Origin of the sequence: Acinetobacter rongchengensis (assembly GCF_003611475.1) — a bacterium.
In the GTDB taxonomy this organism is placed as follows: Bacteria; Pseudomonadota; Gammaproteobacteria; order Pseudomonadales; family Moraxellaceae; genus Acinetobacter; species Acinetobacter rongchengensis.
On the sequence record NZ_RAXT01000019.1, the window covers coordinates 1 to 57,671 of the forward strand.

Sequence of the window (57,671 nt, forward strand, 5' to 3'; positions counted from 1 at the left end):
TTGTTAATGTCTTCAATAGACTCAAATTCCGCATGTGGTGACTCTTGCGGGACAAATACATTTGGGTGACGTCCATCAAAGCAATCAATATAATTAATATATCGAAAGCGATTTACCCAACGATCCATACCTAACAAGTTAAAGTTTGTTGCACTAATAAAGTAAATTGGTCGTTCGTTACGATGAAACATCAATAACATATCTGAAATACTGGTCACTTTATTGCTATTATTCATACTTGTTTCCTTAATCAATTTTTGTCCATTCTGAGGATAAATACTGCTCAAAAACTGTCGCAACATCTTCATTATTAGCAATGAATATTGATTTCTCATGCGATCGTTCTTCCTTACATCACATATCTTGCAACGTTATCCAGCTTGTAAATTCTGTATGAGTAGACGTTGTTTAGTATTTAATCCCAAGGCCAGTTCAGCTTCTTCAAGTGCAGATTGTTTGAAAATTCGGAACCCAAGTTCAGGACGGAAACCATGAATTTCTCGGACATCTAGTGCGCTCATAAATTTTAATATTTCCATACTGATCACCTGACCTGGTACTAAAATTGGAAAGCCTTGTGGATAAGGAATTACAAATAATGCAGAAACCAACTCTCGCCCTGCTGCAATGGCTAATGCAGCTTCACTCATATCGATATATTCGCAACTTTCATCTTCATAAGATAAGAAGAATGCGCGTCGGACATTTCCATCACGGGTAAAGGTTTCAAATGAAGGGTTTTGGCTTTGTCCTCTAAAAGCGCGATGAAATGCAGAAAAATCAGGTAATGGCGGTTGCTCTTGAGTCAAAGAACGCACCTTTTTCTCATGGATTTTACGTTCAACAGAACTCATATCTGCTATACGCATTTCAACATTTCGAGCAATTTTAATCAGTACTTCAATGAGATATGCAATCGCTGAACGTGTTGTTCCAATATTGGTAATAAATAAAACGGTGTTTCGAGATGTCTTATTGATTTGAATACCGTATTTATCCATTAACTCTTTGTTCTTGAATGTATCTCCATCCATTCCTATGTGACCAATCATTAATGTGGCACGTGTAGGATCCATTACAAATTCATCAGTATTCCATGCTCGTTCTAAATTCGTCCAACCATTGCCTTCATCAAAATAGCTATTAATGCCAGATTCACGATATTCTGCTGGAATCAGATCGCCCACTCTTAAAAATTGGAAATGATTTTTGAGTAAAGGGTGGTTCATCACTTGTTCACGCAAACTCATTGCCAACTCAAGCTGACGTTGAACTAACTCATAACCTTCCAATTCAACCTGTCTACGCCCCACATCTAAAGTTGCCAAGATTTGATAATTCGCTGAAGTTGAAGTGTGAGTCATGTAAGCTTCAAGGAAAGCCTCTTCACTTTTTTCTTTAAAATCCTGATCCCAAATATGGATCATTGAACCTTGACGGAGTGCCGTGAGCGTTTTATGCGTTGAATGAGTCGCATAAACACGTACTCGAGCCAATGCTGGATTCGGCATTAATCGAGTTTTTAGTAATTGCTCTGTATCATCCCAATCAATTGTTGCACTCCATTCCGCATAGCTTTGCGCATAAGCTGGGTCTTTAAAACGCTCTGCAAGTCTTGCCGCATTGGCCATGGCAGTTCGTTGGCGATAAATTGGATGACATCCTGCAAAAGCAAACCATGCTTCATCCCATAAAAAGACTAGATCTGGCTTGATGGCTAAACATTCCATCATTACCCGTTCTACATCATAAACAACCCCATCAAATGTACAGTTTGTGAGCAATACCAATTTAACTCGGTTTAATGTTCCTGCACGTTTAAAGTTCAATAAGGTTTCTTTAATGTGGGCAATTGGTACTGCACCATACATTGAATATTCATTGAGTGGATAAGAATCAAGATAAGCAACCTGTGCTCCAGTCAATACCAAGCCATAATGATGTGATTTATGACAATTGCGATCGACCAGTACAATATCGCCTTCATGCACCAAAGACTGAACGACAATCTTATTACAAGTCGATGTCCCATTCGTTGCAAAATATGTTCTGCGAGCACCAAATGCACGAGCAGCATATTCCAAAGCCAATTTCAGTGGCCCAACAGGATCTAGCAATGAATCTAAACCGCCAGATGTGGCTGAAGTTTCTGCCATGAATAAATTCATGCCATAGAACTGTGCCAAATCACCAATCCAATTGCTATTTAGAATGGCTTTACCTCTTGCTAGTGGCAAAGCATGAAACGTCCCTGTAGGCTGTTTCGCATAGTCTCTCAAAGCATAGAAGAAAGGCGTTCGATGACGTTCGCCAACGCCGCGCATAATGGCACTATAAAGTTCAATATGATCTTCCTCTCCAAAGAAGATCCGTTTAAAGACCTCACCATCTACACATGCTGCAATATCTTCAACGCCAACATCTGTCACAAGATACAAATCAAGTTCAGGACGAATTTTCGAGATTTGTCGCCCAAGCAACGGCCCACGCTCTAACTCAGGCATTGCTTCAATATCTGTATCTATTCCATTTAAGAAACGTTCCAATAATTCAATATGGTTAACCGAACGAAATGGAAAGCCATGACGAATGACAACAGCTTGTAAATTAAAATTGACCAAGGTTGCAATTAACGCATCTTCAAAGCTTGGTACCACGACGATATCGAATATAAAACTATCATCGACACTGCGTTTGCTTTGTACGCGACGGCGTAAAGCTTCTTCTTCACCTGCTGACATTTCATCAACAATGAGTACTTCAAAATATGGACGAGCCAAGCGTGCTTGTTGCTCGCTGTCTGTTTCAATTTGAGAAGGAAGTTCACGATCACTATCTAAAACATTATGATCGTGTCGATAAGTACTGGCTGTTAATGCTCGGTGAATACGACGTGCGATTTGATAAGCTGAAGCAAATTCTTCTCGTTCAATATACTGACACAAATCAGCAAATACACGTTTCCCAGGAAAAGCCCAATAACTTTCTATTGGTGTTAAAAGGCCAATCGTTTGTTGAACACGTTTTACAATTGATGCCCGATCATGAGCGTTAAGCACTAAACTACTTAAATAGCGAATATCATCGACCAAGTTAATCCAACCATCTGAACGTATTTCCCATACACTGCGGTGATTGCCTAAAGAAGTATTATGTTTTTGTTCTTGATGATTCATATATTGGCATCCTATGTCCTTATTTCCATTGACCTGCTTGCTATCTGAAATTTAATTTTCAGGTTTAGCCAATGTTCCTAATGTATCTAGATAGGTAAAAGCAGGATTACCCTTTTCATATACTGTGAAATCGCAATCTCGATCTCTAAAACTCTTTAATGGCTGACCTAATGTCCGTAATCCACGTCGACGTTCTCTCCTTACGCGTTCAAAATCTACCTCGATTGGAATAATCTCTGGACCAGCTCCAGACTGATGCAAAACATAACCTGATGGATCAACAACGATGGACTGACCAACACCACCATCTCCCACACCATTGATATCGATGAAATAAACTTGATTTTGCACTGCCGATGCTCGAGCAATTGCCAATTCAACATCACGATCAATACTGTCTGTCATCGTTGGGTGTAAAATCACCTCAGCACCCATTGCCGCTAAAGTACGTGTTGTTTCTGGAAACCACATGTCATAGCAAATAGACACACCAAAACGTCCAACTTCAGGTACATCAAAAATACAGAATTCAGTTCCACCTTCTACGTTCTTTTCATACGGGCGAAATGGGAACAACTTGCGATAACGCGTTACAATTTCTCCATTCGGATCTATAACCGACAGTGTGTTATAAACAATCGAGCCCTTTTCCTCATCTTCAACACGTTCAAACAAAGAACCTGTGATTAGCCAAAGACCCGTTTCATTCGCAAGATCAGCGAGTTGAGCTTCAGTTTGACTTGGTAAAGCTTCAGCTGTACTGTGTTTTGGTCCTAAAGGTGCCAATTCAGAAAACATCACCATTTTGACCCATGGATAACGCATGCGGATGTAACGCATATAATTACCCATTTGCTCAACATTGCTTGAAAATGCAGAAATCTGCATCTGAACACCAGCTATACCAAAATTGCTTAACATGAAATCCTCTTGATATGTTTAGGAAACCAATCTATACAATTCAATTATTTAGATTAATTAAATATTTTTTATAAAAATAAGGCTCTCTGTTTTGCAATAAAATAAATAAATTATTTTAACCACTTAAACAAATTTTCTGGATTGTTAAAAACATCTTTTCAATAGCTGCTAGTCTAAAAAACTATCCTATTGTTTTTTAATATTATTTAACACATCCTTGGTCTTAATTTTATAAAGTTCTTAGTCTTAATGTGTGCTTTCATATCAAAGCAAACAAGAACCAATTAATGAGAATACGAAAGAGCCAATTCATGTGATTTAGGTTAATAAACTTTGCATTTAAAAAAGGCCAATATTTTATAAAGAAAAATTCTGAAAAGCGCTATAAATCACACTATATTCACAACTTATGATCCTGTTGTTATTTTTATTTAGTTTTAAATTTTGTGCAAGAAATTGATTTAAATATCGATTAAATTGAATAAAAAACTGACCATGAAAAACATGATCAGTTCAGTACAACATAGAGTTGAATTATTCAGATAAATCTAGGCAAAGGTATTTTATTTCAAGATATTCCTCGATCCCAAATTTTGATCCTTCACGACCTAAACCTGATTGCTTAATACCGCCAAATGGAGCAACCTCATTGGAAATAGCACCTGTATTGATACCCACCATGCCATACTCTAGCTGCTCTCCCACACGCCATTGACGAGCAGTACTGCTCGTAAATAAGTAAGCAGCTAAGCCAAATTCGGTATCATTTGCCATCGCAACCGCTTCTTGTTCCGTTTTAAAACAGAATAAAGCAGCAAGTGGCCCAAATGTTTCTTCTTTCGCAACCTTCATTTCCTGAGTCACACCACTCAATACAGTAGGTTCAAAGAAAGTTCCTCCCAAAGCTGAACGCTTACCACCTATACGAACTGCTGCACCTTTCAACACTGCATCATCAATATGTGATTGAACTTTTTCTACAGCATTTTGGTCAATTAAAGGCCCTTGCGTTGTGTCACCTTGGCGGCCATCACCGACTTTTAATTTCGCAACAGCAGTCACCAAACGCTCTGTCAACTCGTTATAAATGCCTTCCTGAACATAGATACGATTTGCACATACACAAGTTTGTCCGCTGTTACGGTATTTACTTGCCATAATACCTTGTACAGCTTGATCAAGGTTTGCATCATCAAAGATCAAAACAGGAGCATTGCCTCCCAATTCTAATGAGAGTTTTTTAATATTTGAGGCAGATTGTCGCATTAAAATACGACCAATTTCCGTTGAACCTGTAAAGCTCAATTTGCGAACAATATCATTACTACAGAAAATTTCACCAATTTCAGCCGCTTGACCACTGATCGTGATCAAAACATCTTCTGGCAAACCAGCCTGTAAAGCTAAAACCTCAAGTGCATAAGCAGTCAAAGGCGTTTGTGCAGCAGGTTTCACTAACATTGAGCAACCCACCGCAAGTGCAGGTGCAGCTTTACGTGTAATCATTGCTGCAGGAAAATTCCATGGTGTAATTGCAGCTGTAACACCTATAGGTTGCTTCAGAACTAAAAGTCTTTGCTGAGCCTGTGTTTGAGTCAAAATATCGCCATCAACACGACGTGCCTGTTCTGCAAACCAACGAATAAATGAAGCAGCATAAGCAATTTCACCACGTGCCTCTGCCAGTGGTTTGCCCTGTTCTGCTGTGAGAATTTTCGCTAAATTATCTTGATGTTCAAGAATTAGCTTATACCATCCCCACAATACATCAGCACGAACTAAAGCAGTCTGCTTTTTCCAAAGCTGTTGCGCTTTTTCAGAACGACCTATTGCTGCATTGATTGCAAGCGCATCGTGTTTTTTTACCCATGCCAATGTTTCGTCAGTAGCCGCATCATTAACCTGAACATACTCTTTCGAAACAGGTGCTTCAAAAGTAATATCAGGATGTTTCAACAAATACTGTAGATCACCTTGCATCATGCAGATTTCTCCATTGCAGTTGAACGACTAGCATTAAGCGCGGCAAAAGCATCCATTAAAATACTCAAGCCCTGATCGAATTGCTCAGTCGGAATGGTTAATGGATATAAGAAACGTATCACATTCGCATTTTTACCACAGGTCAACAGCAATAAACCTTTTTCCATTGCGTAGTTTTGTACAGCTTTAGCTTGTTCGGATGTTTGTACTTCAACAGCAATCATTGATCCAAGCGCTCTGATTGCAGTAACGATGTTACTACTCTCTTTTTGAATCGAATTGAGTGTTGAAACTAATTTTTGACCAAGCTGATTAGCACGTTCGCATAGACCTTCTTCTTCAATCACATCCATCACTGCATGTGCTGCAGCAATAGAAACAGGACTACCCGCATAAGTTCCACCCAAGCCTCCTGGGTTTGGAGCATCCATCACTTCTGCACGACCAACCACACCTGAAATAGGAAAACCGCCCCCCATACTTTTTGCCATTGTCATTAAATCAACTTTGGTTTCAAAATGATTCATGGCAAAAAATTTACCTGTTCGAGCAAAACCAGACTGAACTTCATCTGCGATCAATAAAATACCGTGTTCATCACATAAAGCTCTTAAGCGCTTTAAGAACTCAGCAGGTACGATATGGAAACCACCTTCCCCTTGAACAGGTTCAAGTACAATCGCGGCAACATCATGTGGTGCAATATCTTCATGTAAAATATTTTCAACACTTTCAATTGCATCATCCACGCTAATCCCTTGCGCAATCACAGGGTAACGAGCATGAAAAACACCACCTGGCATCAATCCAAAATCACGTTTATACGGTGCAACTTTACCTGTCATTGCCATCGTCATAAATGAACGACCATGAAAACCATTACCAAAAGTAATGATGCCCTGACGGCCTGTATACGAGCGTGCAATTTTCACTGCATTTTCTACAGCTTCAGCTCCCGTTGAAAAAAAAGCAGATTTTGTGGGTTGGGTAATTGGGGCTTTTTCATTAATTCGTTCAGCTAAAGCCACATAACTTTCGTATGGGGTAATTTGATATGCCGTATGTGTAAATTTACTTAATTGTTCAGTAACAGCGGCTATGACTTTAGGATGGCGATGTCCTGTATTTAATACGGCAATCCCTCCAGAAAAGTCGATATACTGTTTACCTTGCATATCCCAAATCGTGGCATTCTCCGCTTTCTCCGCATACCACTGACACATCACGCCTACACCACGTGGAGTTGCTTGCTGTTTACGCGCATTCAGTGCAGAATGTTTATCATTCATTAGATTCTCTCAATATTTATAAGCATCAATTACAATTAGGGACTCGATATCCATAATTTAATTTTTGGATCAGTAATCACAGGATTCTCATAATTTGGCCTGTCTGATAACAACTGACGAGAGCCATTTACAACCTGCAGGAGAGAGCCAATTGCGTAGTTTACTTGGAGATTATGTCCTACAGCGCCTACAGCAGGAAACTGAGGGAAAATTGCATCAACGACTTTTTCATTGTTTACGCAGTGCAATTATTGAAGGGGTGATTCAACCCAAAGTACGCTTACCTGCGTCTCGGGATTTAGCTCAAGAAATACATGTTTCACGCAATACAGTGTTAACCACCTATGAGCAATTGCAAGCTGAAGGTTATTTAGAAGCACGCACTGGACATGGCACATGGGTATCTGAACAACTACCAGAAGCATTTTTAAATACACATATTCATTTAGATAATGCTTCAGGAGATAAAATACAAAATTCCTATACATTATCTAAACGTGGTTCTAATTTAATCGAATATGCGGCTGCATCACCACATCAGTGGGGAGCTTTTGTTCCTGGTGCACCTGATGTAACAGAGTTTCCACATCATATTTTCAGTAGAATTCAGTCTAGATTAAGCCGTGAACCAGATATCGACTGCCTGATTTATAGCAATGCAGGTGGCTGTATCGAACTACGCCAAGCGTTGGCGGATTATTTGCGTATTGCACGTTCAGTTCAATGTGATGCAGACCAAATTATTATTACCGAAGGTGTTCACCAAGCCATCGATTTAGTATCTCGAGCACTCAGCGATATTGGAGACCCAGTATGGATTGAAGATCCTGCTTATTGGGGGATGCGGAATACTTTAAGAATGAATGGATTAGACCTTCACCCAATGCCTGTGGATGCTAATGGTATTATTCCTAATACACGCTTTGATCAGGCGCCAAAACTAATTTTTGTGACTCCTTCCCACCAATATCCACTAGGATCACATTTAAGCCTAGAACGAAGAAAACAATTAATACACATTGCTCAAAAGAATAATAGTTGGATTGTAGAAGATGATTACGACAGTGAATTTCGTTTTTCAGGATCACCTTACCCATCACTACAAGGCTTGGAACAAAACGCACCTGTTTTGTATATGGGAACTTTTAGCAAAACCATCTACCCATCTTTACGAATAGGCTATTTAGTTGTTCCTAAACCATTATTTCCACTGTTACGCATCGCCGCAGCAGAATTATATAGAGGTGGACATTTACTGGAACAAAAAGCACTCGCTGAGTTTATCAGCGAAGGTCATTATGAAGCACATATCAGACGTATGCGTTTACTTTACGGTAAACGAAGAGATTTTTTAATTGACCTCATTACACGATATCTTGGCAGTGCATTTATTCATGAATATGATCAAGCAGCAGGCTTACATCTCATTCTAAAACTTCCTGAATTTTGTAATGATATAACCATTGCAACCATGGCTTTAGAACGTGGCATAAAAGTCAGACCGCTTTCCCAATATTACATGCAACCAACCATGCAAAGAGGATTACTCTTAGGTTTTGCATGTGTGAATGAAAAAGATATGTTGATGGCTTTTGGTGTCTTACTACAATGTTTAAGAGAAGCTGGAATATCGACATTGTCTTGATTAATGGATCGTCTTGATTAAATAGCCGTAAAGTATAAATATCATTCGTGAATCAAATGCAGGACTATTTCTTTAGAAAACTCGATATGTCTTGAAAATCATGTTCTATTGCATGTCGTGCATTTTGTTCCATCTGTCTAAACTGATTAAGTATTTTTTCTCCCAAATCTGTGACTTTTGCGCCGCCGCCATGCGTGCCACCTTTTTGGGTTTCAACCAATGCCGACTGAAAACTATGATTCATGGTTTCAACCAACTGCCATGCACGTCGATAACTCATATTCATGTTTTTTGCAGCTTGAGAAATTGAACCTGAACGCCGAATTTCCTCTAAAAGTTCAGCCTTCCCTGGTCCAAATGCGATGTCTTCGTTAAACAACACTCTTAACTGTAATTTTAATTTGGCATCATGCATATATTTACTCTAATAACGACATTCTCGAATAAAGCTCACTGAAAACTGCTTACATTTATTGGTTTCTAGCTAGCAAGTTCCTAAACCCGCTATTAAATGATTCAATCAATAAAATTAAGAAAATAAATCTATGTATATAAAACAAAACCATCACCACGGCAAAAACTCGCCAATGTTAAACCAGATTGCTTTGCCATATTGATCGCCATACTGGTTGGCGCTGAAATACATGCCAATAAGCCAATATTCAGTTGTGCGCATTTCCGAATCAACTCATAACTTGCACGACTGGTCATGACCACAAAACCCAGACTGACATCATACTGATTTTCAGAAATAAAACCCAAGAGTTTGTCTAAAGCATTGTGTCTACCGACATCTTCAAATAAGGCAATAATTTCGCCACCTTCTACCCACGCAGCAGCATGTGCTCCACCTGTGACTTGAGTGATTTTCTGCCGAATATTCAATTGAGAAATTGCTTTGGGAATTTGAGTCAACCATATCTCAGAGAGTTGTGTGGTGATTTGAGGCAAATCCAAATGAAGTTGCTGTAGGCTTTCAATTCCACATACACCACAACCTGTACGTCCGATCATCATTCGACGATGTTGTTTCAGTGCCATGAAAGCTCGGGCTGAAATGGTCATTTCAACTTGAATACCCAATTCTGTTTCTTGTATTTCAAGAGAATAAAGTTCTTTCAAATTACTCAAAATACCTTCAGACAGGCTAAAACCTTTGGCAAAAACTGCAATATCTGCTGGGGTTGCCATCATCACAGCATGTGAAATTCCATTATAAACCAGTGCAATAGGATATTCTTGTACCACAAAATCTGACTGTTCAACAGTTGTATTCTGATTTAAACGCTGGATATCAACGCTTTCATATCCCTGAGAATTCAACCTCTACTCCCTCATATTCACTTTCGCTATAATCCCTATAAACATCTGAAAAGCATCATTTGTTTAGAATGGCACTCTATAATCAAGTACCATTCTATAAAGCAATACAATGTTTACAACCTGTACACTTTATCCTGCTCTATTCACAATTTGATTAGCATCTTCAGGATCTACGGCTTCTGCCAAATTGAAATGTTCAGGTGCTTGCCCTGCATGCAAAATCACAGGTACACTTTTCGATGCAGGAATTTTTGCATATTTATCATGGCTACTGAGTGCTACCAACGGATTAGTTTCAGGATAATACGCAGCTAAACTCCCTCTAGGAATGTTATACGGCACAATACGGAAACTGTGAACGATACGTTTCACCCCATCAGAATAAATACTTTCGATATCTACCCATTGATCTGCAACAAAACCAGCCGCAGCAATATCTTCAGCATTCATAAACAAGACACGGCGCTGACCGAAGACCCCTCTATAACGATCATCTAATCCATACAAAGTCGTGTTGTACTGGTCATGTGAGCGTGTCGTCATCAAGGTATAGACTTTTGCACCAGTGTATTGTTCAGCATATTTATTTTCTTTATCCGTATAGACTTCCGCCAATGGGGTAATTAAAAATTGTGCCTTACCCACTGGGGTATTCCACACATGTTGATTGGCAGGATGTTCTAAGTGGAAACCGCCTGGCTGATAAACACGTGCATTAAAATCATGGAACTCATCAAAAACTTGTTCAATCGAATCACGAATGCGGTCATAACTCTCCACATACCATTTCCATTTAATATCACTGTTGGGCAAGACTGCTGTAGCCATACGTGCCACAATATCAGGCTCTGATAATAAATCATTGGAAATTGGTTCATTACGTCCAGCAGAAAGATGCACATTACTCATTGAATCTTCAACACTAACAGCCTGTACACCATGTAGCTGCTTATCAATTTCGGTACGACCTAAGCACGGTAAAATGAGTGCTTCTTTACCACAGACCAAATGACTACGATTCAGTTTCGTTGCAATGTGTACTGTTAAATTACAACGACGTAATCCTTCTTGTGTGTATGGTGTATCAGGGGTTGCAACGGCAAAATTACCACCTAAACCGATAAAAACTTTTACATTCCCCTCATACATCGCTTTGATGGTATCGACCACCCCAAAACCATGATGACGTGGTGATTTGATTCCAAAGACACGATCAATATTGTCAAGTAATTTAGCACTTGGTAATTCATTAATTCCCATAGTCCGATCACCTTGTACATTACTATGTCCACGAATCGGTGCTAAACCTGCCCCAGGTCGACCTATATGTCCTCTTGCTAACATTAAGTTTGCGAGCATATGTACATTTGCAGTACCATGACGATGCTGTGTAATCCCCATGCCCCAACAGAAAATTGCAGTTTTGGCATCTAGATACAGCTTAGCTAAAGATTCTAAATGCTCAGGTGAAAGACCTGTATGTGCATGAATATCAGGCCATGCAGTACGGTCAATCTCTTCGATCATGGCATCAAAACCAACAGTGTTCATTTCAATAAATGAACGGTCAAAGACACTTTTCTTGCCCGCAGCAAGTGCTTGTATATCCCATTCACGTAGATGTTTTAACATCCCGAACATGAGCGCATAGTCACCGCCTACTTTCGGCTGGAAATAATAACGACTTATTGGTGTACTGCCATTGGTCATCATTTCAACAGGTGCCTGAGGATCTTGGAAGCGTTCTAATCCACGTTCTTTTAATGGGTTAATCGCAACAATATTGCCACCACAACGAGAAACTTCACGTAAAGTTCCCAACATGCGTGGATGATTGGTTCCTGGATTATGCCCAAAACTGAAAATCGCATCAGCGATATCAAAATCGTCTAAGGTCACCGTCCCCTTACCGAGACCAATCGAGTCGAGTAAACCGACACTGGTGGTTTCATGGCACATATTTGAACAATCAGGGAAGTTATTGGTTCCATATTCACGAACAAAGAGTTGGTAAAGGAAAGCAGCTTCATTACTGGTACGACCAGAGGTATAAAATGCGGCTTGATTTGGATCATCCAAAGCTTGCAAATGTTTAGCAATCAGCTTAAAAGCATCATCCCATGAAATTGGCGTATATTTATCCGATACAGGGTCATAGCGCATTGGGTCAGTCAAACGACCTGAATCCTCGAGGAAGAAATCGCTTTGTTCAGACAACCAACTGACCGTATGTGTGGCAAAAAATTCTGGGGTTACTCGTTTTGAGGTTGCCTCGAATGCAACAGCTTTGGCACCGTTTTCACAAAAGTTAAAGGCATGTGCATCTTTTTTTTCAGGCCATGCACAGCCGGGACAATCAAACCCAGTCGGTTGGTTAATATTGAGGAGTGTAATCGCCCCTTTTTTAAATACTTCTTGTCGTTTTAAATTTCTTGCAACACTTAATAAAGCGCCCCAACCACCAGCAGGATGCGTATAAGGTTCTATTCGTGCATAACTTGGCTGATCATCGTTATGCTTTTGATCCTCAACATTTTCCATATTCCAGCCCTCTGCGTCCGTTTTTCCATAAAAAGATGCTTATTACTTTACTTAATATAACTTACTTCATTGTTCAAAATAGGTTGCAATAACAATTAAAAAACATATGTATAAATCACATAATTAAACCATCATTTAAATTATTCAACGTTGTTTTATTGCAACTTTTTAAAAAAATATCAGTTTTATTTTTTTAATATCCTCTCTTTTTTACGAGATTTCAATCGTCAATTTATAATGAGTTATAATGAGAATTGTATCTTAAAATAGCCATTTAGACTGGCTTTTGAATTTGCATAACAACATAAAAAACAAGAATCCAAGGGTACACAAAAACTAAATTGTTGAAGTTGATATTTAAAATAAAACGACTCATACTGCTTTATAAATGATCTTATCCTGTGATTAAACAAGGTTAATTACGACTATGGACGGCTCGACTAAAACATTAGCAACACCCGTAAAAATGCCGCTAGTCACCAATGCATCAACGCAGTTGGTCGATCAATTTGGTCGCCATAAACATAAACTCAGAATATCTCTCACGGATCGTTGTAATTTTCGTTGCAGTTATTGCATGCCAGATAAACCAGAGTGGCTCGCTAAAAAAGATATTTTAAGCTTTGAAGAATTATTAAAATTTTGTGAAATTATGGTGCATTTGGGCATCCAACATATTCGTTTGACAGGCGGTGAACCGTTGATGCGTCAAGGTGTTGTGAACTTTATTCATGATTTGAATCGATTCAAAGCACATGGCTTACAACGTATTTCCATGACAAGCAATGCCTTCTATTTAAAAAAGTATGCGCACGCTTTGCAACAAGCGGGTTTAGATGACCTCAATATTAGTTTAGATAGTATTCATCCTGATACATTTAAAAGTATGACCAAACGCCCACTCGAACCTGTACTACAAGGGATTGCTGAGGCACTGCATGTCGGCATTCCGATTAAATTAAACTGTGTTTTAGTTGCAGGCAAAAATGATCATGAAATTGTTGAACTCACTCAATGGGCATATGAGCAAAATATAGAATTACGCTTTATTGAATATATGCCGTTAGACCAACCTCTGCACTGGCAGCCTGAAAAAGTAATTATTGAAGATCAAATTATTCAAAAACTTACAGCACATTTTCAGATAAAAAAACAACAAAGACAGCATGATCCTGCAACAATTTACCGTCTCAACAATGATTACAAATTAGGCATCATTTCGACCATCAGTAAACCTTTTTGCCAAACTTGCGATCGTTTGCGCTTAACAGCAACAGGTGAATTATTCACTTGTTTATTTGCAAATGCTGGTACACCGTTACGTGATTTACTTCAGAAAAATGATTTATCTTCACTAACAACGACGATTATGGATGCTGTGTGGCATAAAAAAGCTGGATTCATTGCACATCAACAAGCGCCGATACGTAAAATTAGTATGCATGCCATTGGGGGATGATTTTAAATATTGTCGGGCACTTCAGCTGTCACTAGATTTATTTTTGTGTTATCTAAATAAGTAATAATTTTTTCTCCTGATCAAACAGTCTGACTTAGGCAATACTGAAGATCTGTATTTTAATTTTTCGGAAAATTCTATGAAAAATGTTGGCATGAAGCCAGAAAGCTATCGAGTTGCAACCGCAACTTCTGAACTGCTTGCACCAGCGCATTGTTTACAACTTCTTGCAGATGGCAATACTGAAAAAGGTGACGCCCTGAAAACAGCACGAATTGCTGGAATCATGGCTGCAAAACGTACCGATGAACTGATCCCCCTGTGCCATCCTTTACCGATTTACCGTGCCGATGTTGATTTTGAATTACTCGCTGACCGAGTCATTATTCAAGCGACTGTTGAAACCATTGCACCAACAGGTGTGGAAATGGAAGCATTAACTGCGGCTAGTCTTGCTGCACTCACGATTTATGACATGCTTAAACCGCATTGCGAACCGCATGAATTGATTATTCAACAATGTAAATTAGACCTGAAAAAAGGCGGAAAATCGCATTATAAACGCCATTTACGCCAACCCGTTTCAGCAGCAGTATTGGTACTCTCTGACACTGTTGCAGCAGGTCGAAAACCAGATACAGCAGGCCGTTCAGTCGTAGATACTTTGACCGAAGCAGGTTTTGACCCGATTCATTATCAAATTTTGCCTGACGAAGCAGATCAATTAAAAGAATTGGTTTTAAAATTAACACAATCCTATGCTTGCGTGATTACGGTGGGTGGAACAGGTATTGGTAAACGAGATATTACTGTCGATACTTTACAGCCTTTACTTGAACGTGAGTTAAATGGCTTGATGGAAGCAGCACGTGCATTTGGACAAAAGCGCACACCATATGCAGCGATGTCTCGTGGTGTTGCAGGCTTTATCGATCGTTCATTGGTGATTACTCTACCGGGCAGTCGTGGTGGTGCAAGTGAATCGATGGCAGCTATTTTACCTGCTTTAGTGCATATCTTTGATGTATGCCGAGATCTGCCACATCCCGGAGGTTATGAATGAGTTGTTCAGGTATCGGCTTAATTACACTTAATCAAGCTTTAGCACATTACAGTTCAGTCAAAACACTCAAACCTATGACTGTACCGTTAATTCAAGCACATCAGCATGTTCTAGCCGCAGATGTACAATCAGCGGTTTCACTCCCATTGTTTACTCAAAGCGCAGTAGATGGATATGCACTCAGAAGTGAAGATTTACTCGCTGGGATTACTAAGTTTGAACTGGTTGGAGAAATTCGTGCAGGCATAGCTGAGCATGTAGAAATTCAAACAGGTCAAATGGTTCGTATTTTTACAGGTGGAAAACTTCCAGATTCAGCAGATACTGTTGCACGACAAGAGATTATTACACGTACTGAAAATTTAGCCATTTTAAATCAGCCTTTAGAAAAAGGGACGGACATTCGTTATCAAGGCGAAGAGCTCACAGTCGGTACAATCCTTGCAAATCAAGGTCAGCGTTTAAGCAGTGGTTTAATCGCAGCGTTGAGTATGGCAGGCGTGCAGGAAGTACAAGTTTATCAACAACCTAAAATTGCGGTTCTGATCACAGGGGATGAAGTTAGCACCCAATTGGATAATGAATCTAAAGTTTTTGATGCAAATGCACCGATGATTTTAACGTGGCTCAAAGAACAAGGCTTGAATGATATTCATTTAGAGCATGTGATTGATGATGAAAATATTCTCACTCAAGCATTATCCAATGCCATGAATCACTATGATCTCGTCATTACCACAGGTGGTGTTTCTGTCGGGGATTATGATCTGATTCGCCCTGTATCTATGGCTTTAGGCGCGAAAGAAATCTTTTGGCAAGTTGCACAAAAACCGGGTAAACCGCTCTATTTTGCTGAATATCAAAAAGAACATCACCATGCCTATTTACTGGGCTTACCGGGTAATCCTGCCGCAGTTCTTACCTGTCTTGCGGTGCATGTTTCGACATTATTGGCGACATTGCAAGGTAGCCACTCACCGATGCCTGCATGGAAAAAAGCTCGCCTCACAGACAGTGTAAAACAAGACAGTCGTGAACAACTATTACGTATGGTTGTGAATGTGAATGATTATGGCCAATTGACTGTTTCAAAACTGGGTAAACAACAGTCACATATGCTCAGCAATTTAAACCAAGCCAATGTGATTGTTCGAATCCCTGCTCGATCAGATACGCCATTATTGGACTATGTCGATTTTATTGCACTATAAGCGTCGATGAATAAGTACAGATCAATTGCTTCAAATGAAACCTTCTGCATTGCATTATTTGCGGTCATTATGAATGTTTTGCTTTATTTTAAAGCAAATGCAGAGGTTTGAAAATTTAGCCTAGAGGGTCATCATACAAATATAAGGTCAATATGATGCAAAACTATCCCACAACAGCACTGGTCATTTTAGCAGGTGGGCAGGCTACACGAATGAATGGTCAAAATAAGCTCTTACAAAGCTTTGACAATGAAGTTCAGCTGTTAAAAATATATCAGGCTTTTCTAGGGCAAGTTGATGAAATATGGATCAATAGTCATCGAGACTATGAACGTTATCTAGAATTGATCTCGGACATTGGCTATTTCAAAGATGAGACAGAGGGTTTTTTAGGACCATTAATCGGCATGAAAAGTGCTTGGTCTTATGTCCAATCTGATTATGTTTTATTTATCCCATGCGATATTACCGAAATTCCACAAGATATATTGCTGTATCTGCATCAAGCTTTAGAACAAAATCCGCTATCTTCCGTGGCTTATGTTTCTATCAACGGGCAAGCACTCTACCCTTTCTGCTTACTCAAACGTAGCAGTGTTGACACGCTCACTCAGCATCTACAACATCAACAATTGAGTTTAAGGCGATGTTTTGCAGAACTTGCGCCACAAGTTGTTAATATTCAGAATCAGAATCTGAAATACCACAGCCTAAACTCTTTTGAGGAATTACAACACTATCAGAAATAATCCATTGAACATTAAACAGATAGAAGATCACTGCTTAAAAAATTCAATTGGGTCACAGGGCTATGTAAAAAATGGATGATCAAGTTATTTTACCAAACAAGATAAATAACAAGGTCACTTTCAGACATGTGCTTTTCAATTTTTGATGATTAAATTGGATCGTGCTAAAGTGCATGAATACCTATTTAATATCAATAAATGACTTATCCTTTTAAAGTTTAAAACAGTTCCAATATAGAGGCAGATATGCAGGAAATTAATATAAAAGTTGAATCTTATGGTGCAATTGAAAAACACCTACCTGCTGACCTGAGCTTAAGTTGTGCACCCAATAGTTTGGTTGTTGATGTATTAGCGCAAATTAAGCAACAATATCCTTCAGTTTCTGAGATGATAGAACGCTGTGCCTGTGCAATCGGTGAAGATATTATTTCCCGCCAAAGTATCTTAGAAAAAGACAGTACCTTAGTTTTACTCTCACCTGTTGCAGGAGGTTAATATGTTACAGTTTGCTCGCATCCAAGATACTGCACTCAATTTAGATCGTTTTGACACCATTCAAGCATTTCCAGAATGTGGTGGAACAGGTATTTTTATTGGCACTGTACGAAATCACCATGAAGGACGTTCAGTTCAGGCACTTAAATATACAGCCTATGCACCCGTTGCAGAAAAGATGATTCGAGCGATTGAACAAGAAATACAAGAAAAATATAACATTCACTATGTCCGTGTTATTCATCGTATTGGAACATTAGATATTGGCGATAAAGCCATTATTGCGATTGCCTACGCTCCCCATCGTAGGGAAGCATTTCAAGCTTGTGAAGAAGCTGTTGAACGAGTGAAACATGAAGTTCCTGTATGGAAAGAAGAGTTTTATAGCGATGGAAGCAGCCAATATGTTGCAGGCTGTTGTATTCGCCAAGACTATGATCACAACCATGATGAAAAGCATCACCATCATTCAGATGAAACTCATATTCATAGACATACATAAATAATCTATGTTGAATCAAATATAGCGTTAATCTGAGTGGTATTTAAAAGACAGTTTTAGATAAGACTAGGATTAAAAGCATGATCCAATTGTATTCGATATTCATTTGGAGACATTCCTGTCCAATGTCGATAGGCTTTTCTAAAATTTGATGTATCCGAAAAACCAAGTCGTGCTGCAATTTCATCAATCGTTAAAGTTGTTCCTTGCAAATATTCATCTGCAAGCCGTCTTCTGGTGGTGTCTATAATGTCTTGATAACTGATATTGTGATCTGCCAAACGGCGATACAATGTTCTTTTGGAAAGATGTAAACGTTCAGCCATTTCTTGAGCTGTCGGAAAATTATCTACTTGATCCATAAGAATAAGACGTATTGTTCTAATCAATTCAGGCGTTTCATCATCTTCAATTCCAAGCATTCGCTCACAAAAAGATTTACACATATCAGCAGTCATTGGATTAGCATTTGGACAAGCAACCTCAAGCCATTTCAAATCAAAATGCCATTGCAACACACCTGTATCAAATTCGATTGGACAATGGAAAACCTTTTGATATTCATCGGCATGTTCAGGGGCAGGATACGGAAGTAAAAGTTTTTTAGCTTGAAATGGACCTTCCAATACACTCTCAATCAAAGTTTGCATTGAACTGAACCAAAATTCACAAATCAAGGGTAATAATTTTCCTAACGCAATGACTTCTTTTCCTTCAAAAATTGCCGCATCTGGCTCAATTCGAAAAGACTTCTGTAGGACGGGACCAGCCAATTTGATATGGCGAATACCTAATTCCACTGCTTGTTTAAAGTTTTTGGACGAATAAAGTGCATAGCCATAAATCCCGAAATCTGAAAGCCGTTGCTTTTGCCCCGCTTTGATTCCAGTTAAAGGATCTTTTGATAAGCGAAGAATATTCTGGAATAACTGTAATTTTTGGTGTTGTGCAATCTGAGATGTTGCATTGTTTAAAACGGTATAAGTGATTCCAGTTCCTTGAAGTAGTTCCTGTAAAGAGTGTCCCTGTCGGAGCATTTCATCGATGAGACTGGTTAAACCTTGTATTACCGTACCTTGACCTAATGCTGAAGTATCATAACATGCTTCAATAAAACGATGCTGTTGAGTCATTTTATTTATACCACCCATCGAATAAGCCATTGAATGGCACTAAATTACCTTTCATTGTCTCAATTTAACATCGACTCTTGGTCCTATCAAGCATAAAGTTTAACCAAGAATCAGTATGAATGGAGTTACAGTAGAAATGTCTATTTTGCAGGAAACAGATCATACAGCACATGAACACATGCAATCGGTTTTTGACAGACAAAGTGCTGCGTTTAAAACTGCGCCCTATCCCGATTCAGATTCACGACGTACGGATTTAATTAAACTCAAAAAACAAATTATTCGTTATCAAGATGTGATTGCAACAGCAATCAATACCGACTTCAGTTCAAGATCTGTAGATGAGTCAAAATTGCTAGACTTGCTCGGCTCTGTTCTTGAAGCTGAACATGCCATTCGTCATTTACGTCGTTGGATGCGGCCAAGTAAACGCAGCACAGAGTTACTTTTTCTGTCCAATCGCTTGAGTGTTCAATACCAACCCAAAGGTGTAGTTGGCGTGATTGTACCGTGGAATTTTCCTGTTTATTTGGCACTTGGCCCATTGGTTGCTGCCATTGCAGCAGGGAACAGAGTTATGATCAAACTTTCTGAGCTAACTCCTGCAACCAATGCAGTGATGCGACGCATGCTTGCGGAAATTTTCACAGAAGATCAAGTTGCTGTTTTTGGCGAGGAAATTACCAATCCTGCTGCATTCACCGCTTTGCCTTTTCATCATATTGTTTTTACAGGCTCTCCTGCGATCGGTCGTGTGGTGATGCGTGCAGCTTCAGAAAACCTAACGCCTGTAACACTTGAACTGGGCGGAAAATCTCCTGCTCTTGTTAGTCGTCACTACCCACTGGCAGATGCAGCGAAGCGTATTTTGCATGGTAAAGCAACAAACAGTGGGCAAATTTGTGTTGCACCTGACTACGCACTGATTCCTAAAGAAAATGTTGAGCAGTTTGCCGAAGAATGTAAATCCAGTTTTACCGCGATGTATGGCAATAACATCCGTGATAATGACAACTACACTTCAATCGTCAATGAACGTCATTTAAAACGTATTCAAGAAATTCTAGCGGATGCACAACAAAAAGGTGCGCAAGTCATTGCATGTGGTGAATACAATCCTGAACAAGATGCACGGCGTATGCCTGTACATATTGTGCTGAATTGCACAGCTGACATGCGCATTATGCAAGAAGAACTGTTTGGTCCTGTACTTCCAATTGTGGCATACGACACGCTGCAAGATGCGATTCAGTATATTAATGCAGGTGAACGACCATTGGCTTTATATTGCTTCACGCATGATTCACAAGAACGTGATCATATTTTAAAACAAACACATTCAGGCGGTGTCACTGTCAATGACTGGGGCTGGCATGTAGTCAATCACGATGCACCTTTCGGCGGAATCGGAAATTCTGGAATGGGAACTTATCATGGCGAAGAAGGTTTTAGAGAACTTTCACATGCAAAAACAGTGTTTATGCGTCACCGTTTCTTTCCCACCCAATTGTTCTATCCACCTTATGGCACTTGGTTACAAAAACTTGCGATACACTTTTTCTTAAAGAAAGCTGATCCAAACCTTAAATAAAGCTGAATGGATCAAAACATTGAAAAGCACCTATCCATGTGAGGTGCTTTTTATATTTACGCTCTATGTTACTTTTATCAAAAAAATGATTGCGACGAAGTTAATTCAGCATTTGGCTCAAAACAACTTAAAGCAACCAAATATGCTCTGTTAATTGTTTAATTTCACTCATATCATGGCTGACATATAACATTGGAATATCAGTTTCCAGTTGAACCTTTTGAAAAAAAGGAATAATTTCCAGCTTATGTGCAGCATCAAGTGCAGATAAAGGTTCATCTAATAATAATAATTTTGGTGAATATAATAATGCTCGCCCTAATGCAACCCTTTGCTTTTCTCCACCAGAAAGCTTCGTAGGCATACGACTCAGTAAATGATTTAATTTTAGTAATTCAATAATATAGTCTGGATCAAAACGCTGTTTTTCCGTTGCAACCCGTTTATATCCAAACAATAAATTTCGCATAACTGTCATATGTGGAAATAACTGAGCATCTTGAAAGACTAAACCCACACTACGTTGCTGCGGACTTAAATTGATTTTCTGTTCTGAGTCAAACCACGTTTGATCTTTAATTTTAATCCATCCATTTGCAGGAGTATTTAACCCTGCAATGGCATGTAAAATACTGGTTTTCCCTGAACCAGAAGCACCAAAAAGACCGATGACATGATGTTCAGATGCATATGCTTGATCGAGTTTAAATTTTCCTAAATTTAACTGAATATGACAATCAATCATCCAATTAACGCCCTCTCTTTTTTTTCTGATAGCGATGAAACCATTGGGCAAACCATAAGGCAAAGAACGCAACTGTTAATGACAGAATGATTAAGCGCCATACTGCATGTTCAGTATCAGGTTGTTGCATCAAACTATACATCGCCAAGGGCAATGTTCTAGTCTCACCTGCAATATTCCCAACAAAAGTGATTGTTGCGCCAAACTCGCCAAGACTTCTACAAAAACATAAGATTGCACCTACTAATATTCCACTACTCGCTAAAGGTAAAGTGACATAAAAGAATGTTCCAAAAGAAGATGCCCCTAATGTTTTTGCAGCCATTTCTAAACGTTGATCCACCAACTCAATTGCAAGACGGATCGACTGTACCAATAAGGGAAATCCCATCACTGCCGAAGCCAAAACCGCTCCTTTCCAGTTAAATGCTAAATTGAGTCCAAACTGTTCTAGATATTGTCCCAATACGCCGCGGCTACCGAAAACTTGCAATAACAAATAACCTGGTACAACTGGAGGAAGCACCAAAGGTAAAAACACTAAAGTTTCAAATAATGATTTTCCAAAAAATTCTTTTCGAGCCAAGACCCAACCCACTGCGAGTGCAGGGATCAGACTAAACGCCAAGCAAGCTGCTGCAACTTGGCAAGAGAGTTTAAGAACTTCAAGCTCTTCAGATGATAGCGAAAACATTATTATTGAGCAGGTAATAACACAGTAAAGCCATATTTCTTAAACACTGCATTGGCTTGTTTACCTTGTAAAAATTGGTAGAACGCTACAGATTGTGGATTATTTTGAACCAGACCCAATGGATAAACGATCGGGGTATGCGTACTGATTGGAAATACCCCAACCACTGTGACATCTTTACTGATTGCAGCATCAGTAGCGTAGACAATTCCCAACTGACATTCACCCCGTGCAACAAAGTTTAAGGCAGCTCTGACATCTTCAGTTTCCACCAAACGCGGTGCTAATTTTTGCCACCAGCCAAGTGAGGTTAAAGCTTGTTTGCCATATTTGCCTACAGGTACACTTTTGGTATCACCCGTACATATCTTGCCTTGAAATGCAGTCGATGGATCGAAGCTTTTGTCCATTTTTATTTTGATAGGTTTAGATTTGGGTGAAATCAAAACCAAGCGATTTCCCAATAAATTGACCCGTTTATTTGACTGAATTAATTTTTTATTTTGTAAATAATTCATCCACTGCTCATCGGCGGAAATAAATACATCTGCTGGTGCTCCAGCTTCTATTTGTTTGGCTAAGGTTGATGACCCTGCATAGGAAGTTTTTACTGCTAATTTGTTTTGTTTTTCAAATAGATGATCTAAGTCAGTCATTGCATTGGTTAGACTTGCTGCGGCATAAACGGTAACAGATTGTTCTGCATGTACCTGCGCTGTAAGAACGAACCCACAACATAATATGGCAGATCGAACACTGTTATTCTTAAAATTTTGAAACATCATGCGCCCCATTTGGATTATAAAATAACCGATATGTTTTTAAAAATATATTGATAATTACTCTACGTCAATTCAATAAAAAAATTTTCATCATCAAGCATAAATAGACAGGCTTGAACACCAATTATAATATTTCTGTTTTACGCTTTTTATTAAAATAAATGATTGAAAAACATAATTATTTATTAAAAGCAATATTATACAATTTTCATGATTTATAAAGCACTAGAGTTTTTAGGTCATACGCTGATTTTATCACTGCCTTTTATTTCACCTAGTTGTTTCATGTTAAAGACGCAAGTTCGATCTTTATCGCTTTGGCACGGCTTCGCAAATTTTCTATTGACTTATGAGCGATTAAATTATATACATCAATAATGATACGATTTGTATCATTATATAAGAATATAAAAACAGGATGTTTAAAATGATTGGTTTAATAGGAATTGTGTTGTCCTTAATTTTGCTCATGTATCTGGCATATAAAGGATTTAGTGTCATTATTCTCGCTCCATTGCTTGCACTTTTCGCAGTCATGTGGAGTGGATTAAGCAATGAATTACTCGGTATGTATTCTCAAGTATTCATGACTGGTCTCGGCGGTTACATCATTAAATATTTTCCGCTTTTCTTACTAGGTGCCGTCTTTGGAAAATTGATGGATGATTCTGGTTCGGCTAGAACCATTGCTAACTTTTTTGTAGACAAACTTGGTCATAAAAGAGCCATGCTTTCAATCGTATTGTCATGTGCAGTTTTAACGTATGGAGGTGTTTCTTTATTTGTGGTTGGATTCGCTGTATTTCCGATTGCAGCAGCATTATTTAAAGAGCTTGATATTCCTAAACGCTTGATCCCCGCTGCGATTATGTTAGGTGCTTTAACCTTTACTATGACAGCGTTGCCGGGTACGCCAGCGATTCAAAATGCGATCCCTATGCCTTTTTTTAATACAGACCTTTATGCAGCACCAGGTTTAGGTATTTTGGCCTCTATCTTTATTTTGGTTACGGGAATGTGGTGGCTCAATAGACGTATTAAAACAGCATCATCTCAACAAGAAGGTTATGGTCAGCATATTGAATCACACCCCCATCTAAACTCAGTTGGATCGACTGATCCAAGCCTAATTATCGCCATGATCCCAATTTTGGTCGTGATCATTACCAATTTAGTTTTAACTAAATTCATTTTACCTAGCCTAGATACGGCCTATCTCGCTACAGATAAATTTGGCAATACTTCACTGAATTCCGTCATCGGACTTTGGGCCATTATTTGTGCTTTAGTATTGGCTTGCGTGACGATTATTGTTTTGAACTGGAAGCAGATCGCAAATATTAAAGACTCCATTCAACAAGGTGTTTCATCTTCTTTTCTACCTATTTTCAATACAGCATCAGAAGTTGGCTACGGTTCTGTGATTGCATCATTGGCAGGTTTTATTATTCTGCGTGATTTCCTTGTTGGAGTTGCACCGAGTAACCCGCTTATTTCTGAAGCAATCGTGATTAATGTATTGGCTGGTATTACTGGGTCTGCTTCTGGTGGTTTAAGTATCGCTTTAAATACCATGGGCGAAACATATATGAACCTCGCGACTCAATTTGGAATATCCCCTGAACTCATGCACCGTGTCGCTTCGATGGCATCGGGTGCGCTTGATTCACTTCCTCATAATGGTGCTGTCATTACCATTATTACACTGTGTGGTTTAACCCATAAACAGTCTTATTACGACATGTTTATTGTCGCTGTCATTATTCCTTTGTTTGCGTTAAGTGGTGTGATTACCCTCGGCACAATATTTGGCTCATTTTAAAAATGTGAATTATTTTCAAAGTTTTATAAGGATATAAAAATGTCGCATAGCATCAACCTACCTCGAATTATGGAAATTGGGAAAAATTCCCGAAGTAAACTTCCAGATATTCTCAAGTCTTTAGGCGCTAAAAATCCATTAATCATTACCGATAAAATGATGGTTTCATTAGGATATATCGAAAAAATTCAACAACTTCTAAAAGAAGCAGAGATATATGCCGATTATTTTGATGAAACGATTCCAGAACCGACTTCTGGTTCGATCGCCGCAGGTGTGCAACATGTAAAAAGCCATCACTATGATGCCATTATTGCTGTAGGCGGTGGCAGTCCAATTGACAGTGCTAAAGCAATTAGTATTTTAGGTAAATTCGGTGGCGAAATACGTGACTATAAATTTCCTCGACAAGTCAATGAAACAGGTCTTCCAATTATTGCGATTCCTACAACTGCGGGAACAGGGTCAGAATGCACTCGTTTTACCATTATTACCGATGATCAAACCAGTGAAAAAATGCTCTGTGCTGGACTGGGTTTTTTACCAGTAGCAGCCATTATTGATTATGAACTCACTATGTCATTGCCAGCACGTACAACAGCAGATACTGGTATTGATGCATTAACTCATGCCATTGAAGCTTATGTCAGTAAAAAAGCGAATGCGTATAGCGATGCTCAAGCAATTGCAGCAATGAAACTGATCGGGCCAAATTTACAAACGGTTTATCACCAACCTGATAATGAAATCGCGCGAGAAAAAATGATGCTTGGCTCTACACTCGCAGGGATTGCATTTTCCAATGCATCGGTTGCGTTAGTCCATGGAATGAGCCGTCCAATTGGTGCTTTTTTCCATGTGCCACATGGTCTTTCCAATGCCATGTTATTGCCGATGATTACCTCTTATTCCATACAAGCAGCACCTGAGCGTTATGCAGATTGTGCAAAAGCGATTGGTGTCGCAAATCAAGATGATGAGCTTGAGATAGCGAACCAAAAACTAGTTCAAGCACTTATTCATATTAATACGGATCTACAAGTTCCAACCCTAGCCGAATTTGGAGTGAGCAAACAGACCTTTGATGATCTTGTTCAAACCATGGCAGAACAAGCCTTGGCATCTGGATCACCACTCAATAACCCACGTGTACCGAGTATTGCTGAAATGGTTTCACTGTATCAGCAACTTTGGTAAACGAGACATCATTATTTTTGCACCAATATTTTTAGAACAATTTAAAGAGGAAGTCACCCATGGATCTTATTGGACATTTAATTAATGGTCAGCTCAACACTGATCATACAAGAACTCAACCTGTGTATAACCCATCCACAGGTGAGCATAGCAAAAACGTTGCGATCGCCAGTAAAACCACAGTTGAACACGCGATTGCTGCTGCAGAAGCTGCATTTCCAGAATGGCGTGATACTCCAGTAATTAAACGTGCCCGTGTCATGTTTAAATTTAAAGAATTACTTGAACAAAATGCAGATCAAATTTGTGCCTTAATTGGCCAAGAACATGGAAAAATTGTGCATGATGCTGCTGGCGAGTTACAACGAGGCATTGAAAATGTGGAATACGCATGCAGTGCTCCTGAATTTTTAAAAGGCGAATTTAGTAAAAATGTAGGGCCATCCATTGATTCTTGGAGTGAGTTTCAACCTTTAGGTGTGGTAGCAGGTATTACTCCTTTTAACTTCCCTGCTATGGTGCCGTTGTGGATGTTTCCGATGGCTATCGTTTGTGGAAATACCTTTGTACTTAAACCATCAGAAAAAGACCCTTCATCTACTTTATTTATCGCTCAATTACTCAAAGAAGCAGGCTTACCCGATGGGGTGATGAATGTTGTTAATGGTGATAAAGAAGCGGTAGATACTTTATTGTATGACAAGAGAGTTCAAGCGGTGAGCTTCGTCGGTTCAACAGCAATCGCTGAATATATCTATCAAACAGCCACCTCTACAGGTAAACGTTGCCAAGCCCTAGGCGGTGCAAAAAACCATGCGATTGTCATGCCCGATGCTGATATTGATAATGTTGTTAGCTCTTTATTAGGTGCTGCTTTTGGTTCATCGGGTGAGCGTTGTATGGCACTTTCAGTGGCGATTGCTGTGGGTGATGAGATTGCTGATTTAATGATTTCCAAGTTATCGGACGCTATTCGTAAACTTCAATACGGGGCTTTTTCTGACAAAACCAATGATTTCGGCCCAGTGATTACAGCACAACATAAAGCAAAAGTTGTCGGTTATATCGACAGTGCAGAACAACAAGGCGCCACAATTGTAGTAGATGGGCGAAATGCAGCACCACAAGGTTATGAAAATGGCTTCTATGTCGGCGCAACGCTCATCGATCAAGTTACACCAGACATGATCAGCTATAAAGAAGAAATCTTTGGCCCTGTCTTACAAGTCATGCGAGTAAAAACCATGCAACAAGCTATGGATCTGATTGATAATCATGAATATGGCAATGGAACCTGTATTTATACCCGTGATGGCGAAGCTGCTCGCTATTTTAGTGATCACATCAAAGTTGGAATGGTTGGAATAAACGTACCGCTACCTGTACCTGTGGCATATCATAGCTTTGGTGGGTGGAAACGCTCATTATTTGGTGATTTATATGCCTATGGACCTGATGGTGCTCGTTTTTATACACGTCGTAAAACCATTACCCAGCGTTGGCCTACAGCCAATGTGCGTGAAGGTGCTCAATTTTCAATGCCTACATTGAACTAAACTATTTCATTGAAAAGCGCAAATAGCCAAGCTATTTGCACTTTTTATTCAATTTATATTCAATCTTTTTTAATCAAAATCGATAAGCTGATTGAGATCATTGGCAGCCTGACGTAACAAGGGTTCAAAAGCCAATAGATCATCCAAAGACTTTCGTATCGTCGGTGCATGAGTATATAAACAAGCAACAATCGTGTCTTTCCTTTGGATCGGTACAGAACATGCCACCATTCCTGAAATGAATTCTTCGTTGTCTGTTCCAATCTGATGAAGAAAAATATCATTTAGATTTTGTTCGAGTAAAACTGGATCAGTAATTGTATTTTTTGTGAGTTGCGTAATTGGTAAATTTTCTAATATTTTCTTACGTTTGTTTTCTGGCTGAAAGCTTAAAAATAATTTTCCACTTGAGGTACACCATAAAGGAACAGTTGAACCAACAGGCAAATAGACTTGTAATGGCCAATTTGCTTGTACCCGATCTGTGTACAGCATTTGATTATTACTTAATATTGCAATCCCGCAAGTTTCATTGATTTGATCTGAAAGTTTCTGAAGTATCGCCAGTCGTTCCATCTTTCGTGGTTCTTGCTCCCAAGAACTCATCAATAGTTTATAAGTTCGATCACCGACAATATATCCCCCATATATATCATTTTTGATAAACCCTTCTTGTTCTAATGTTTGTAATAAACGGTGAATACTGGGTTTTGGAATATCTAATTCAATGGCAAGGTCTAATGGTGTAGGTGGATGTTTCGCTGTAGAAATCGCTTCAATAATATCTAAAACTCTAGTAATGGATGACCCTTTTTTACTCATTTTGACTGCCAATAAGAATTACTTAATTTGTATTTTATTATAGTCAACAATAACTTGTTTAGATAATATTCATTTTATCAATATTCGCCCACTCTGTTGATTGATGACCAAACATGAGTCCTTTTTCTTCATAACTAAAATATATCATGACCGATATTTTTCAGTTTAGACCCAAGTTTGATCATTTCAACGCATATCACTTTATGAATGAAAATCAAAATATTGAAACATGTTCTTGTTCAATATTTAAATACATTACTGATTTAAAACTCATTAAAAACTAAAACCAATATTTAAATTAACACGATACATCCACTTATCGCTATTAATCGAAGTTGCAGAAGTAAAGCCTGTCCCATTGGTCGCACCACCAATGATATTTGCATTTTTACCCCAAGTATAATCAGCCCATAGCATAAATGGAGAAGCGATAAACATCGCACCAGTGGTATTCATTTGCGAGGCATCCCAATCACTGCGCTCTTTGTCTAAATAGCTATAATCATTGTAAAAACGGATTGCTTTTAATTTACCCATATTTTGAATCGGTAATGTATATGCTAAATTCAGACTGGCAATCGTTCCTTCAGAAGCAATAAAATAAGAGGGGGTTAAACCATTCGCTCCCATGAGAGTCATGTCATCATCAACCCCATCAGGATTTTTAGCATCGTATTGATAATGGATGACGGATGATTGCAAATTCCAACGCTGATAATTACTGTTGGTGTGTACACTAGCTGCGTAATAACTCCCATTTTTATCGGTCAGTTTATTGTGAAGTTGCGCCACAGCACCTGATAGCCCAATCTCATGTTTACCGATTTCATCATTACCAAACTTACGTACAATCCGAGTATTGAATTGATTTTTCTTTTCATTTTGATAACTCTTTTGAAAAGGCAAATGATTGGCTGATAGATCATCATAGGTTGCGACTTCAGGTGAATAGCGTAAATTGGTTTGTAACATTTCTGGGTAATAGCCCAATTTTACATCCCAATCGGGATTAGTGTAATTCCAATTGATCCCTGGTGCAGCATTGTTACCATAGCCTAAAAAGAAAGGAATATGATATGTCCAACCATTTTGTGGATATGGATAAATCGCAAAAGGTTTATATACAAAGCCAGCATCTATACTGTTGTGCTGATCTAGATGATATCCCACATAGGCTTTTTCAATAGAAGTCTTTTCCTGATCCTGAACAAGATAACTCGCATTTAAATAGGCATCACCTGATTTACCCTTTAAATCTAAACGGAAAATATCAAAATCTAATTTACCAAAACCACGTTTATCACTGGCTTTCCATTGCTCATAACGATGATTAAAACGGAGTACACCTCCAACTTTTAAAGACTGCGTTCCATCGTTACTTTTCCATTCCAATGGATCATCTTTTGCCTGAGCAAAAGATGATCCAGCTATGAGCATCATTACAATTGTTGAACCTAACACGATGTTATTCATATAATTTCCCTTTACTGACACTACTCTTGTTTTATATACAAAACTTTGTTTATCTGATTTTTTATTTAAAAAAAATTAAGCGCTTTTGCTCAATTTTTCCCAATAAAAATCAAAGGCATTCTGTACCGTCAAATATCCTTGAGACAGCACAACATATTGAATGCTTTATATTGTTTTAGAATGTATGACCGACCTCATCTTGAGATTTAAAATAAGATCGGAAAGTTGATTTACATACGCAATTTAAAAGTCTTGAACTACAGCATGATCAAAGACTTTTGTTGTGAGTACATTCAACAAAATTTAATACAGTTTTTTCTGCGGTGGACCTGCAAATTTCAATGGTCCAATCGCATTCATATCCAGTTCAATTACTGCTGGACCTTTTAAGTCAATCGCTTGTTGAATCACTGTTTTAAATTCATCGGCACTACCCACTTTCCAACTTTTCACACCCATCGATTCACCCAGTAAACGGTAGTCTGGGGTGTGCAATTCATTAAAATACTGGCGACCATCGAAATAGTTATTTTGAATGCCACGCATCACGCCATAACCGCCATCATTCATCACCATAAGCACCATGTCGGTATTTTCTTGTGCCATGGTTGCGATTTCACCGATGCCTAACATCAAACCACCATCGCCGACTAAACCGACTACTTTTTTGTCAGGGTTTGCAATAGATGAACCGATTGCATGTGCAAGACCAAGACCAATTGCACCAGCCAAAGAATGAATGTTTTTGTTTGGTGTCTGAACAGGAAACAAACGACTTCCCCATGTACTTCCAGACATCGTAATGTCACGTACAAAAATACCATCTTCAGGTAATGCTGCTCTCAAGTGATCACAGATCAATGCATACTGATCCATTTGCGTACGTAAAGCATTTATCGCATCCTCATGTGCTGCAACAATTGCTGCATCGTATTCCGCATCGACTTTAGAAATACCTGTCAATTGACGAATCACACGACCTAGAACATCTTTGGCATCTGCACAGATAAATTTATTAATTTTATAATTACGTTGCTGTGCAACTGGATTGGCATCAATCTGAATAATATTATCAGGGAATTCAACTGAATAAGTTTTCGTTTCATTACTGCGTAAACGTGAACCTACCACAACCAATAAGTCAGCTTCTTTCAACAATTTCTCAACTGCAACAGCGTTGTGAAAAGCCCCTAAAGAACGTGGATGACTATCTGCCAAAACACCACGTGCATGTGTCGAAGACACCACTGGAATACCTAAATCTGCAATCGCTTTTACTTCTTCAGTTGCATTCAGCGTACCGCCTCCAATCCAAAAAATTGGTCGCTTTGCTGCTTGAATAGCAGTTGCAATTGAATTAACTTCTGCATCTTCTGCTTTTGGGAGTTGCAATGCTTTGACTGGTCCTAAGTTTGCAGGTAAATCAATTTCAGCAGCTTGTACATCAATCGGAATTTCAACACTAACTGGTCCCATTGGAACGGTGGTCGCAACTCGAATCGCCTCTCGAATGATCCCAACAGCATGATCAGGGCTGGTAATACGAAATGCGGCTTTGCTTGATGCTTTTAAAAAGGTGAGTTGGTCTTTGGTTTCGTGAATAAAACTCGCATCTCGGTCTAAATATTCACGCTCAACTTGACCCGTTAAATGCAATACAGGACTACTTGCATTCATCGCTTCAATAAGGGATCCAACTGCATTCCCTGCACCTGCACCCGTACTGGTCAATGCAACCCCCAAACCTTTAAAACGGGAGTGTGCATCTGCCATGGTTACAGATCCAGCTTCACCGCGAGCAGCAACAAAACGCATTTTTTCACGACGTCCAACAGCATCCGCGATGGGTAAATTATGAATTGAAATCACGCCATACATACTATCTACAAGATGTTCTTCCAATACACGGACAATCGCTTCACCTACATTTACTCTTTCTGTCATTTCATAATTCCTTAATTTTCAAATTCCTGATCTATGGTTAAACGAGTGCTAATCACTCCAAAGATTAGCCTGTTCGTTTAAGCCCAGATAAATACTTTTTTGCTGCATATAAGACAAAATACCTAGACGTCCTTTTTCACGCCCTATGCCACTATCTTTAAACCCGCCAAATGGCGCACTGATGGAGAATTTTTTATAGGTATTGATCCATACCGTACCGACCTCCAAACTCCGTGCTATTTTCCAAGCTTTACGATAATTTTCAGTCCAGATTCCTGCTGCTAGTCCAAAACAACTGTCATTGGCTTGCTCAATCAAGTCTTGTTCATCCTGATAAGGCAATACCACTAAAACAGGGCCAAAAATTTCTTCCTGACAAGTTTGTGCACTGTTGTCTAAACCCGTAATAATGGTTGGCTTATAAAAACTTCCTTTAGCAAACTCACCCGCTGTAATCGCTTCACCACCTGTAACTACAGTGCCGCCTTCAGCTTTTGCCAATTCGACATAACGATGAACGGATTCCAAATGTTTTGGGTTAATCAAAGAACCCATATGTACATTTGGCTGCTCAGGATGTCCGACACGTAAACCTTCGGTAATTTCAACTAAACGTTTTAGAAAAGTTTCATAAATTGATTGATGAATAAATAAACGTGAGCCCGCAATACACGCTTGACCTGCAGAGCTAAAAATACCGTATGCAATACCCTTAGCTGCAATTTCAATATCAGCGTCAGGCAGTACGATAGTTGGAGATTTACCACCGAGCTCCAACGATGTGGTAATCAATTTTTCAGCAGCTATATGTGCTAAATGCCGTCCAGTAGAAGTACCACCAGTAAAAGAAATTTTACGTACCAAAGGATGTTGAGCAATTGCATCACCAATGACTGAACCACGGCCAATCAAAACACTTAAGATTCCTTTTGGCAGCCCTGCTTCTTCAAAAATTTTAGCTAGTTCAAGTGCAATTAAAGAGGTTGCTTCAGCCGGTTTTAAAATCACGGCATTCCCTGCTGCAATCGCAGGCGCTAATTTTTGTACCTCGCTGGCAATTGGAGAGTTCCAAGGCGTAATTGCAGCAACTACGCCAACAGGTTCATGCACACTCATCGTTAAAAAATCAGGTGCACGTTGAGTGGTTAACTCCTCATTAAACGTTTCACATGCTGCCGCATTAAAACGTGCGGTTGCTGCCGCACTCATCACCAAAGCACGTGTTTCGGCTAAAGGCTTCCCATTATCACGTGTTTGTAACTTTGATAATTCATCCACTCGTGATTCAATAATATCGGCAACTCGATATAAAATTTTGGCACGCTCGTGAGGAAGTGAATGGCGCCATTCTGGTTTACGCCAAGCTTGATCTGCTTTAACAATCGCTTCTTCAACATCGTCTAAAGTTGCCGTCGAGATTTCAGCATTCACAGAATTATCTGCGGGAAATAGACTTTGAATCACATTTCCACGACCTAAACGCCATTCACCTGCAACATAAATTTCTTTTACCATGGCACTCACACCTTATTCTTTAAATCTGAATTGCGTCTACGCTATTTCTACAAGCACGGATGACACTCAATGCAGCCAATGTCGAAGTCTTTGGATTACTTTCCAAAGGCACTCCAATCATTTCAATACTCATTTTTCCAAAACGACCTTCCGCAACGATAGTGTGTTTGTTTTGGCTAATATTCGGATCAACGATCAGCTCAACTTTGGTTTCATCCATACCAACCCCTGCTAATGCAATAGTCGCTGCCACATTGGCATTGGCTGGAAAATTTAAAGCAGCTTCACGTGCAGTTCCCTGATAAAAAACAGTGGCTTCAGTGACATGATCTAAATCGATTAATTTCTCAGCATAGCTACCACGCCAACTATTCGGGCTTTTACAGCCTTTATAAGTGACTTTTTCTAAGCCCCCTTCTTTGGCTGCGGCAATACCGTCAATACCAGCAATCGCACCTGCTAAGAGATGTAAATGTGCCCCTGTATGCTGTGCAACACTCTGTAATTTTTCAAAAAAGGTGGTATCTGCCAAAGTGCCGACAGAAATCAGTCCTAAATTCCAACCTTGTGCCAATACTTTTTCCGCATGCTCTTTGACGGCCGCTTGACCTGCAACTTCAATCACATAATCAGGTACGCCAATACAATCACTGATATTCGAAATCACCTGTACATCGCTTGGAAGTACTTGTTTGGCATTTTCAATACTACGTTCAGGAACCACGACCCATTTCAATGCTAGGTCTTTTGGTAAATGGGTGAGTACCTCATTTGCCATTGCACCCAAACCAATCATCATTAACTGTTTCATGTGCTCACCTTATAAATGCTTATTAAAACCGCCAGACACATCAATCGTTGAGCCTGTGGTATAAGACGCCATTGGCGATGCAAGAAAAACCAAAGCGCGTGCAGGTTCTTCTGGCTTACCTAAACGTGCCATTGGAATACCCCGTTTTTTTGCAATGTTGCCAATCCATTCTTCCCAAGATTGTTCAAGATCCGAACGGGTTTCAAAACGACGTTTCCACTGTGCAGACTCCACCATACCTAATAAAATCGAGTTCACACGGATGCTGTATTGCGCAAACTCATGCGCAAGAGAATGGGTGAGATTCAACAAAGCAGCACGTGCAGATGAGGTAGCAATCATGTGCGGTTCAGGCTGGAGTGCTAATAACGAATTTACATTGGTAATCGAACCACAATCTGACTTTTTCAATGCAGGTAAAAAGGCTTTAATCGGATGTAAAACACTAAAATATTTCAGTTCAATTTCTTTTAACCAATCTTGATCTTCTGTCGTGTCAAAATTGGAAACACGCCCTTGCCCTGCGTTATTGATTAAAATATCAATACCACCAAATTCTTTTTGCACTTGATCTGCAAATTGTTGTACTTCTGCTTTATCTAAAACATTACATACCGCAGTCAATACAGTTGCATTTGGATAGCGTGATAGAATCATTGCTTTTGAATCACTTAATCGCTTTTCATCTCGACCGCACCATGCCACATTGGCACCTTCAGCGATTAACAGTTCTACTGTTGCTAACCCAATACCCGATGAGCCACCAGTCACCACTGCATTTTTTCCATTTAATTGGAAACTCATTTCCCTATCTCACATCAAAGCTTAATTAAGCGACAATAAAATTTGATTAAACTGATCTGCTTGGTCTAAATAACTCAAATGACCTGCATCTTCAATTTGATAACAATGCTCAAGTTTGTAACCATCAACCAAGGCTTGAATATCTTGCGGAGGCGTGATGCCATCCGACATGGCTTTGATCACATATGTATCTGGCTGTTGAATTTTTAAATAACTTTGAATAGCGTCATATGCCAATAGATATGACGCTTGAATAAATCCCGTTAAACTAATCTGCTGCATTACGGCTTCAATCAGTTGCATCACTTCTGTTGATGCATGTGCAACCAAATGTGGACCACGTGAACGAGCCATCTCCGAAGCGCCCAATTCTTTGAGCATTTTGGGACGTTTCTCAAATACAGCTTGCTGCTGCTTCTCATCGTGCCCTTTATAGCCTTGTGCGACATTGGTAATCATCAAAGCATCCACAGAGTCTGGATATAAAGCATTAAATGCAGCAGCTTGAAGTGCACCCAGTGAATGCCCAACCAAAATAAAATGTTCCAAACCTAATGCATCGACCATTGCTTTCAATCGTTGAGCAAAGTCCATCGCATTTGGCTGAGTCATTTCCAATGGGTCTGATAATCCATAACCTGGTGCATCCCATGCAATCACGTGAAAATGTTGACTTAGGCTTTGCAACTGTTTTACCCATGAACCAGAACCAGAGCTTATGCCATGTAGCAATACCAAATGCTTCCCTTCTCCTGCTTCACGATAAGATTGCTTCACACCATTGAACTGAACTGTTTTCAATTCAAACTGTGCCAGTTGCTCAACTAAAGTCATCATGATTCACCTTTAAAACACTTAAAAAATTAACGTTTAATCTGAGATAAAGGATGCTCAGGTGGGTAGTTTGGAATAGTAGGTTTACCTGTTCCCAACATCACGCACATCAATGCATCTTCACTTCCTGGGTTAAATAATCCACGATAAATACCTGGCGGAATTGATATCAAATCACGTTCTTTTAAACGTGTTTCAAAACGCTCACCTTCATGTTCAATAAATAAATCAATTTCACCACGAAGCATAAAGAACACTTCCTCTACATCGTGATGGATATGCAAAGGACCTTCACACTGAGGTGGTAAAACCATGGTTGAAAATGTGAAATTTTCAGCAGGAACGGTATTGCTATCATTCGCAACACCTGTTGCACCCGTCCCCATATAACGCATTTGTGCACGGCGATATTTAGGATCGTAATCTGCTTGGAACTTTAATGCGTCGAAGTCATAACGACGTGTTTCAAAGCGAGCAATACGACCACCAATCCACTCTTCTAAAGATTGATTTTCAGGCTGTTTCCATGATTCAAATTGTTGTATAGACATGATGTTATCTCCTTACATTTCATCGAACTACGCCAATACAGCTGACAATATTCGACCATTTCATTGGGTTAATTTATTTTTTGAGCAGCACGATTTAGCGACTCAAAACTCAATCTTTAATAACGTTTTAAAAGTGGAATAAGGAAAAATGAACCAATAACAGCAACAGCAGCTAAAAAGGTAATTCCGATATTGAAACTGCCTGTTTGCATCACAATTGCACCAATAATCACAGGTGCGACCGCGCTGGCAAAATTACCTAATCCATTGAAAATTCCGCCTGCTGTTGCGCCAACATCTGCGGTCGTCACTCGTGCCAATAAAGCAAATACAGCCGAGACACCAAATCCCCATGCCATCGCACTCAGTGACATTGCAAGAATCACCGTCATCGGATTGGTTGCAATCACCATGACGTACATGAAAATACCTGCAATCAATAATCCGCCACTGACTTGAATTGCACGTTTACCTAATTTGTCAGAAAGAAATGCACCGATCACTTCGCCAATCAACATGGCAATAAATGGAAGACTTGAATAAATACCAAACTCTTTTAAATTTAAGCCTTTGTCTTGAATCAAATAAGACGGTACCCAACTGTTTAAGCCCCATAGATAAGTCATCAAGGCAATATTGAAGATGCACAATAACCAGAATGCGGAATTGGTGAATAAAGCTTTGCTATTGTTTAAATGTGTTTTTAAATTGACACGCTTACCGACACCATCAAGATCAACAGTACGTTTTAGCTCTAAATTACGTAGACCAAAAGTAATAATCAGAAGGACCACAAAAGTCATTGCACCCATCACAAAGAAAGTGGAATGCCAGTCATAATGGCCTAAAACAAATGCCGTAATCGGAAAGCCGAGGAAAGCACCTATGGGTGTACCCAATAAAAACATGGTCGATGCACGTGCTTGCTGACGGTCGGTATAAGTCTGTTTTACAATGGTATAAGCTAGAGCGAACAATGGTCCTTCCGCTAAACCAAGTAATACTCGTAAGGTCAGCATCGTTCCATAATGGGTTGTAAAACCCATTGCAATCATGAGCACACCCCACGATGCAACGCTCCAAAACAGCATTTTCTTTGGGCTAAAGATATCCCCCAAAGAACTTAAAAATATGGATGAAAAACCATATGCCAATAGAAAACTCGTCATTAACCAACCGAGTTTTGCTTTGTCTTGACCAATCCCCATGGCATTTTGAAATGTCGTATCAGAGAACAAGACGGCAATACTAATTTTGTCAAAAAAAGCTAAGACCACACAGATCATTAAAATAATGGCTGGTGTCCAATGCTTCATCCCTGTTTTTGCATCATTTTCCATACTAAATCCTTTTAAATTTGGCTAAATTCGCTACCCCAAAACAGTTATTTCAATTTCATTAAATTAAAATTGATATCTTGCAATTGAGCTGGATCTAACTGTTTAGAATTGGCTATCCACCGCTTAGCCAACTTCACCAATTTGGCATCATTTACAGCAATCATATTGATGAGTTGATGTTGCTCATTTAAATAAAAAAAGCTGATTTGGTTTTCATCTGTTTTACGTATCACTACCTGTTTCGTTTGCTCAGGTTGATATGTGCCTAAAATTTGGATATTGGCTTGATACTGATCTGACCACAGCCATGGAATATCTTGGTAAGCGGTTAAATCACCTAACATGGATTTTGCAGTTGCAATCGCTTGATTTTGCGCATTTGCCCAAGACTGGATGCAATAACCTAAGGTAGGATGAATGGCCACATCGCCTGCTGCATAAATGTCTAAGTCAGAGGTTTGACCAAACTCATTCACCACGATGCCGTCTTTTACTTCAAGCTGTGCTAGATCTGCCAACTCTTTGGCAATTTCAGCGCCTGCTCCAACAACAACACAATCGAATAATGGCAACGAAGAATCTGCATTAAAAACTTCCACTTGCTTATTCGAAGCCTCTATTAAATGCAATTTGGTTGCATCTAAATGAACATGTGTTCCTGCTTTTTCATGTAGCTCTTTCAGAAAGTCAGAGACTTCTGGACTGACACTGCGTGCGCAAAGACGTGAACCGTATTCAAAAATATCGACGTCTTTTCCTTGCTTACGTGCAGTTGCTGCAATTTCCAAACCAATCCATCCACCACCAATAACGGCGATACGCTGGGCTGTTTTCAAATGTTGTGCTAACTGTTGGCAATCCTGAATATTTCTGAGCGTATAGACATGTTCCATTGAACTCCATGCTGAGACAGGTATCCGTGCACGACTTCCCGTTGCAATAAGTAACTTGTCATAGACCAGTTGTTTACCACTTTCCAAATGTACCGTTTTCTGTGCTTTATCTAATTTCACAGCATGATCAGGCTTATGCCAAATCACACAAAAATCATCTACTTGGTCAATAGAAAACAAATTTAAACTTTCTAATGTTGCCTCTTCAGAAAGCACTTGTTTTGATAATGGTGGGCGCTCATAAAAAACGTGATCTTCATTGGATACCACATGGATTTCACCTGCATATCCTTGATTACGCAAGGTATGCACTGCCCAACCAGCGGCTTGCCCAGCACCTACAATCACAATTTTGTTCATGTCGATTTCCTTATCTCTTTCGCTATCTGACTTTGCCTTTAGGCTGGTTTGACTTGCCTACGGGTTTCATGATCCAAACCACCCTCAATTGCCCATTCAGTAAACAACTCCAAACGATGCTCTTCTTCACGCGGTTGCCATTCTTCTGTGAGATAATCATCATTGGTGTAATATTCGAAAGCACCACCCAATGGGGAATTTACATACCAAAAATAAGCAGAAGAAATAGGGTGGCGACCTGGTCCAATAAAGGTTGACCAAGATTGACGATTCATACTTAAACCACCACCTATTACTTCGTGAATATCTCTTACGACAAAGGCGACGTGATTTAAACCTGCTGGTTTATTTGGAATTGAGAGTAGGAACAAATCATGATGAAAACCTTCACCACGACAACGTAAAAATGCACCACGCTCCCGATAAGCATCCGATAAATGGAAACCAACTTTTTCGATATAGAAAGCTTGTGTTTTGGCTAAATCTGGTGTGAAAAATACCACATGACCAATCGCAACAGGCTCTGCTTTTTCATAGACAGGACTAGCCGCATTGATACGCTGTACATTGCCGTATTGGTTAATCGCTGCTGTTGCTGCTGTTGGTAGCTCACGTGTTATACTTTTTTCGAAAACAATGGTCATTCCATTTGGATCACGGCATTGCACTTTAGATGCTGTACACAAAAAATCAGGTTCATGCATCAAGTTAATGCTCAGCCATTCAAAGTCCTGTTCATTGTCAACGCCCCACGTCACTTCACGTAAAGTTGAACCCGCTTCAATGGCTTGTGGTAACCGTTCATCCGCAACATCAAATAAATAAATTTTGCTACCATTTTGAGTTTGATATAAATCAGTATTTTCTATGTCGGAAATAGCTGCTTTCAAACCAAAATCAGTTAAAAAAGTATTGGCCTCTTGTCGATTTTCAACGCCAAACTTTAGAACCTCAATTCCTGTAATCATGTTTTGTTCCTTAATTAAATACAAAACCGCCATTCACAGGAATATTTTGTCCCGTCACAAACGAAGCCATATCTGAAAGTAGATAAATCGCTGTGCCGTTTAAATCCTGTGGTAATTGCTGACGCTGTATTGCTCTTCCATTGACATACAAATCATGACGTGCCTGAGGAACCTGCTCAGTCACTTCAACCAAAGTTAAACCTGGACTAATGGTATTTACACAAATATTGTCTTTACCCAGTTCATTTGCCATAGACCGTGTCATGGAAATAATTGCTCCTTTACTCGCAACATAGGCAAGTAATTTGGGTGCACCCCATAACGCAGTATCCGAAGCAATGTTGACAATTTTCCCCTGAGTAGAGGCTTTTAAATACGGTGTACATGCCTGAGTTACTAACCAAGTCCCTTTAACATTGACGGTCATGACTCGATCCCAAAGATCCTCGTCATATTCCATCAATGTCGAACCACCAACACCCGTTGCAATAGCAGCACAATTCACCAAACCATCTAAACCTGAAAGTCGTTCAACCGCCGTGTGAACAGCCTTTTGAATAGATTCTTTTTGGCTTAAATCAATGCTGACCGCAGATACATTTAAACCTTGATCTACAAGTAGTTGAGCCTCATGTTGTACGAGATCTGTCAAAACATCTGCCATCACAACTGTTGCACCCGCTTCTGCAATTGCTTGAGCAAAATCACGCCCCAAACCTCTAGCAGCACCCGTAACAAAAATACGTTTACCTGCTAGAATAGGTAAACTAACCATGGGACACTTCCTTGACTTCGATACGATTTTCATCTTTAGCAGTTTGAAGTGCGGCAATTTTTTTGATTTGCTTTTCCGCCTCTTTTTTCATCAAACGACGTAATCGAGATAAACCGACATCGTGTTGATATAAGAATTCATGCTGACGTGCATTCGGTGCTAAATTTTCCAAAATAATTCGGTCTTGTTCCAAAACATCCCAATGCAATTGTTCTAAATGGTTCCGATATAAAAAACGCCATACATTACGTTGCCAACCTGAAACTTTACGGCAGCGCCAGAAGAAAACACGGGTATTGTTTGCATCAATCGGTGTAGCAAAACCCACAATCCAAAACTCGCCACCCGGACCAAACTGCTTGCGATATGGAATTGATAGACGTAACCAAGCCGCTCCTGTGTGACCATATTCAACCCAGTCGAAGTTCACACCTGATTGCCCTTGTTTTTCAAAGATAAAACCATCTTGGGTTGAACGATGTTTCATTTCCGCAGATCGTTCACCTTCTGCCATCGAATGTGATGTGGCATGTAAATAAGAGCCGTGCATAGGATCCATTACATTATCAATGGCATACTGATGATTGACTTTCCAATCTGCCATACACAGAAATGAACTCCATTCTTCACTTGCAAGCTGATCTGGGAGAGAAAGCTCAGCAGGCTGTTCAGATGGATCAAGACCAAACCAAATAAAAATTGCATCATGCATTTCTTGTACTTGGTATGATTTGACACAATCACTGCCTTTTAATGGGCAATCATGTACAGCAGGCACATCTTCAACTACACCATCATGACGCACTTCAACACCGTGATACCAACATGCAACACGATCACCCAAGTTCCAACCTAAAGATAAACGTGCGCCACGATGTGGGCAGCGATCTTCTAAGGCATGAACTGTGCCTTTTTCATCTCGCCATACGACAATATTTTCACCTAAACGAGTAATACCAACTGGGTTTGAACTGACTTCCCAACTTGCTAAAACTGGATACCATTGGTCACGTAATCCAAGATTTAGATAATGTTCCGTATCAATTGCTGTTGTCATGATCATGTCCTTATTCCTATTCGTATCCTAAGCGTTGCATCTCTGTTGAAAAGTTTTCAACAGTCCACAACTCACCAGCATCATTTCTAAATCCTTGTTGATTTAAGCTCAAAACCAAATCATTTAATTCAGTTACGCCATTAGAAAAAGCTTGTATTAGCTGTTGTACAAAATCTAATTCGTATGCGCTCGGTTCTTTGTAACGGTTTTGCCATACCAAATGCTCGACTTGGCCTGGCACTTGAATATTGTTAATCCCTGCATCATTTGAGGGTGTTGCATTGATCCATTTCGCCAGCTTTTCATTAAACTGTTTCATTTGATAACGTCCCTAATAATCAACTAATCAACTTTTAAAGCTGAATCTGAATTTCTTCGTTTTCGACTCGAACATGATATGTACATAAATCCCGACAACCTGGCCCACTTTCTAAACGCCCCGTTGGGATAGAAAAAATGGCCTCATGTAAAGGACATTCCACTGTTGAGTCTTCGATAAAGCCTTCAGTCAATAATGCAAAGGCATGAGGACATACATTTTCGATTGCAAAGTAATCTTCTTCGATGACGAAAATCCCTATTTTTTTATCATTAACCTCAACTGCCTTTGGCTCGTCCTCTGTAACTTCATCCACTTTACAAACGGATATCCAATTCATGTCACCACCTTCCATGTTTTATATATAAAACATTATTTAATATCCAAAACAACATGCTCAGAATAAACTTTCAGCAAAATAAAAGTCAAATATTTTTTAAGTAAAAATTTCATGCATTTAGATTAAAAATACATTTTGTAACGTTTTGAATGTGAAATTACGTTTTATATATAAATATTGTGATCTGCAATTTTGAACGTTAAAATGCTATTTACAACATCCTGCTTAAGCAGACTGCATCATTAATTAAGGTTCGTTTATTGATGAATTCAACAAATACAGACGCGCTCTTAGAGCTAGAAACAGAAACAAATAAAGATGAGCGTTATTTAGTACCCGGTTTGGTACGTGGCTTGGCTATTTTAAAGTTATTTGATCAAGACCATCAGGAAATGACGATTTCAGAAATTGCTGAAAAAATAGAGGTGAATCGCTCCAGTGCCTTCCGTTTAATCTATACACTTGAGTCTTGCGGCTATCTTCGAAAGAGATCACAAAAAACGTATGCCTTGGACAGTAATGTCATGGCTTTGGGCTTTAATAGCCTGTCTAAATTATCTTTAAATGAATTGGCTGCGCCGATCATGCAAAGTTTGCGTGATGAAATTAAAATTGCAGTTCACCTTTCCATTCTTGAAGGCACAGACATCGTATTTATTCACAATGTCCAATCCATTGGGCCATTTACCAGTAATGTACATATTGGTACACGCTGGCATGCACATGCCACAGTGATTGGTCAATTAATTTTGGCTGGTTTACCTGAAGCTGAAGTGAGAAAACGTTACGCAAATTTCACCGACTGGAAGGTATATTCTGAACGTACCCCTCATGATCTGGAGTCTCTTTTAGAACGCTTAAACTATGTAAGAACACAGAAATTTATGGTCAGCTGGGGACACTTTAATACCGATATGGCGGCTTGCGCAGCACCTATTTTCAATCAATCGACACAGGAAATGGTTGCTATTTTATCTGTAAGTTGCCCACTCAGTACTTATTCTGAAGATGTATTTAGGACTAACATTGCTCAAAGCGTGATTGAGCATGCAAATAAGATTTCTCAATTTATTTATATTTAATTTTTGAATTAAACAATACTCTTAAGAAAGGTGCGTCATTCTTTCGAGTATTGTTTTAAGCGATTTATCTACATCATCATTAGTTTCTAGCAATCTTATAAATTTTTGATAATTTTGAAATTTTAATTTTTTATACATACGAAGCTACAGTATATAAAATATTATGCTGTGTTCTCTTTACCTTTACATACTCAGCACATATTCAGCGTCCCTTCACAATTTGCTTTTTTAAGCGATAATCTAAAGATGCTCTACTGATCCCCAATAATCGCGCTGCTTCAGAAATATTATTCCCTGATTTTTGCATAGCATTGGAAATTAATTGATTTTCATGTTCTTCTAAACTAAACCCTGTTTGAAGTAATGAATCAAAATTAAAACTTACTGGCTTGTCTTCAACATCTTGCTTAATTTGTGGGAATAAATTATTGAGTTTAATTTCCTGTTGATGATCAGTGAGTAAGGTTGCCCGTTCTAATAAGTTTTCTAATTCACGGATATTTCCAGGCCAATCATATTTCATCACAAAATTTTTAGCTTTATCACTCAACCCTTTCAAGGTTTTATCATACATATTTTCAAAACGAGCTAGAAAATGATTGATCAATAAGGGAATATCCTCTCTGCGCTCTCGTAATGGTGGAATGATCACTGGGAAAATATTTAAACGATAATACAAATCTGCCCTGAATTTTCCGTCCTGAACAGCCTGTTCTAAATCTTCATTTGTTGCTGCAACGATTCTCACATCCACTTGCCGTGTCCGAATATCACCTACTCGCTCAAACTCACCCTCTTGTAATATACGTAATAAAGCCGCTTGGGCACGTGGAGACAACTCAATCACTTCATCAAGAAAAATCGTTCCACCATGTGCACGTTCAAATTTCCCCATTCGAGACTGGATCGCACCTGTAAATGCCCCTTTTTCTACCCCAAAGAGCTCTGATTCTATGAGGTCTGGCGGAATACAAGCACAGTTCACGGCCACAAAAGGCTGTTCTTTACGTTGACTTGCATTGTGGATACCACGTGCAAATGCTTCTTTACCCACACCAGTTTCGCCTTGCAATAAAACAGCAACTTTACTTCCCGCTGCTTTTTTAAGTAAATCACACACTTTACGATAAGCAACTGACTCACCGACTGCATTAAACATGGTGTAATCACTTTCCGCATCGGTATAAATATTTTTCTTTAGTTCATTCAGTTCAGACTGCAAGGCAATAATTTCATCTGAAATAGCATCAGGCGACATAAATCGAATCAGTTCATCAGCATTTTCCCATTCACTGAGTGGCTTACCAATAATTCGACAATGCTCATCCCCTTGTGCAACGCAATGTGTCTCTTGATAAATAATCGTTTGTCCCATCACATAACTACTGTAGCCACATGCATAGCCCAAAAGCATCCAACATGCAGGTTCATCTGATGAGCCAAATTCGCTTAAATGTACTTCAGCTTCAAATGAATTTAACCAATTAAAATCCGCATAAAACTGTTTTAAATCATGACTTAAATGCAAGTCATTAACTTCAACTTGGACCATCCCCCGAATACCATGCATCTGAGGTCCAGCCATAAACGCTTCCGTTTCATTCAAATTTGGGCGCAGTTTTGAAGTCACTTCTGCATCACGCATACCTGCTTGATATCCACATCGAATAAAGAAACGCTTGGTTCTTTCTAAACCTAACATTTGAAAAAGATCTTTTCTTAAAAATCCAAGAATACTGGTATGCATCAGTAACATTCGATTTTCATCAAACCAAATTTGTCCATGTTGACTATCAAAGATAATTTTATCCAACAAATCTTGAATATCTTTATTCTGTTCAAGTATCTGCTTATATAACTTCACATCCTTGGCTTGCGGCATAATATCCATCCTTGGCTATATGTTTTGTGAATATATTCATTCCCCATATTACCTAAATCCAACTCGAAAGATTGACAACCTTATTCTTATATTTATATACCTTTGAGGTATGCTATTTTAATTCTAATATATATCAATAATTTAGAAATTATAATTTTTGACCCAAAACACGATTAAAAATATTGATCTGCAAATATGGTTTTTATTCTTTTGATGAAATCATCTCCAATTTAGTTTCATCATTTCATGAAAATCTCCAATTAACACACGACATTCAAAACCATAAAAAACAATAACTCATTGTATTTTAAATAAATATAAAAATTGGCACGACTTTTGAAATATATCCAGTCAATCATCCTGAGCATGACGCTCTACATCAAAACGATTTTGATGGTGATAAGAAGGATACCTCCAATGGTAGATACCACAACAACGCACTCATTCGTGAAATACATCCGTATTACGGGTGACCGTAATGCCAAATTTGTTGAATTTGATTTCGCTATTCAAGACCCGACGCTTTTTGTTGAATTGGTGCTGCCCCAACAAGCCTTTCAGCACTTTTGTGAAATAAATCATGTCATTGAAATGACCGCAGAGCAACAGGCTTGGAATGATGCACAAGAAGATAAATGGCGTTATGGCATTGAACCCACTGTTCTAAGTAATGCCCGTAAACCTTCCGATCAAGAAGATCAAAGTTAAATATACATGGAGCCTGTAATGACTTTAGAAATTAAAACATCCAATTTGGAACCTATTCGCCAAACCTATGCGTATATCGAACGTCGTTTTGGTACCAAACCTGCGACTCGTTATCAAGAGGTCAGTTTTGATGTCCAAGCTTCAACAAATTTTCACTATCGCCCATTATGGAAGCCTGAAAAAACCTTAAATGATAAAACCCATACTGCATTACACATGCAAGATTGGTATGCATTTAAAGACCCTCGCCAGTTTTATTATGGCGCTTATGTACAACATCGTGCACGTATGCAAGATACTGCCGAGAGTAACTATGCATTTTTTGAAAAACGTCAATTGGTAGAAAACCTGAATGACGAAGTGAAACAGAAAATCATCACCTGTTTATTGCCATTTCGGTATGTCGAACAAACTGCCAATTTACACATGATGTCAGGCAGTGCTTACGGTTACGGCACAGTCATTACCCAAGCCTGCATTTTTGCTGCCATGGATCGTCTAGGAATAGCGCAATATATTTCTCGTATCGGTTTAATACTGGATGGCAATACAGGTGAATCATTACAACATGCAAAACAAGCGTGGATGAATGATGAAATGTGGCAACCTCTACGTAAACTTTGCGAGCAAAGTTTGACAGAACAAGATTGGTTCAAACTCTACATTTTACAAAGCTTACTCATTGACAGCATGTTACAAGAACTGGTTTTCGGTCAGTTTGATCAATGGTTGGTTGAAAATGGTGGACGTGATATCGCCATACTTACTGAATTTATCAAAGACTGCTTAACGGATTTACGCAAATGGTCAGACAGTGTTTTGAAAACCGCCATTTCAGAATCTGAAGAAAATAAACTTTTAATCCAAGCATGGATTGTTGAACTACTTCCTCAAGTGAAAAATGCTTTTAGTGCTTGGTCAGCAATAGCACTCTCCGACTCTTCTATTGATAGCGCTTTAACTACGATCACTGAGCGTAGCAAAAAAGCAGGCGTCGTTTTACTTGATTCAGCAGCATAAGGAATTGCCATCATGACTTCTAAAGTTTATTTAGCCCTGCAAGACAATGACACCTCCCGCTACATCATTGAAGCGATTGAGCAGGATAACCCTGAAGCAACAATTCAATACCTTCCTGCCATGATTCGTGTGGAAAGTGTCGGTGAATTAATCGTTCGTGCTGAAACTGTATCAGAAAAATTAGGACAGGATTGGGACATCCAAGAACTGCAACTCAACATGATCACACTGGGTGGCAATGTTGATGAAGATGACGACACATTTACATTGAAATGGAACTAAGCCATTGAACCATAAATCAACCAAAGCAAAACAGCCTTTGGTTTAAAGAATGAGAAGCAGGTAGCTTCATAGATATTAAAGGATGATCAAAATGACTAGCCAAGCTAAAACAGCCACAAAAAAGCTGAACGCCAAAGACCGTTATCGTATGTTAACCCGTGATTTAGACTGGGAATTTTCCTACGCAGATCGCAAACAAGCTTTCCCTTATGAAGAGTTTGAAGGCATTAAAATCACTGACTGGTCAAAATGGGAAGATCCATTCCGTTTAACCATGGATGCTTACTGGAAATACCAAGCAGAAAAAGAAAAGAAGCTTTACGCAATTTTTGATGCATTTGCACAAAATAATGGACAGATGAATGTTTCAAATGAACGTTATGTCAATGCGATTAAGCTATTTTTAACTGCTGTTACACCACTTGAATACCAAGCATACCAAGGCTATGCACATGTAGGACGTCAATTTGGTGGCATAGGGGCACGTATTGCATCACAGATGCAATCGATTGATGAATTACGCCATGTGCAAACCCAGATTCATGCCATGAGCCACTACAACAAATTCTTTGATGGTTTCCAAGACTGGGCACATATGCATGATCGTGTATGGTATTTATCCGTTCCAAAATCTTTCTTTGAAGATGCACGTTCAGCTGGACCATTTGAATTTCTATTGGCAATCAGCTTTGCTTTTGAATACGTGCTCACTAACCTCTTATTTGTTCCATTCATGTCAGGTGCGGCTTATAACAGCGATATGGCAACGGTAACTTTCGGTTTCAGTGCCCAGTCAGATGAAGCACGTCATATGACACTTGGTTTAGAAATCGTCAAATTCTTACTCGAACAACATGAAGACAACGTGCCAATCGTTCAAGAATGGATAGATAAATGGTTTTGGCGTGGTACGCGTCTGCTTTCAATCGTTGGCATGATGATGGATTACATGTTGCCAAACAAAGTCATGTCTTGGAAAGAAGCGTGGGAAACGTATTTTGAAGAAGCAGGTGGTGCTTTATTCAAAGACCTCAGCCGCTATGGGATACGTATGCCGAAATACAGCGAAGTCATTACCAAGGAAAAAGAACATGTTTCGCATCAAGCATGGTGGATTTTCTATAACTTTGGACATGCTGCAGGTTTCCATACATGGATTCCAACAGATGAAGAAATGGATTGGCTCTCTGCAAAATACCCTGACACCTTTGATAAATACTACCGTCCACGTTGGGAACTTGCCCGCAAAATGGAAGCGGAAGGCAAACGCTTCTACAGCGCAGGCTTACCTCAACTCTGCCAAATTTGCCAAATTCCAATGACCTTTACCGAGATGGACGGTGACCAAACCATGTTTAGTTACCGTGAATCGATTTATAAGGGCGAACGCTACCATACTTGTTCGGATGGCTGTCACGATATTTTTGAACGTGAACCAGAAAAATATATTCAAGCTTGGTTACCCGTTCATCAAATTTTGCAGGGTAACTGTGGTGGTCCTGATTTAGAAAGCATCTTACGAGATTATTACAACTTCAATGTTGGTGCTGACAATCTTGATATTGAAGGTTCACCAGACCAACAACGCTGGAAAAAGTGGAAAGGTAACGCAGCCTGATCCATTGATGACAAATCAGCAAAAAGGAACGGATGTTATCTAGATAAATAACATCCTCTCAAGGATTTATTTAAAAAAATTTGAGGAATTACCCATGACTGTACAAGCGATTGTTGAAAATTATCAATTTGAACCTTTAGACCTACAGCAAAATTACGGCGAAAACATGTTGTTGTTTATTGGTTGGGACCATCACACTTTATTTTGTTCTGCACATGCTTTTGTCGTTTCGCCAGAGCAAACATTTCAAGAGTTGTTAGATGGACAAATTCAAGCAGGTTTCTCACAACACCCAGACTTTAAGCATATAGATTGGTCAACTGTTGAATTCCGTTTAAATCGTAACCTTTTAAATGCTGACTACTCTAAATCTTTAAAAGATTTAGGTTTTGATCATAAATCGCTCCTACGCTTTGTAACACCACATTTGCAGGGTTACAAAGGCGCGCATGTTTAGGGAGCAAGTTTATGAGCTATCAAATTACCATTGAACCCATTGGAACCACCATTGATGTTGAAGAAGATCAAACCATTTTAGATGCTGCATTACGTCAAGGTGTATGGCTACCCTTTGCCTGCGGTCACGGCACATGCGGGACATGTAAGGTTCAAGTCACAGACGGTTTTTACGACGTTGGAGATGCCTCTCCTTTTGCACTGATGGACATTGAACGTGAAGAAAATAAAGTTTTAGCTTGCTGCTGCAAACCTGAATCGGACATGGTCATTGAAGCAGATGTTGACGAAGATGAGGATTTCTTAGGCTATTTAGTCCAAGACTATCAAGCAAAAGTTATAGCAATCACTGAGCTTTCACCGACCATTAAAGGTATCCGTTTGCAAATTGACCGTCCAATGGACTTTCAGGCTGGACAGTACATTAATATTCAATTTCCCCATATTGACGGTACACGTGCTTTCTCGATCGCAAATCCACCCAGCGAATCCAATATTATTGAATTACACATCCGCCAAGTACAAGGTGGAGCAGCGACTACATATGTACACGAATCACTGCAAGTCGGTGATGAACTTGATATTTCAGGACCTTATGGGCAGTTCTTTGTGCGAAAGTCTGATGAAAAAGATGTCATTTTTATTGCAGGTGGTTCAGGTCTATCGAGTCCGCAATCAATGATTTTAGATTTACTAGAGCAAAATGACACGCGGATCATTTACCTATTTCAAGGTGCACGAGATGTGGCTGAACTTTATAACCGTGACATCTTTCAACAACTGGTAAAAGACTATCCGAACTTCCGCTATATTCCTGCACTCAATGCGCCAAAAGTTGAAGATAACTGGACAGGTTTTACGGGTTTTGTACACGAAGCCGTTGCTGATTATTTTGAAAATAAATGCAGTGGACACAAAGCCTATTTGTGTGGCCCACCACCCATGATTGATGCTGCAATTTCAACCCTGATGCAAAGTCGATTATTTGAAAAAGATATTCACACAGAACGATTCTTAAGTGCCGCAGATAGTGCGAATGGACAATCACGTTCGGCATTATTTAGACATATTTAGCGCGCCCTTAAAGCTTACCACTCTAAAAGCATACAACTTTTTTAGATGATCCGTATATGACGGGTCATCACATCCACACACATGCCAATCAAAAGGAAATGATGATGAATAGACAACAAATTGATGTATTAATTAAACAAATGAATGTGGATACAGCGACAGGTGAAGTCAATCCACGTATTCAACAAATTATTGTCCGCCTATTGGGAGATTTATTCCAAGCCATTGAAGATTTAGATATTTCTCAAACAGAACTTTGGAAAGGTTTGGAATATTTAACAGATGCAGGTCAAGCCAACGAACTTGGTCTTTTAGCAGCAGGATTGGGACTGGAGCATTATTTAGATTTACGTGCAGATGAAGCTGATATGAAGGCAGGAATCGTAGGTGGTACACCACGTACGATTGAAGGGCCCCTTTATGTTGCTGGCGCGCCTGAATCTATTGGTTTTGCTCGTATGGATGATGGTTCCGAGTCTACGCATGTTGATACATTGATCATTGAAGGTGTTGTAAAAGATACCGCAGGAAATTTGATTCCGAATGCAAAGGTTGAAATTTGGCACGCCAATAGTTTAGGCAACTATTCATTCTTTGATAAATCACAGTCTGACTTCAATTTACGACGTACCATCATCACAGATGCCAATGGTCAATATATTGCACAAACAACCATGCCTGTTGGTTATGGTTGTCCTCCAGAAGGCACGACTCAAGCCGTTCTGAACTTATTAGGTCGACATGGTAATCGACCTTCTCATGTTCATTATTTTGTCTCTGCACCGAACTATCGCAAACTTACCACTCAATTCAATATTGAAGGTGACAAATATCTTTGGGATGACTTTGCCTTTGCAACACGTGATGGCCTCATTGCGACAGCAATTGATGTGACTGATCCCGTGGAAATGGCCAAATACAATTTAGATCAACCTTTCAAGAAAATTACTTTTAACTTTGAGTTAGTTAAAGATACTAACCAACTCCCATCTACGGAAGTGGATCGCCGTCGAGCAGAAGCTTAATTAGTTCGTCCCTATGCGCAATGTATAGGGACAAAATATGTAATAAGCACATCATTAAAAAGGACTTTTTATGAAACCTCTAATCTTAAAACTTTCCGTATTATTTATGCTTGGTATAAGCAGTAGCATGAGCTCTGCTACAGAAAATGGAGCTGACTCATATGCTTTAGGTGCTGAGGGAATGATGGCAGGTGCCCTACCACCTCCAGGAATCTATTTACTCACATATTATCAAAATTATCATGCCGGTCGTTTTGACAATGGACCTCCGAATTTTCATTTAGATGTAAATGCACTTATTCCGCGTTTAGTCTGGATGACAGAAAAAAACTATCTCGGTGGTCAATTGGGTTTCTATGCTATTCAACCCATGGTGGACTTACGTCTTTCCGCAGCAGGAATGTCAGATCATAACAGTGCTTTAGGTGATTTAATGCTGGGTTCGATGTTAGGTTGGCATCAAGGAAACCACCACTGGATCGGTGCTGTTGAAACAGTACTGGCAACAGGAAAATATGATACACCTACAGCAACTCAGCCGGTTGTTGCCAATATTGGTAAGAATTACAACACTATTCGCCCTATTTTGGCTTATAGCTATGCTCCCCCAAATGGTATAGACATTTCCACAAAACTCTCTTATAGCTTTAATGATGAAAATGACGATACACATTACACATCTGGAGACTATTTTGCAGGAGACTACAGCATCGGCTACAAACTGACAGACAAGTTTAAAGTTGCAGTTGAGGGTTATGTATTTAAACAAGTCAAATCAGATGAACTACATGGCGAAGACATTAAAATGCGTGGGCAAGTACTGGCTGTTGGCCCTGCTGTACAATATCAGGATAAAAACTGGTCAATAGAAGCAAAGTATTTAACAGAAACCCAAGTTGAAAATCGTCCTGAAGGCCATACAGGTTTACTAAAATTCATTTGGGCATTTTAAATTCGCTAAAAATAAAGTTTATCATTTAAGCTTACAATGCCTAATCACGCTCATTAGGCATTGATCTTATTGATTAATCAACCTTTATAAATCCGCTTCAAATGTACGATCCGTTTGAATTGAAACTTCTCTAAATATTTTTGGGGCACAACCAAAAGTTTGGGTAAACGCACGGGTAAAAGCAGCCTGTGAAGAATATCCAACCGATTCAGCAATATGAAAAATGCTTTTATCTGTTTCTTTGACTAACTCACTGGCTAATTTCATACGCCAATTTTTTAAATACTGAATGGGTGAAACCCCCACTAAATCAACAAACTTTTTGGAAAAATTTGATTTGGATTGATTGGCTATTTTCGCCAATTTAACGACATCCCAATCATGAGCAGGATGTTCATGTATTTGCGACAAAACTTTGCTTATCGCTGGATCACGCAAAGCAAAAATCCAACTTTTATGCTCAATGGATTGTTTTGCTAACCAGAAGCGTATTGACCAAACCAATAGTAAATCAATAATCCTAGAAAGCATGATTCGACTCCCCAGCATAGGATGTTCAAGTTCAAGCTTTATCGCTGCTACTGTCATTGGAACCCATTCAGCGACTTTTTCGGCATCATTATGCGATGGAACATGAATATATGTTGGCAATCCTTCTGCTATCGCCTCTCCATAAATGCCACTCAATTGAAAAATACAACTAATCACATAGGCATCGGCGTCTCGATTTCCCACTAATTCAATCGAATGAGCACACTGAACAGGTAAAACCAGAATATCTCCATCTTTTAATATTAAATCGGTTTCAACATGATCAATTTTAAGTGAGCAGGTCGCTTTTTGAATAATATGAATATAAGCATAATCCTTATTAAAACTTAGTTTATTTTTATCATTAAAATAATCCAAGCGATAAATATCACCCGAAATTTCCGCAAATCGATAAATATCAAAAAATATATCCGTTAAAACACTTTTATCATTTTCATGCTGCATCTTTTTCTCAATCCTTAAAAAAGTGTTTCTGCAAAAACATAGGTGTTTCAATCATTGTTTAAGCGGGTTGAATCACAAATAATCATTTCTAGCAGGTTTTTCTAGCATTGAAATTATTCATATATTATTTAATCTTTATGCAAAAAACTTCAACTATTCAATTTTATTAAATCAAATACGATAGCTTTTTAGCGAGGAAACAAATATGAATAATAAGCCAACCATTATTTTCGTACACGGTTTTTGGGGTGGTGCTGCACACTGGAGTAAAGTGATTACTGAGCTGTCTCATCGTGGTTATGCAGCATTACATGCTGTTGAAGTTCCTCTCACCTCACTTGCAGATGATGTAGAAAGAACACGCAAAATGATTGCTCAAGTAGATGGTGACGTACTTCTAGTCGGCCACTCATATGGTGGTGCTGTGATTACTGAGGCTGGAAATCATTCTAATGTGGTTGGTCTCGTTTATATTGCTGCTTTTGCTCCTGATTCTAACGAAAGCCCTGGTAGTATTACCCAGCAGAATTTACCTGCTGCCGCAGCGAATTTGGCACCTGACAGTGATGGTTATCTTTGGGTTAAAGCCGATAAGTTCCATGAAAGCTTTTGTCAAGATTTAAGCGCAGACGAAGGACTGGTTATGGGCGTAACGCAAAAAGCACCGATTGCCAGTACTTTTGGCGACACAATCTCAACCCCTGCATGGAAAACCAAACCATCTTGGTATCAAATCTCAACTGAAGACAGAATGATTAATCATGAAAATCAAGTACTTATGTCTTCACGTTTAAATGCAAAAAAAGTGATTTCCTTAAGTGCAAGCCATGCATCTTTGGCATCTAAGCCAAAAGAAGTCGCTGATTTAATTGATGAAGCCGCAACTGCTTTAGCAAAATAAGTCTTTAGCAAAAAACAAGCCATCATTTAGGGAGGCTTATGACTCTCTAAATGATGGCTAAACCATAATCTTTAATAAGCGTTACTTTTCCATTTTCATTTTTGAATCATTATTAATCTATCCTCTATAAAAATATTTCGTTACTTTTCTTCTATCATATTGAAAATTATCAATAACATATTGTTTTATATAAAATCAGATGAATAACCGAGAATTTAAATGATTTAGCAACATTTTTTCATTATTATAATTTTCGAACAAATAAAAATCATAAAATTTTCATTAATGAATAATTTAAAAAATTATTGATTATGTTTTGTTCACAAATAATTAAACGTTATGGAGAGATGTATTATGGGGCTGAAGAGCTTAAAATTAAGCGCAGGAGTAGCGCTACTGGTGGGAGGTTTTGCAACGCAAAACGCACTGGCAGATTCTTATGTCTTTGTTACCAACACCACACCGCAAACCGTATCGATACAAGCCACTCAAACAGGTACACATATTTTACAACAAGGAAATGAGTGGGCTCAGGAAGCAACACAAATTGCGCCTTACGAAACTAAGCGTGTCCTTCGTATAAACCGTTATACAGGTTTAAAAACAGGAAAAACCTATAACTTTGATACAGTGGTCAGCAGTGGTAGCTCAAAAATCACTTTGAAACAAACCATGACGGGAACATGGACTGGCAGTAATATTAAACACGGCATTCAAACAGCTTCGACCACATCACCATGGTATTCAGACCGCAACATCTATCGTCTTAATACAACTTATGGTGGTTTATCAGCTCAAGCTGCTGTTAAAGCTGAATATACGGGGGGATATGATGATTTTCATTACACAATCCATCAAAACACTGTGCAAGAACCTGTTTCTAACAATGCAGATGAATTAAAAGTACTGACTTATAATATTTATGCGCTACCTATGGTTGCAAGTAAAATTAGTGAGCGTTTGGCTGAATTACCCAACCACTTAAACGGATACGATGTGATTATGATGCAAGAAGCTTTTTCTTCTTCTCGCACAGGCATGTTGAATCAATTGGCACAACAATATCCATATCAAACTCATATTCCAGTAGGTTCTGGCTATAACTTATTTGACAGTGGTTTAGTGATCATTAGCCGCTATCCAATTGTAAAAACTGCACAACTGATTTATCCAGATTGTACTGGTACAGATTGTTTCGCGGATAAAGGCGTTTTGTATGCTGAGATTATTAAAAATGGTAAAGCATATCATGTGACTTCTACCCACACAGCATCATTTGATACAGATGAAGCACGTGCTCTTCGTCAAGTTCAATTCCAACAAATTCGCCAATTGGTTAATCAACAAAACATCCCAAGTTTTGATGCGGTATTGATGGGCGGAGACTTTAATGTCAACAAGTTTTTATGGCCACAAGACTATCAAAATATGCTGACCAACCTCAATGCAACAGCACCAATCAGTACAGGCTATACTGCTTCTACATTTGACCCACGTGTCAATAAACTTGCTGGTGCAGCAGGTTCAGGTGGTACAACGGTTGAATATCTAGATTATGTCGTGGCTTCAAATACACATCGCCAACCGACACAAGCTCGTAATGATGTTCGTATCTTACGTACTACAGCTGACCCATTGTATATGACGTGGGATCTTTCTGATCATTTCCCTGTAATGGGACACTTTAATTACAGTCCATAAAACGGAAAGCTGTATGAATAAAAGACTATTGCTAACAATCATTGTTGTTTTAGCGGTCTTGGTTGCAATTGTAGTTTGGAAGAGCACCGCCTCTTCCGCTACAGTCCAGCAAACAACACCTTCTTCACCTGACTCATCAACGCATGTAACCGATGAAACAATACAAAACAAAAGCAAGGATGAACTACTGCAAACAACCCTATTGAAACAATTACAAAGCTTACAAAAGCAACCTGGAAATATCACCCAATTTCTCAATGACTTTAAAGCAAACTGTCAGGTAGCAGACTGCGATGCTGCTTTAGCAAAAGCGCTGGCGAATTACCCTGATCAAACATTTGCGCAGTTGGTTGAGAATTTATTAAAACGCATGCCGCAATATGAACAACGTATGCAAAGTACTGTGTTATCAACATCCTTATCACCTAAAGAGCGTTTTGATACCTTATGGAAAATAAGAGAACAAACTTTAGGGCAAGCTGAAGCAATGCTTGGTTTTGGGCAAGAACGTCATTATGCAGATTATCGTTTTGCATACCAAGATTTAGCACAAAATCAGAACCTTAGTGCTGAGCAACGTTTAAAAGCTTTTGAAGAGTTACAACGTCAATACCCAAATAACAATCAACAGGAAAGTAAAATTGGGCTTTATGAGCAAGCGGTGACCCTCCTCAATCAAGGCAATAAGACTGCTGAAACTGAGCGTTTAAAGCAGGAATTACAACAGCGCTACCTCACACAACAGGAACGGTTAGAGATTCAACAACGAGACCAACGTGAGGTTCAACAGCAACAACAAGCCAATCAATATCAACAAGCAGTGAGTCAATTACAGCAAGAGATGGAGCCATTAAGAGCCCAACTCTCTGATGCTGAATGGCAAAAACAATATCAAACACGCTTAGAAAACTTACGTCTTAAGATGTTTCCTTAATATGCATTCAGCAATCTATGTTTATGAATAGATTGCTGAATATTTAGGTCTATTAAATTTTCATTGATTGCATTGATCAAGCATGCGATTTGGTTCTTTGCAATGCCTGATTCCATAACGTTAAATGATACTGTCGCTGATCTTCACTCATATTCGGTTCAAAAGCTTTATCTAACTGCCACGATGCTGATATCTCACTTAAGTCACTAAAAATTCCAGCTCTCAATCCAGCCATTGCAGCAGCACCCCAAGCCGTTGATTCTAAAAGTTTAGGACGCAAAACGGGTACATTTAAAATATCAGCCTGGAATTGCATTAACATATCATTCTGACTTGCACCACCATCCACTCTTA

Annotated in this window: 52 protein-coding genes and 1 pseudogene (1 of these 53 running past the window's edge); 23 read left to right on the top strand and 30 right to left on the bottom strand. The window is 39.1% G+C overall.

The genetic code is table 11. From position 1 onward, the window contains the following. The 5 genes and pseudogenes from D7V20_RS10345 to gabT all read right to left on the bottom strand — a co-directional run. A pseudogene (locus tag D7V20_RS10345) lies at positions 1 to 236 on the bottom strand (biotin carboxylase); the annotation flags it as partial. A 135-nt stretch (positions 237 to 371) separates the two neighbouring features. Continuing rightward, complete coding sequence (locus tag D7V20_RS10350) at positions 372 to 3,176, bottom strand: aminotransferase class I/II-fold pyridoxal phosphate-dependent enzyme (RefSeq protein WP_120384214.1); 2,805 nt, start codon at positions 3,174 to 3,176, stop codon at positions 372 to 374. A gap of 51 nt (positions 3,177 to 3,227) precedes the next feature. Continuing rightward, positions 3,228 to 4,097, bottom strand: coding sequence for a carbon-nitrogen hydrolase family protein (locus D7V20_RS10355; protein WP_120384215.1), 870 nt, complete (start codon positions 4,095 to 4,097; stop codon positions 3,228 to 3,230). Positions 4,098 to 4,631: 534 nt separating this feature from the next. Continuing rightward, on the bottom strand, positions 4,632 to 6,080 hold the full coding sequence (locus tag D7V20_RS10360; protein ID WP_120384216.1) for an NAD-dependent succinate-semialdehyde dehydrogenase: 1,449 nt from the start codon (positions 6,078 to 6,080) through the stop codon (positions 4,632 to 4,634). Next, positions 6,077 to 7,369 carry a 4-aminobutyrate--2-oxoglutarate transaminase gene (gabT, locus tag D7V20_RS10365; protein WP_120384217.1) on the bottom strand — a complete coding sequence of 431 codons (1,293 nt, stop codon included), beginning with the start codon at positions 7,367 to 7,369 and terminating at the stop codon, positions 6,077 to 6,079. Before gabT ends, D7V20_RS10360 begins: the two co-directional genes overlap by 4 nt. Positions 7,370 to 7,520: 151 nt before the next feature. On the opposite strand from gabT, the gene pdxR reads away from it, so the two are divergent. Then, positions 7,521 to 9,014, top strand: a complete 1,494-nt coding sequence (gene pdxR, locus D7V20_RS10370; protein ID WP_213072508.1) for a MocR-like pyridoxine biosynthesis transcription factor PdxR — start codon at positions 7,521 to 7,523, stop codon at positions 9,012 to 9,014. Between the two features lie 64 nt (positions 9,015 to 9,078). Here pdxR and D7V20_RS10375 read toward each other — a convergent pair whose 3' ends face one another. From D7V20_RS10375 to D7V20_RS10385, 3 genes are all read right to left on the bottom strand, one after another. Then, positions 9,079 to 9,429 carry a winged helix-turn-helix domain-containing protein gene (locus D7V20_RS10375; protein ID WP_120384218.1) on the bottom strand — a complete coding sequence of 117 codons (351 nt, stop codon included), beginning with the start codon at positions 9,427 to 9,429 and terminating at the stop codon, positions 9,079 to 9,081. A gap of 128 nt (positions 9,430 to 9,557) precedes the next feature. After that, on the bottom strand, positions 9,558 to 10,307 hold the full coding sequence (gene fdhD, locus D7V20_RS10380; protein ID WP_407923944.1) for a formate dehydrogenase accessory sulfurtransferase FdhD: 750 nt from the start codon (positions 10,305 to 10,307) through the stop codon (positions 9,558 to 9,560). Positions 10,308 to 10,466: 159 nt separating this feature from the next. Then, positions 10,467 to 12,878, bottom strand: coding sequence for an FdhF/YdeP family oxidoreductase (locus tag D7V20_RS10385; protein ID WP_120384220.1), 2,412 nt, complete (start codon positions 12,876 to 12,878; stop codon positions 10,467 to 10,469). Between the two features lie 466 nt (positions 12,879 to 13,344). Here D7V20_RS10385 and moaA point away from each other — a divergent pair, with 466 nt between their 5' ends. From moaA to D7V20_RS10415, 6 genes are all read left to right on the top strand, one after another. Then, positions 13,345 to 14,337, top strand: a complete 993-nt coding sequence (gene moaA, locus D7V20_RS10390; protein WP_235831627.1) for a GTP 3',8-cyclase MoaA — start codon at positions 13,345 to 13,347, stop codon at positions 14,335 to 14,337. Between the two features lie 139 nt (positions 14,338 to 14,476). Then, a complete protein-coding gene (gene moaCB / locus D7V20_RS10395) occupies positions 14,477 to 15,400 on the top strand; it encodes a bifunctional molybdenum cofactor biosynthesis protein MoaC/MoaB (protein ID WP_120384222.1) in 924 nt (307 codons plus the stop codon). After that, positions 15,397 to 16,611 (top strand): molybdopterin molybdotransferase MoeA, encoded by a 1,215-nt coding sequence (locus D7V20_RS10400; protein ID WP_120384223.1) that lies wholly within the window; start codon positions 15,397 to 15,399, stop codon positions 16,609 to 16,611. The genes moaCB and D7V20_RS10400 overlap by 4 nt, the downstream gene beginning before the upstream one ends. A gap of 152 nt (positions 16,612 to 16,763) precedes the next feature. Further along, positions 16,764 to 17,360, top strand: a complete 597-nt coding sequence (locus D7V20_RS10405; protein WP_171407799.1) for an NTP transferase domain-containing protein — start codon at positions 16,764 to 16,766, stop codon at positions 17,358 to 17,360. Between the two features lie 246 nt (positions 17,361 to 17,606). Continuing rightward, positions 17,607 to 17,858: a MoaD/ThiS family protein gene (locus D7V20_RS10410; protein WP_120384225.1), complete on the top strand. Its 252-nt coding sequence runs from the start codon at positions 17,607 to 17,609 to the stop codon at positions 17,856 to 17,858. Position 17,859: 1 nt separating this feature from the next. Continuing rightward, complete coding sequence (locus tag D7V20_RS10415; RefSeq protein WP_120384226.1) at positions 17,860 to 18,360, top strand: molybdenum cofactor biosynthesis protein MoaE; 501 nt, start codon at positions 17,860 to 17,862, stop codon at positions 18,358 to 18,360. Between the two features lie 56 nt (positions 18,361 to 18,416). Here the strand turns inward: D7V20_RS10415 and D7V20_RS10420 are convergent, their stop codons facing one another. After that, positions 18,417 to 19,493 carry an AraC family transcriptional regulator gene (locus D7V20_RS10420; RefSeq protein ID WP_120384266.1) on the bottom strand — a complete coding sequence of 359 codons (1,077 nt, stop codon included), beginning with the start codon at positions 19,491 to 19,493 and terminating at the stop codon, positions 18,417 to 18,419. A 136-nt stretch (positions 19,494 to 19,629) separates the two neighbouring features. Between D7V20_RS10420 and D7V20_RS10425 the strand changes: the two genes are divergently transcribed. Next, positions 19,630 to 21,084, top strand: a complete 1,455-nt coding sequence (locus D7V20_RS10425) for a coniferyl aldehyde dehydrogenase (RefSeq protein ID WP_120384227.1) — start codon at positions 19,630 to 19,632, stop codon at positions 21,082 to 21,084. Positions 21,085 to 21,211: 127 nt separating this feature from the next. Here D7V20_RS10425 and D7V20_RS10430 read toward each other — a convergent pair whose 3' ends face one another. Genes D7V20_RS10430 through modA form a run of 3 tightly spaced genes read right to left on the bottom strand, consistent with a single transcriptional unit; the run spans position 21,212 to position 23,308 of the window. After that, positions 21,212 to 21,829 carry an ATP-binding cassette domain-containing protein gene (locus D7V20_RS10430; protein ID WP_120384228.1) on the bottom strand — a complete coding sequence of 206 codons (618 nt, stop codon included), beginning with the start codon at positions 21,827 to 21,829 and terminating at the stop codon, positions 21,212 to 21,214. A gap of 4 nt (positions 21,830 to 21,833) precedes the next feature. Beyond that, on the bottom strand, positions 21,834 to 22,526 hold the full coding sequence (modB, locus tag D7V20_RS10435; protein ID WP_120384229.1) for a molybdate ABC transporter permease subunit: 693 nt from the start codon (positions 22,524 to 22,526) through the stop codon (positions 21,834 to 21,836). Then, complete coding sequence (gene modA / locus D7V20_RS10440) at positions 22,526 to 23,308, bottom strand: molybdate ABC transporter substrate-binding protein (RefSeq protein ID WP_120384230.1); 783 nt, start codon at positions 23,306 to 23,308, stop codon at positions 22,526 to 22,528. Before modA ends, modB begins: the two co-directional genes overlap by 1 nt. 424 nt (positions 23,309 to 23,732) lie before the next feature. Between modA and D7V20_RS10445 the strand changes: the two genes are divergently transcribed. From D7V20_RS10445 to D7V20_RS10455, 3 genes are read left to right on the top strand one after another with little or no spacing between them, the layout of a single operon-like run. Then, the gene (locus D7V20_RS10445) at positions 23,733 to 25,127 is read left to right on the top strand and encodes a GntP family permease (RefSeq protein ID WP_120384231.1); all 1,395 of its coding nucleotides are present in this window, start codon (positions 23,733 to 23,735) and stop codon (positions 25,125 to 25,127) included. 39 nt (positions 25,128 to 25,166) lie between these two features. Beyond that, complete coding sequence (locus D7V20_RS10450; RefSeq protein WP_120384232.1) at positions 25,167 to 26,324, top strand: iron-containing alcohol dehydrogenase; 1,158 nt, start codon at positions 25,167 to 25,169, stop codon at positions 26,322 to 26,324. A gap of 59 nt (positions 26,325 to 26,383) precedes the next feature. Then, on the top strand, positions 26,384 to 27,880 hold the full coding sequence (locus tag D7V20_RS10455) for a CoA-acylating methylmalonate-semialdehyde dehydrogenase (RefSeq protein ID WP_120384233.1): 1,497 nt from the start codon (positions 26,384 to 26,386) through the stop codon (positions 27,878 to 27,880). A 69-nt stretch (positions 27,881 to 27,949) separates the two neighbouring features. Here D7V20_RS10455 and D7V20_RS10460 read toward each other — a convergent pair whose 3' ends face one another. The 15 genes from D7V20_RS10460 to D7V20_RS10530 form a co-directional block, all read right to left on the bottom strand. Next, the gene (locus D7V20_RS10460) at positions 27,950 to 28,702 is read right to left on the bottom strand and encodes an IclR family transcriptional regulator (protein ID WP_120384234.1); all 753 of its coding nucleotides are present in this window, start codon (positions 28,700 to 28,702) and stop codon (positions 27,950 to 27,952) included. Between the two features lie 273 nt (positions 28,703 to 28,975). Further along, positions 28,976 to 30,175: a hypothetical protein gene (locus tag D7V20_RS10465; RefSeq protein WP_213072509.1), complete on the bottom strand. Its 1,200-nt coding sequence runs from the start codon at positions 30,173 to 30,175 to the stop codon at positions 28,976 to 28,978. A 303-nt stretch (positions 30,176 to 30,478) separates the two neighbouring features. After that, positions 30,479 to 32,119: a thiamine pyrophosphate-binding protein gene (locus D7V20_RS10470; protein ID WP_120384235.1), complete on the bottom strand. Its 1,641-nt coding sequence runs from the start codon at positions 32,117 to 32,119 to the stop codon at positions 30,479 to 30,481. 48 nt (positions 32,120 to 32,167) lie between these two features. After that, on the bottom strand, positions 32,168 to 33,634 hold the full coding sequence (locus tag D7V20_RS10475; protein WP_120384236.1) for an aldehyde dehydrogenase: 1,467 nt from the start codon (positions 33,632 to 33,634) through the stop codon (positions 32,168 to 32,170). Positions 33,635 to 33,653: 19 nt separating this feature from the next. Then, positions 33,654 to 34,445: an aspartate dehydrogenase gene (locus D7V20_RS10480; RefSeq protein WP_120384237.1), complete on the bottom strand. Its 792-nt coding sequence runs from the start codon at positions 34,443 to 34,445 to the stop codon at positions 33,654 to 33,656. Between the two features lie 9 nt (positions 34,446 to 34,454). Continuing rightward, positions 34,455 to 35,249, bottom strand: coding sequence for an SDR family oxidoreductase (locus D7V20_RS10485; protein WP_120384238.1), 795 nt, complete (start codon positions 35,247 to 35,249; stop codon positions 34,455 to 34,457). A gap of 21 nt (positions 35,250 to 35,270) precedes the next feature. After that, positions 35,271 to 36,086, bottom strand: coding sequence for an alpha/beta fold hydrolase (locus tag D7V20_RS10490; RefSeq protein ID WP_120384239.1), 816 nt, complete (start codon positions 36,084 to 36,086; stop codon positions 35,271 to 35,273). Positions 36,087 to 36,112: 26 nt separating this feature from the next. After that, positions 36,113 to 36,634, bottom strand: coding sequence for a cupin domain-containing protein (locus tag D7V20_RS10495; protein WP_120384240.1), 522 nt, complete (start codon positions 36,632 to 36,634; stop codon positions 36,113 to 36,115). Between the two features lie 116 nt (positions 36,635 to 36,750). Beyond that, positions 36,751 to 37,974 carry an MFS transporter gene (locus D7V20_RS10500; protein ID WP_120384241.1) on the bottom strand — a complete coding sequence of 408 codons (1,224 nt, stop codon included), beginning with the start codon at positions 37,972 to 37,974 and terminating at the stop codon, positions 36,751 to 36,753. A gap of 44 nt (positions 37,975 to 38,018) precedes the next feature. Continuing rightward, positions 38,019 to 39,227: an NAD(P)/FAD-dependent oxidoreductase gene (locus tag D7V20_RS10505; RefSeq protein WP_120384242.1), complete on the bottom strand. Its 1,209-nt coding sequence runs from the start codon at positions 39,225 to 39,227 to the stop codon at positions 38,019 to 38,021. Positions 39,228 to 39,265: 38 nt separating this feature from the next. Beyond that, complete coding sequence (locus tag D7V20_RS10510) at positions 39,266 to 40,195, bottom strand: VOC family protein (RefSeq protein ID WP_120384243.1); 930 nt, start codon at positions 40,193 to 40,195, stop codon at positions 39,266 to 39,268. A gap of 10 nt (positions 40,196 to 40,205) precedes the next feature. Beyond that, positions 40,206 to 40,970 (bottom strand): SDR family oxidoreductase, encoded by a 765-nt coding sequence (locus D7V20_RS10515; protein ID WP_120384244.1) that lies wholly within the window; start codon positions 40,968 to 40,970, stop codon positions 40,206 to 40,208. After that, a complete protein-coding gene (locus D7V20_RS10520; RefSeq protein WP_407923943.1) occupies positions 40,963 to 42,027 on the bottom strand; it encodes a Rieske 2Fe-2S domain-containing protein in 1,065 nt (354 codons plus the stop codon). Before D7V20_RS10520 ends, D7V20_RS10515 begins: the two co-directional genes overlap by 8 nt. Before the next feature lie 16 nt (positions 42,028 to 42,043). Beyond that, positions 42,044 to 42,346 carry a recombinase-like helix-turn-helix domain-containing protein gene (locus D7V20_RS10525; RefSeq protein ID WP_120384246.1) on the bottom strand — a complete coding sequence of 101 codons (303 nt, stop codon included), beginning with the start codon at positions 42,344 to 42,346 and terminating at the stop codon, positions 42,044 to 42,046. A 34-nt stretch (positions 42,347 to 42,380) separates the two neighbouring features. Further along, on the bottom strand, positions 42,381 to 42,686 hold the full coding sequence (locus D7V20_RS10530; protein ID WP_120384268.1) for a non-heme iron oxygenase ferredoxin subunit: 306 nt from the start codon (positions 42,684 to 42,686) through the stop codon (positions 42,381 to 42,383). Positions 42,687 to 42,949: 263 nt separating this feature from the next. Here D7V20_RS10530 and D7V20_RS10535 point away from each other — a divergent pair, with 263 nt between their 5' ends. Then, positions 42,950 to 43,768 (top strand): IclR family transcriptional regulator, encoded by an 819-nt coding sequence (locus D7V20_RS10535; RefSeq protein ID WP_120384247.1) that lies wholly within the window; start codon positions 42,950 to 42,952, stop codon positions 43,766 to 43,768. Positions 43,769 to 43,970: 202 nt separating this feature from the next. Here the strand turns inward: D7V20_RS10535 and mobR are convergent, their stop codons facing one another. Next, positions 43,971 to 45,650 carry a phenol degradation transcriptional regulator MobR gene (gene mobR / locus D7V20_RS10540; RefSeq protein ID WP_120384248.1) on the bottom strand — a complete coding sequence of 560 codons (1,680 nt, stop codon included), beginning with the start codon at positions 45,648 to 45,650 and terminating at the stop codon, positions 43,971 to 43,973. Between the two features lie 417 nt (positions 45,651 to 46,067). Here mobR and D7V20_RS10545 point away from each other — a divergent pair, with 417 nt between their 5' ends. The 8 genes from D7V20_RS10545 (at position 46,068) to D7V20_RS10580 (ending at position 52,785) form a co-directional block, all read left to right on the top strand. Further along, positions 46,068 to 46,358 (top strand): phenol hydroxylase subunit, encoded by a 291-nt coding sequence (locus tag D7V20_RS10545; protein ID WP_120384249.1) that lies wholly within the window; start codon positions 46,068 to 46,070, stop codon positions 46,356 to 46,358. Between the two features lie 18 nt (positions 46,359 to 46,376). Then, positions 46,377 to 47,378: an aromatic/alkene monooxygenase hydroxylase subunit beta gene (locus D7V20_RS10550; protein WP_120384250.1), complete on the top strand. Its 1,002-nt coding sequence runs from the start codon at positions 46,377 to 46,379 to the stop codon at positions 47,376 to 47,378. A 12-nt stretch (positions 47,379 to 47,390) separates the two neighbouring features. After that, the gene (locus tag D7V20_RS10555; RefSeq protein WP_120384251.1) at positions 47,391 to 47,660 is read left to right on the top strand and encodes an MmoB/DmpM family protein; all 270 of its coding nucleotides are present in this window, start codon (positions 47,391 to 47,393) and stop codon (positions 47,658 to 47,660) included. 91 nt (positions 47,661 to 47,751) lie between these two features. Next, positions 47,752 to 49,278: an aromatic/alkene/methane monooxygenase hydroxylase/oxygenase subunit alpha gene (locus D7V20_RS10560; protein ID WP_120384252.1), complete on the top strand. Its 1,527-nt coding sequence runs from the start codon at positions 47,752 to 47,754 to the stop codon at positions 49,276 to 49,278. Positions 49,279 to 49,372: 94 nt separating this feature from the next. Further along, positions 49,373 to 49,735 carry a phenol hydroxylase subunit P4 gene (locus D7V20_RS10565; protein WP_120384253.1) on the top strand — a complete coding sequence of 121 codons (363 nt, stop codon included), beginning with the start codon at positions 49,373 to 49,375 and terminating at the stop codon, positions 49,733 to 49,735. 11 nt (positions 49,736 to 49,746) lie between these two features. Continuing rightward, positions 49,747 to 50,808 carry an NADH:ubiquinone reductase (Na(+)-transporting) subunit F gene (locus D7V20_RS10570; protein WP_120384254.1) on the top strand — a complete coding sequence of 354 codons (1,062 nt, stop codon included), beginning with the start codon at positions 49,747 to 49,749 and terminating at the stop codon, positions 50,806 to 50,808. Between the two features lie 104 nt (positions 50,809 to 50,912). Next, positions 50,913 to 51,833, top strand: a complete 921-nt coding sequence (gene catA, locus D7V20_RS10575) for a catechol 1,2-dioxygenase (RefSeq protein WP_120384255.1) — start codon at positions 50,913 to 50,915, stop codon at positions 51,831 to 51,833. Positions 51,834 to 51,903: 70 nt separating this feature from the next. Further along, positions 51,904 to 52,785, top strand: a complete 882-nt coding sequence (locus tag D7V20_RS10580; RefSeq protein ID WP_120384256.1) for a SphA family protein — start codon at positions 51,904 to 51,906, stop codon at positions 52,783 to 52,785. An 84-nt stretch (positions 52,786 to 52,869) separates the two neighbouring features. Here D7V20_RS10580 and D7V20_RS10585 read toward each other — a convergent pair whose 3' ends face one another. Further along, entirely contained in the window at positions 52,870 to 53,781 is a 912-nt protein-coding gene (locus D7V20_RS10585; RefSeq protein WP_120384257.1) for a helix-turn-helix transcriptional regulator, read from the bottom strand. A 205-nt stretch (positions 53,782 to 53,986) separates the two neighbouring features. Here D7V20_RS10585 and D7V20_RS10590 point away from each other — a divergent pair, with 205 nt between their 5' ends. The 3 genes from D7V20_RS10590 (at position 53,987) to D7V20_RS10600 (ending at position 57,317) form a co-directional block, all read left to right on the top strand. Next, a complete protein-coding gene (locus D7V20_RS10590; protein ID WP_120384258.1) occupies positions 53,987 to 54,682 on the top strand; it encodes an alpha/beta hydrolase in 696 nt (231 codons plus the stop codon). Between the two features lie 354 nt (positions 54,683 to 55,036). Beyond that, positions 55,037 to 56,383: a sphingomyelin phosphodiesterase gene (locus tag D7V20_RS10595; RefSeq protein WP_120384259.1), complete on the top strand. Its 1,347-nt coding sequence runs from the start codon at positions 55,037 to 55,039 to the stop codon at positions 56,381 to 56,383. Between the two features lie 13 nt (positions 56,384 to 56,396). Beyond that, on the top strand, positions 56,397 to 57,317 hold the full coding sequence (locus tag D7V20_RS10600) for a lipase secretion chaperone (RefSeq protein WP_120384260.1): 921 nt from the start codon (positions 56,397 to 56,399) through the stop codon (positions 57,315 to 57,317). 76 nt (positions 57,318 to 57,393) lie between these two features. Here D7V20_RS10600 and glpK read toward each other — a convergent pair whose 3' ends face one another. After that, positions 57,394 to 57,671, bottom strand: the final stretch of a protein-coding gene (gene glpK / locus D7V20_RS10605) for a glycerol kinase GlpK (protein ID WP_120384261.1). The gene runs 1,207 nt beyond the window's last position; 278 of the gene's 1,485 nt are visible here — the last part of the coding sequence; its start codon lies beyond the right edge, outside the window; its stop codon occupies positions 57,394 to 57,396.

Bases quoted from the DNA above. Each gene is read 5' to 3' on its own strand.
- D7V20_RS10350 (WP_120384214.1), bottom strand. From the start codon at position 3,176: ATGAATCATCAAGAACAAAAACATAATACTTCTTTAGGCAATCACCGC.
- D7V20_RS10355 (WP_120384215.1), bottom strand. From the start codon at position 4,097: ATGTTAAGCAATTTTGGTATAGCTGGTGTTCAGATGCAGATTTCTGCA.
- D7V20_RS10360 (WP_120384216.1), bottom strand. From the start codon at position 6,080: ATGATGCAAGGTGATCTACAGTATTTGTTGAAACATCCTGATATTACT.
- gabT (WP_120384217.1), bottom strand. From the start codon at position 7,369: ATGAATGATAAACATTCTGCACTGAATGCGCGTAAACAGCAAGCAACT.
- D7V20_RS10375 (WP_120384218.1), bottom strand. From the start codon at position 9,429: ATGCATGATGCCAAATTAAAATTACAGTTAAGAGTGTTGTTTAACGAA.
- D7V20_RS10385 (WP_120384220.1), bottom strand. From the start codon at position 12,878: ATGGAAAATGTTGAGGATCAAAAGCATAACGATGATCAGCCAAGTTAT.
- moaA (WP_235831627.1), top strand. From the start codon at position 13,345: ATGCCGCTAGTCACCAATGCATCAACGCAGTTGGTCGATCAATTTGGT.
- moaCB (WP_120384222.1), top strand. From the start codon at position 14,477: ATGAAAAATGTTGGCATGAAGCCAGAAAGCTATCGAGTTGCAACCGCA.
- D7V20_RS10400 (WP_120384223.1), top strand. From the start codon at position 15,397: ATGAGTTGTTCAGGTATCGGCTTAATTACACTTAATCAAGCTTTAGCA.
- D7V20_RS10405 (WP_171407799.1), top strand. From the start codon at position 16,764: ATGATGCAAAACTATCCCACAACAGCACTGGTCATTTTAGCAGGTGGG.
- D7V20_RS10410 (WP_120384225.1), top strand. From the start codon at position 17,607: ATGCAGGAAATTAATATAAAAGTTGAATCTTATGGTGCAATTGAAAAA.
- D7V20_RS10415 (WP_120384226.1), top strand. From the start codon at position 17,860: ATGTTACAGTTTGCTCGCATCCAAGATACTGCACTCAATTTAGATCGT.
- D7V20_RS10420 (WP_120384266.1), bottom strand. From the start codon at position 19,493: ATGACTCAACAGCATCGTTTTATTGAAGCATGTTATGATACTTCAGCA.
- D7V20_RS10425 (WP_120384227.1), top strand. From the start codon at position 19,630: ATGTCTATTTTGCAGGAAACAGATCATACAGCACATGAACACATGCAA.
- D7V20_RS10430 (WP_120384228.1), bottom strand. From the start codon at position 21,829: ATGATTGATTGTCATATTCAGTTAAATTTAGGAAAATTTAAACTCGAT.
- modA (WP_120384230.1), bottom strand. From the start codon at position 23,308: ATGATGTTTCAAAATTTTAAGAATAACAGTGTTCGATCTGCCATATTA.
- D7V20_RS10445 (WP_120384231.1), top strand. From the start codon at position 23,733: ATGATTGGTTTAATAGGAATTGTGTTGTCCTTAATTTTGCTCATGTAT.
- D7V20_RS10450 (WP_120384232.1), top strand. From the start codon at position 25,167: ATGTCGCATAGCATCAACCTACCTCGAATTATGGAAATTGGGAAAAAT.
- D7V20_RS10455 (WP_120384233.1), top strand. From the start codon at position 26,384: ATGGATCTTATTGGACATTTAATTAATGGTCAGCTCAACACTGATCAT.
- D7V20_RS10460 (WP_120384234.1), bottom strand. From the start codon at position 28,702: ATGAGTAAAAAAGGGTCATCCATTACTAGAGTTTTAGATATTATTGAA.
- D7V20_RS10465 (WP_213072509.1), bottom strand. From the start codon at position 30,175: ATGAATAACATCGTGTTAGGTTCAACAATTGTAATGATGCTCATAGCT.
- D7V20_RS10470 (WP_120384235.1), bottom strand. From the start codon at position 32,119: ATGACAGAAAGAGTAAATGTAGGTGAAGCGATTGTCCGTGTATTGGAA.
- D7V20_RS10475 (WP_120384236.1), bottom strand. From the start codon at position 33,634: ATGGTAAAAGAAATTTATGTTGCAGGTGAATGGCGTTTAGGTCGTGGA.
- D7V20_RS10480 (WP_120384237.1), bottom strand. From the start codon at position 34,445: ATGAAACAGTTAATGATGATTGGTTTGGGTGCAATGGCAAATGAGGTA.
- D7V20_RS10485 (WP_120384238.1), bottom strand. From the start codon at position 35,249: ATGAGTTTCCAATTAAATGGAAAAAATGCAGTGGTGACTGGTGGCTCA.
- D7V20_RS10490 (WP_120384239.1), bottom strand. From the start codon at position 36,086: ATGATGACTTTAGTTGAGCAACTGGCACAGTTTGAATTGAAAACAGTT.
- D7V20_RS10495 (WP_120384240.1), bottom strand. From the start codon at position 36,634: ATGTCTATACAACAATTTGAATCATGGAAACAGCCTGAAAATCAATCT.
- D7V20_RS10500 (WP_120384241.1), bottom strand. From the start codon at position 37,974: ATGGAAAATGATGCAAAAACAGGGATGAAGCATTGGACACCAGCCATT.
- D7V20_RS10505 (WP_120384242.1), bottom strand. From the start codon at position 39,227: ATGAACAAAATTGTGATTGTAGGTGCTGGGCAAGCCGCTGGTTGGGCA.
- D7V20_RS10510 (WP_120384243.1), bottom strand. From the start codon at position 40,195: ATGATTACAGGAATTGAGGTTCTAAAGTTTGGCGTTGAAAATCGACAA.
- D7V20_RS10515 (WP_120384244.1), bottom strand. From the start codon at position 40,970: ATGGTTAGTTTACCTATTCTAGCAGGTAAACGTATTTTTGTTACGGGT.
- D7V20_RS10520 (WP_407923943.1), bottom strand. From the start codon at position 42,027: ATGACAACAGCAATTGATACGGAACATTATCTAAATCTTGGATTACGT.
- D7V20_RS10525 (WP_120384246.1), bottom strand. From the start codon at position 42,346: ATGAAACAGTTTAATGAAAAGCTGGCGAAATGGATCAATGCAACACCC.
- D7V20_RS10530 (WP_120384268.1), bottom strand. From the start codon at position 42,686: ATGAATTGGATATCCGTTTGTAAAGTGGATGAAGTTACAGAGGACGAG.
- D7V20_RS10535 (WP_120384247.1), top strand. From the start codon at position 42,950: ATGAATTCAACAAATACAGACGCGCTCTTAGAGCTAGAAACAGAAACA.
- mobR (WP_120384248.1), bottom strand. From the start codon at position 45,650: ATGCCGCAAGCCAAGGATGTGAAGTTATATAAGCAGATACTTGAACAG.
- D7V20_RS10545 (WP_120384249.1), top strand. From the start codon at position 46,068: ATGGTAGATACCACAACAACGCACTCATTCGTGAAATACATCCGTATT.
- D7V20_RS10550 (WP_120384250.1), top strand. From the start codon at position 46,377: ATGACTTTAGAAATTAAAACATCCAATTTGGAACCTATTCGCCAAACC.
- D7V20_RS10555 (WP_120384251.1), top strand. From the start codon at position 47,391: ATGACTTCTAAAGTTTATTTAGCCCTGCAAGACAATGACACCTCCCGC.
- D7V20_RS10560 (WP_120384252.1), top strand. From the start codon at position 47,752: ATGACTAGCCAAGCTAAAACAGCCACAAAAAAGCTGAACGCCAAAGAC.
- D7V20_RS10565 (WP_120384253.1), top strand. From the start codon at position 49,373: ATGACTGTACAAGCGATTGTTGAAAATTATCAATTTGAACCTTTAGAC.
- D7V20_RS10570 (WP_120384254.1), top strand. From the start codon at position 49,747: ATGAGCTATCAAATTACCATTGAACCCATTGGAACCACCATTGATGTT.
- catA (WP_120384255.1), top strand. From the start codon at position 50,913: ATGAATAGACAACAAATTGATGTATTAATTAAACAAATGAATGTGGAT.
- D7V20_RS10580 (WP_120384256.1), top strand. From the start codon at position 51,904: ATGAAACCTCTAATCTTAAAACTTTCCGTATTATTTATGCTTGGTATA.
- D7V20_RS10585 (WP_120384257.1), bottom strand. From the start codon at position 53,781: ATGCAGCATGAAAATGATAAAAGTGTTTTAACGGATATATTTTTTGAT.
- D7V20_RS10590 (WP_120384258.1), top strand. From the start codon at position 53,987: ATGAATAATAAGCCAACCATTATTTTCGTACACGGTTTTTGGGGTGGT.
- D7V20_RS10595 (WP_120384259.1), top strand. From the start codon at position 55,037: ATGGGGCTGAAGAGCTTAAAATTAAGCGCAGGAGTAGCGCTACTGGTG.
- D7V20_RS10600 (WP_120384260.1), top strand. From the start codon at position 56,397: ATGAATAAAAGACTATTGCTAACAATCATTGTTGTTTTAGCGGTCTTG.